Annotated in this window: 34 protein-coding genes and 1 pseudogene; 21 read left to right on the forward strand and 14 right to left on the reverse strand. The window is 41.9% G+C overall.

Annotated elements, in window-relative coordinates; genetic code table 11:
- Window positions 1-151: 151 nt before the first annotated feature.
- The 3 genes from HHA42_RS08420 to HHA42_RS08430 all read left to right on the forward strand — a co-directional run bounded on the left by HHA42_RS08420 (window position 152) and on the right by HHA42_RS08430 (window position 3,151).
- Entirely contained in the window at window positions 152-331 is a 180-nt protein-coding gene (locus HHA42_RS08420; RefSeq protein ID WP_168419532.1) for a hypothetical protein, read from the forward strand.
- Window positions 332-737: 406 nt separating this feature from the next.
- Window positions 738-2,060 (forward strand): NCS2 family permease, encoded by a 1,323-nt coding sequence (locus HHA42_RS08425; RefSeq protein ID WP_168419531.1) that lies wholly within the window; start codon window positions 738-740, stop codon window positions 2,058-2,060.
- Window positions 2,061-2,149: 89 nt separating this feature from the next.
- Complete coding sequence (locus tag HHA42_RS08430) at window positions 2,150-3,151, forward strand: adenosine deaminase (RefSeq protein WP_168419530.1); 1,002 nt, start codon at window positions 2,150-2,152, stop codon at window positions 3,149-3,151.
- A gap of 102 nt (window positions 3,152-3,253) precedes the next feature.
- On the opposite strand, the gene HHA42_RS08435 is transcribed toward HHA42_RS08430, so the two are convergent.
- Window positions 3,254-3,817 (reverse strand): cytochrome b, encoded by a 564-nt coding sequence (locus tag HHA42_RS08435; RefSeq protein WP_168526144.1) that lies wholly within the window; start codon window positions 3,815-3,817, stop codon window positions 3,254-3,256.
- A 227-nt stretch (window positions 3,818-4,044) separates the two neighbouring features.
- Here HHA42_RS08435 and HHA42_RS08440 point away from each other — a divergent pair, with 227 nt between their 5' ends.
- Together HHA42_RS08440 and rnhB are read left to right on the forward strand one after the other, a co-directional pair.
- The gene (locus tag HHA42_RS08440; RefSeq protein WP_168418997.1) at window positions 4,045-4,422 is read left to right on the forward strand and encodes a hypothetical protein; all 378 of its coding nucleotides are present in this window, start codon (window positions 4,045-4,047) and stop codon (window positions 4,420-4,422) included.
- A gap of 83 nt (window positions 4,423-4,505) precedes the next feature.
- On the forward strand, window positions 4,506-5,087 hold the full coding sequence (gene rnhB, locus HHA42_RS08445) for a ribonuclease HII (protein ID WP_168418996.1): 582 nt from the start codon (window positions 4,506-4,508) through the stop codon (window positions 5,085-5,087).
- A 115-nt stretch (window positions 5,088-5,202) separates the two neighbouring features.
- Here the strand turns inward: rnhB and csrA are convergent, their stop codons facing one another.
- The 3 genes from csrA to alaS form a co-directional block, all read right to left on the reverse strand.
- A complete protein-coding gene (csrA, locus tag HHA42_RS08450; protein ID WP_004971589.1) occupies window positions 5,203-5,457 on the reverse strand; it encodes a carbon storage regulator CsrA in 255 nt (84 codons plus the stop codon).
- A gap of 251 nt (window positions 5,458-5,708) precedes the next feature.
- The gene (locus HHA42_RS08455) at window positions 5,709-6,989 is read right to left on the reverse strand and encodes an aspartate kinase (RefSeq protein ID WP_168418994.1); all 1,281 of its coding nucleotides are present in this window, start codon (window positions 6,987-6,989) and stop codon (window positions 5,709-5,711) included.
- Window positions 6,990-7,053: 64 nt separating this feature from the next.
- A complete protein-coding gene (gene alaS / locus HHA42_RS08460; RefSeq protein ID WP_171525585.1) occupies window positions 7,054-9,747 on the reverse strand; it encodes an alanine--tRNA ligase in 2,694 nt (897 codons plus the stop codon).
- Window positions 9,748-10,209: 462 nt separating this feature from the next.
- On the opposite strand from alaS, the gene HHA42_RS08465 reads away from it, so the two are divergent.
- The 6 genes from HHA42_RS08465 (at window position 10,210) to HHA42_RS08490 (ending at window position 15,896) form a co-directional block, all read left to right on the forward strand.
- Window positions 10,210-11,244 carry a type I glyceraldehyde-3-phosphate dehydrogenase gene (locus tag HHA42_RS08465; RefSeq protein WP_168526146.1) on the forward strand — a complete coding sequence of 345 codons (1,035 nt, stop codon included), beginning with the start codon at window positions 10,210-10,212 and terminating at the stop codon, window positions 11,242-11,244.
- Window positions 11,245-11,379: 135 nt separating this feature from the next.
- Window positions 11,380-11,694 carry a hypothetical protein gene (locus HHA42_RS08470; protein WP_168526148.1) on the forward strand — a complete coding sequence of 105 codons (315 nt, stop codon included), beginning with the start codon at window positions 11,380-11,382 and terminating at the stop codon, window positions 11,692-11,694.
- 167 nt (window positions 11,695-11,861) lie between these two features.
- A complete protein-coding gene (locus HHA42_RS08475; protein ID WP_168526150.1) occupies window positions 11,862-13,028 on the forward strand; it encodes an ATP phosphoribosyltransferase regulatory subunit in 1,167 nt (388 codons plus the stop codon).
- A gap of 69 nt (window positions 13,029-13,097) precedes the next feature.
- The gene (locus tag HHA42_RS08480) at window positions 13,098-14,417 is read left to right on the forward strand and encodes an adenylosuccinate synthase (RefSeq protein ID WP_168526151.1); all 1,320 of its coding nucleotides are present in this window, start codon (window positions 13,098-13,100) and stop codon (window positions 14,415-14,417) included.
- A 231-nt stretch (window positions 14,418-14,648) separates the two neighbouring features.
- Complete coding sequence (locus tag HHA42_RS08485) at window positions 14,649-14,957, forward strand: hypothetical protein (RefSeq protein ID WP_004971573.1); 309 nt, start codon at window positions 14,649-14,651, stop codon at window positions 14,955-14,957.
- A gap of 156 nt (window positions 14,958-15,113) precedes the next feature.
- On the forward strand, window positions 15,114-15,896 hold the full coding sequence (locus HHA42_RS08490) for a M48 family metallopeptidase (protein WP_168526153.1): 783 nt from the start codon (window positions 15,114-15,116) through the stop codon (window positions 15,894-15,896).
- Between the two features lie 194 nt (window positions 15,897-16,090).
- Here the strand turns inward: HHA42_RS08490 and HHA42_RS08495 are convergent, their stop codons facing one another.
- Together HHA42_RS08495 and crp are read right to left on the reverse strand one after the other, a co-directional pair.
- A complete protein-coding gene (locus HHA42_RS08495; RefSeq protein ID WP_168526155.1) occupies window positions 16,091-17,140 on the reverse strand; it encodes an NADP(H)-dependent aldo-keto reductase in 1,050 nt (349 codons plus the stop codon).
- Window positions 17,141-17,343: 203 nt separating this feature from the next.
- Window positions 17,344-18,048: a cAMP-activated global transcriptional regulator CRP gene (gene crp / locus HHA42_RS08500; RefSeq protein WP_167845925.1), complete on the reverse strand. Its 705-nt coding sequence runs from the start codon at window positions 18,046-18,048 to the stop codon at window positions 17,344-17,346.
- A gap of 148 nt (window positions 18,049-18,196) precedes the next feature.
- Between crp and HHA42_RS08505 the strand changes: the two genes are divergently transcribed.
- From HHA42_RS08505 to HHA42_RS08515, 3 genes are all read left to right on the forward strand, one after another.
- Window positions 18,197-18,619, forward strand: a complete 423-nt coding sequence (locus tag HHA42_RS08505) for an OsmC family protein (protein ID WP_168418988.1) — start codon at window positions 18,197-18,199, stop codon at window positions 18,617-18,619.
- Between the two features lie 311 nt (window positions 18,620-18,930).
- A complete protein-coding gene (clpB, locus tag HHA42_RS08510; RefSeq protein WP_168418987.1) occupies window positions 18,931-21,510 on the forward strand; it encodes an ATP-dependent chaperone ClpB in 2,580 nt (859 codons plus the stop codon).
- A gap of 228 nt (window positions 21,511-21,738) precedes the next feature.
- Entirely contained in the window at window positions 21,739-23,022 is a 1,284-nt protein-coding gene (locus tag HHA42_RS08515; RefSeq protein ID WP_168526157.1) for a DUF945 family protein, read from the forward strand.
- 69 nt (window positions 23,023-23,091) lie between these two features.
- Here HHA42_RS08515 and rlmKL read toward each other — a convergent pair whose 3' ends face one another.
- Window positions 23,092-25,296 (reverse strand): bifunctional 23S rRNA (guanine(2069)-N(7))-methyltransferase RlmK/23S rRNA (guanine(2445)-N(2))-methyltransferase RlmL, encoded by a 2,205-nt coding sequence (gene rlmKL, locus HHA42_RS08520; protein ID WP_168526159.1) that lies wholly within the window; start codon window positions 25,294-25,296, stop codon window positions 23,092-23,094.
- 382 nt (window positions 25,297-25,678) lie between these two features.
- Here rlmKL and HHA42_RS08525 point away from each other — a divergent pair, with 382 nt between their 5' ends.
- From HHA42_RS08525 to HHA42_RS08540, 4 genes are all read left to right on the forward strand, one after another.
- Window positions 25,679-26,059 carry a hypothetical protein gene (locus tag HHA42_RS08525; protein ID WP_168418984.1) on the forward strand — a complete coding sequence of 127 codons (381 nt, stop codon included), beginning with the start codon at window positions 25,679-25,681 and terminating at the stop codon, window positions 26,057-26,059.
- A 231-nt stretch (window positions 26,060-26,290) separates the two neighbouring features.
- On the forward strand, window positions 26,291-27,307 hold the full coding sequence (locus tag HHA42_RS08530) for an aspartate carbamoyltransferase catalytic subunit (protein ID WP_168418983.1): 1,017 nt from the start codon (window positions 26,291-26,293) through the stop codon (window positions 27,305-27,307).
- Window positions 27,308-27,317: 10 nt separating this feature from the next.
- Window positions 27,318-28,553 carry a dihydroorotase gene (locus HHA42_RS08535; RefSeq protein WP_168526161.1) on the forward strand — a complete coding sequence of 412 codons (1,236 nt, stop codon included), beginning with the start codon at window positions 27,318-27,320 and terminating at the stop codon, window positions 28,551-28,553.
- A 208-nt stretch (window positions 28,554-28,761) separates the two neighbouring features.
- A complete protein-coding gene (locus HHA42_RS08540; RefSeq protein WP_168526163.1) occupies window positions 28,762-30,246 on the forward strand; it encodes an OmpA family protein in 1,485 nt (494 codons plus the stop codon).
- Between the two features lie 376 nt (window positions 30,247-30,622).
- Here the strand turns inward: HHA42_RS08540 and HHA42_RS08545 are convergent, their stop codons facing one another.
- From HHA42_RS08545 to HHA42_RS08575, 7 genes are all read right to left on the reverse strand, one after another.
- A complete protein-coding gene (locus HHA42_RS08545) occupies window positions 30,623-31,261 on the reverse strand; it encodes a CoA transferase subunit B (RefSeq protein WP_168461283.1) in 639 nt (212 codons plus the stop codon).
- Between the two features lie 4 nt (window positions 31,262-31,265).
- A complete protein-coding gene (locus HHA42_RS08550) occupies window positions 31,266-31,970 on the reverse strand; it encodes a CoA transferase subunit A (RefSeq protein WP_168526165.1) in 705 nt (234 codons plus the stop codon).
- 85 nt (window positions 31,971-32,055) lie between these two features.
- Window positions 32,056-32,958: a hydroxymethylglutaryl-CoA lyase gene (locus HHA42_RS08555; protein WP_168526167.1), complete on the reverse strand. Its 903-nt coding sequence runs from the start codon at window positions 32,956-32,958 to the stop codon at window positions 32,056-32,058.
- Window positions 32,955-34,949, reverse strand: a complete 1,995-nt coding sequence (locus HHA42_RS08560) for an acetyl/propionyl/methylcrotonyl-CoA carboxylase subunit alpha (RefSeq protein ID WP_168526168.1) — start codon at window positions 34,947-34,949, stop codon at window positions 32,955-32,957. The genes HHA42_RS08555 and HHA42_RS08560 overlap by 4 nt, the downstream gene beginning before the upstream one ends.
- A gap of 18 nt (window positions 34,950-34,967) precedes the next feature.
- The gene (locus HHA42_RS08565; protein ID WP_168526171.1) at window positions 34,968-35,762 is read right to left on the reverse strand and encodes an enoyl-CoA hydratase/isomerase family protein; all 795 of its coding nucleotides are present in this window, start codon (window positions 35,760-35,762) and stop codon (window positions 34,968-34,970) included.
- 11 nt (window positions 35,763-35,773) lie between these two features.
- The gene (locus tag HHA42_RS08570; RefSeq protein ID WP_004971531.1) at window positions 35,774-37,375 is read right to left on the reverse strand and encodes a carboxyl transferase domain-containing protein; all 1,602 of its coding nucleotides are present in this window, start codon (window positions 37,373-37,375) and stop codon (window positions 35,774-35,776) included.
- Between the two features lie 34 nt (window positions 37,376-37,409).
- Entirely contained in the window at window positions 37,410-38,582 is a 1,173-nt protein-coding gene (locus tag HHA42_RS08575) for an isovaleryl-CoA dehydrogenase (protein WP_104487404.1), read from the reverse strand.
- Between the two features lie 148 nt (window positions 38,583-38,730).
- Here HHA42_RS08575 and HHA42_RS08580 point away from each other — a divergent pair, with 148 nt between their 5' ends.
- The 3 genes and pseudogenes from HHA42_RS08580 to HHA42_RS08590 all read left to right on the forward strand — a co-directional run.
- Window positions 38,731-39,360: a TetR/AcrR family transcriptional regulator gene (locus HHA42_RS08580; RefSeq protein WP_092818464.1), complete on the forward strand. Its 630-nt coding sequence runs from the start codon at window positions 38,731-38,733 to the stop codon at window positions 39,358-39,360.
- A gap of 96 nt (window positions 39,361-39,456) precedes the next feature.
- Window positions 39,457-41,145 carry an AMP-binding protein gene (locus HHA42_RS08585; RefSeq protein ID WP_168526173.1) on the forward strand — a complete coding sequence of 563 codons (1,689 nt, stop codon included), beginning with the start codon at window positions 39,457-39,459 and terminating at the stop codon, window positions 41,143-41,145.
- Window positions 41,146-41,317: 172 nt separating this feature from the next.
- A pseudogene (locus HHA42_RS08590) lies at window positions 41,318-41,670 on the forward strand (biotin synthase); the annotation flags it as partial.

Here is a 41,670-nt window from a genome sequence, read left to right on the forward strand (position 1 = left end):
TTTTGTGTGTAGGCTTCTTCATTTGAAAATTATATCGCTGAAAAAGCCTTTACAGATAGGTTTGTGCAACAAAGCCATCTCATAAATAAAAATTACACCTCACATAATTTTTGCTAATATGTATTAAAATTGTTCACCAAAAGTAAATGGCATGAAACACATCCTTATTCCTGTGCTGGTGGTGTTGGTGGTCGTGTTGGGTTACTTGGTCTATCACGAAGAAGCAAAGCGCAAACAAACCGAACTCAATCAGGTTTTGAATGAATCGGCAAATTTATCGCTCAAAAAAGCGGTTAGATCTGAAGTGCCAACCAAACAAGAAACTGATTAAAATTTATCGACTTAAGCCATACCGAGTGAATTACTCCATTTATCAAAGGATTGTGGCTGTCATTTCATCGTAAAAATTTAACTTTAATTCAAAAAACTGGAAATTAAAAAAAATCTCTATGGTATAATTTGCCAATCCAAAAACTCAATCAAGACACATTAAGTGTAGTTGGGTGTCTGATTGAATGAAGTAAAAATGAATAAGGCTGCATAAATGTTATGCGGCTTTTTTATTTACAATCTTGAAAATTGCATCTTGTTGAAATCAAATACTTGATTGTGAATTAAGTTTATTTTTACTGCGTACTTTTTATGCGGCACTATTATTATTGCAACACAAACCAAGTTTGAGTAATGACTTAAGGTTTGTGCATGTTGCTATTCAGTTCAATTACAGGGGCTAGGTCATGACGACTCCTAATCCATCTTCGGCAGGAATGCTTGAGCGCTTGTTTAAACTTAGCGAAAACAAGACCACATTCCGCACCGAGCTTTTGGCGGGTGTAACCACATTCTTAACCATGTGTTACATCATTATTGTCAATCCGATGATTTTATCTGAAACAGGGATGGATCATGGCGCGGTCTTTGTCGCAACCTGTTTAGCCGCTGCAATTGGCTGTTTGGTCATGGGGATTATTGCCAATTATCCAATTGCGCTTGCACCGGGCATGGGCTTAAACGCTTATTTTACTTATTCCGTATGTTTGGGCATGGGTGTACCATGGCAAACGGCATTGGCTGCAGTCTTTGTTTCAGGGATTATTTTCATTGCCATCAGCATGTTTAAAATCCGTGAAGCGATTGTCAATGCTATCCCGATGTCATTAAAACTGGCTATTGGTGGTGGAATTGGCTTATTCCTTGCCTTAATCGCACTCAAAAATGCAGGTGTTATTGTTGATAATCCTGCAACCTTGGTTGGTTTGGGGGATTTAAAACAACCTTCAGTTTTACTGGCATTGTTTGGCTTTTTAATGGTGGTGGTGATGCATCACTTTAAAGTTCGCGGTGCGATTATCATTAGCATTTTAGTCCTTACGGCCATTTCAACTGCATTAGGCCTGAGTGAATTCAAAGGCGTTGTAGGTGAAATTCCATCTATTGCACCAACATTTATGCAAATGGATTTTGAAGGTCTGTTTACGGCTAGCTTAATTGGTGTGATTTTTGTCTTTTTCTTGGTTGATTTATTCGACTCTACAGGCACGTTGGTTGGGGTTTCACACCGTGCAGGTTTGTTAAAAGATGGCAAACTTCCTCGTTTGAAAAAAGCCTTGTTTGCTGACTCATCTGCAATTGTAGCGGGGGCAGCATTAGGTACTTCATCCACCACACCTTATATTGAGTCTTCTGCAGGGGTTGCTGCGGGTGGTCGTACTGGTTTAACGGCAGTTATTGTTGGTCTATTATTTATTGCCTGCTTGTTCTTGGCTCCACTTGCACAATCTGTGCCTGGTTTTGCCACAGCACCTGCGTTGTTATTTGTCGGTGTGTTGATGATTCAAGGCATTGTGCATATTGACTGGGACGACATCACTGAAGCAGTTCCTGCATTCTTAACCGTGGTATTTATGCCGTTTACCTATTCAATTGCCGATGGCATTGCGATGGGTTTTATTAGCTATGCGTTAATTAAATTACTTACAGGCAAAGCGAAGTCTGTGCCGTATATGGTATGGATTATTGCAGCATTGTGGGCCTTAAAATTTGCCATGTTTGGCGGTTAATATTCTCAAACAGCAAAAGGGTGTAAACTCAGTTTACACCCTTTTTTCTTTCTTAAATTCTCCCATAAAATAGCAAAACAGGATGAAACATGAACCCATTAGAGTTAATTCGTGCATTGCCTAAAGCAGAATTGCATGTGCATATTGAAGGTACTTTTGAACCTGAACTGATGTTTGCCATCGCGCAGCGCAACCAAATTGAAATTCCTTATCAGTCGGTAGAAGAAGTTAAACAAGCCTATAACTTTCATAATTTGCAGTCTTTTTTAGATATTTATTATGCAGGCGCACAAGTATTGGTGCATGAACAAGACTTTTATGATTTGGCGTGGGCCTACTTTGAAAAATGTGCTGCAGATCGTGTGGTTCATACTGAAATGTTTTTTGACCCGCAAACCCATACCGAGCGCGGTGTGCCATTTGCAACGGTCATCAATGGTTTACAACGTGCTTGCGATGATGCACAGACAAAATTAGGCATCAGCTCACATTTGATTATGTGTTTTTTACGCCATTTGAGTGAAGAGGCGGCCTTTGAAACTTTAGAGCAGGCATTACCTTATAAAGATCAGATTATTGCTGTGGGCTTGGATTCGAGTGAAATGGGGCATCCGCCTGCAAAGTTTGAACGTGTCTTTGCCAAAGCACGTGAAGCAGGTTTTTTAGTGGTGGCGCATGCAGGTGAAGAAGGCCCAGCAGAATATGTTTGGGAAGCATTGGATTTGCTTAAAGTAAATCGTATTGATCATGGCGTACGTTCAGAAGAAGACCCAGTGTTATTGCAGCGTTTAATTGCAGAAAAGATGCCACTCACGGTATGTCCGCTGAGTAATTTAAAGCTGTGTGTGGTTAATGATATGGCCCAGCACAATATTCGTCGCTTATTGCAACAAGGGGTGAAAGTCACAGTTAATTCTGATGATCCATCTTATTTTGGTGGTTATATGAATGATAACTTTATTGCAATTAGCCAAGCTTTAGATTTAAGCAATGATGAACTGAAACAATTGGCAATCAACTCTTTTGAAGCCTCGTTTATTTCGGCTGAAGAAAAACAGAAATGGATAGATCAAATTCAGGCATTGGCTTGAACTTAATGCAATGCACACGATGCTAGATTACAAAAAAAAGCAGCTTGATAGAAGCTGCTTTTTTTTGTGGGAGAGAGTTTTGTATTGTTTTAAATTAAAGTTTTAGTTAGATGACTTGCCTTGTTGAGTCATACTGCGAAGTACGTCATCTTTATCAATAAAATGATGTTTCAGTGCGGCAAGCACATGACCGACCACCATTGCACCCGCAAACCAAGACAAATAAGTATGTACAGGTTTTACAATGGCCAACAGCTCAGGGTTTTTATCCAACAAAGCTGGAATTTCAAATAAATACAGTATAGGTACGGGTTTCCCCACGCTCCAGCTAAATAAATAGCCTGTAATTGGAATGGCAATCAGCATGAAATACAAACCCAAGTGCCCTAAGTGTGCCAAAGTTTTCATAAATGGTGACATGCTGTCTGGCAGTTGTGGCGCAGGGTGGGTATAACGCCAAAATAGTCGAATTACCAATAAAAAGATAATAGGTGTGGCAATATTCTTATGTAAGGTAATTACATCGCCTTTAAAGCTACCATCTGACTCATAACTTAAAAAATTACCGCTAAAAAAGCCGACTGCCCATGCGGTAATAAATATAACTGCCATCAGCCAATGTAAAACTTGTGCGGTACGGGTGTAGTACTGATTCGTCTGTTTCATGCTATGTTTCAGAGCAAAATTGATGTTTGCATGCTAAACAATGCGTTATAGGCAAAAAAGCACCTGTGTGCAACGGAGTGTTGAAAATCTGCAACGCTGCTGAAATGAGGCCAAAAAATAGTGATGGAAATAACAAATCACTATTCCTTCACTGCTGAAGTTTAGGCACAATAGCGGCATTGTAATGATCATCAGATCAAATGATCCTTAATATGGGAAAAACCTTTATGAAAAAATTACTTGCTGTATTGGCACCTATCGCATTGGTTTTATCTGCATGTACCACAACCACGGGTACAACCACACCTGCACCAACAGCGACACAACAACTAGGCATGGCTGCAATTAAAATTGCAATTAATGCGAAATGTGTCACTGAGCTAAACAACATTCCTGCATGGCATACTGCAACACGTGTCATGACATCAACTCAGAAGCAAAATATTCAAGCTGAAATTTGTGGCTGTGTGAGTGAAAAAGCACCACAAAACGTGACTGCAGTTGATTTGGCAACTGCTGCGATTGATCCTGCTGCACGTGCCACAATTGTGAGCAACGCAGTGTCTAGAACCATTAATGCCTGTGTAGCAGAAGCGGTTAGATAAGCTCACTCACTCAAAACTCAATATAGGCACATTATTGTGCCAAAATAGGCTGAATATTCAGCCTATTTTTCTGGAACATAGACATGAAAATTGCAGGTGTAGATGAAGCAGGGCGTGGACCTTTAGTAGGTTCCGTGGTTGCTGCTGCTGTCATTTTAGATCCGAATAACCCAATTGAGGGCTTAAACGATTCTAAAAAACTAACTGAAAAGAAACGTGAAAAGTTGTTTTTTGAAATTCAGGAAAAAGCACTGGCTTGGGCGATTGCAGACGCTTCTGCTGCCGAAATTGATGAATACAATATTTTACAAGCATCTTTGTTGGCGATGCGTCGTGCGGTAGAGGCTCTCTCCATTCAACCAGTGCATGTATTAGTGGATGGCAATAAAATTCCGCAGGGTTTAAGTATGTCTTGTGATGCTGTTGTAGGGGGTGATGCTTTGCATCCAGAAATTTCTGCAGCCAGCATTTTAGCCAAAGTGGCGCGTGACCGTGAAATGGTACTGCTTGATCAAGAGTTTCCGCAATTTGGTTTTGCTAAGCATAAGGGCTACCCAACCAAAGCTCACTTTGAAGCAATTGCTCAGCACGGTGTGATCGCTGCGCATCGACGTAGTTTTGCTCCAGTGCGTAAAGCGCTGGAATTAATGGAAAACTCACAGTAAGTTTCATGCAAAAATGCTGGAGATTACATTAAAAAACGTGTCACTTTGAAAAGCATACAGTAGAAAAATTTAAAGCGGCTCAATGGCCGCTTTATATTCAATCACATTTAATCGCTTAACGATTAAAGTCATTTTGTGAGTAGTTATCTTCTTCAAATGAAGGTTGATAATCTTGATCAAGGTGCTGTAAGTGCTCATGCATGGCACGTTCGTGTTGAATACGTTGATAAATTTCTTCACGATGAACCGATACTTCTTTCGGGGCATTTACACCAATACGAACTTGGTTACCTTTCACACCAAGTACAGTCACGCTGACTTGGTCCCCAATCATTAATGTTTCTCCGACACGTCGGGTCAGAATCAGCATGTTTATCTCCTTGCAAAATGCTAAACCTGCATTGATTTTTTAAAGCAAATTAAAAGTCACAACCACATAAAAAACAATTAAATTTTATCAGAATGTACCATTATTCATTTTATAAGATACACATCTGCCAAAATTTATAAAAGCATGTTGCTCAATATAACAGAGCCACTATAAAAAAAACTATAGTGGCTCTATTTTTTTGTACTTTTTCGCAAAATTTGTCAGACAATTACATTTTCTGACAGGGTGTATTAAGCGCGTGCGCTAGACTCGCCACTTTCACGATCTAGACCAAATACAGTGTGTAAAGTACGTACTGCAAGCTCTAAATAGTTTTCTTCAATAATGACTGAAATTTTAATTTCAGAAGTAGAAATCATGAGAATGTTGATGCCTTCATCTGCAAGTGCAGTAAACATTTTGCTTGCAACACCTGCGTGTGAACGCATACCTACACCTACGATAGATACTTTTACGATGTCGCCTCGTGTAGCGACTTCACGCGCACCAATTTCTTTGGCAGTTGCTTCAAGAATTGATTTTGCTTTGGCAAGTTCGCCACGGTTTACGGTAAAAGTAAAGTCAGTTGTACCATCTTCTTCTACGTTTTGGATGATCATGTCAACTTCAACATTGGCAGCGCCAATAGGTGACAAGATTTTAGATGCAATACCTGGCTCATCAGGCACACCTAAAATAGTTAATTTTGCTTCGTCACGGTTAAACGCGATACCTGAGATGATAGGTTGTTCCATGTTGTCTTCCAATTCAGTAGTAATGAGTGTGCCGACATTTTGTTTAAAGTCTTCGTCGAATGCGCCATCATCGTCATTATCAAAACTTGATAATACACGTAAAGGGACTTGGTATTTACCTGCAAATTCAACCGCACGAATTTGTAATACTTTAGAGCCTAATGACGCCATTTCTAGCATTTCTTCAAAAGAAATACGATCTACTTTTTTAGCTTTTGGTGCAACGCGTGGGTCAGTGGTATATACGCCATCTACATCTGTGTAAATTTGACATTCATCTGCTTTTAACGCAGCAGCCAATGCAACGCCAGAAGTGTCTGAACCACCGCGACCTAAAGTTGTGGTATTGCCTTCAGCATCGAAGCCTTGGAAACCAGCAACTACAATCACACGACCTGCATCTAGGTTTTCAGTCAATACATCGGTATTGATTGATTCAATACGTGCTTTGGTAAAAGCGCTGTCAGTTTGAATACCAACTTGGCGACCTGTTAGTGATTTTGCTGCAACGCCAATAGAGTTCAGCGCCATCGCTAACATTGAAATCGTTACCTGTTCGCCTGTAGACACCATTTGGTCTAGTTCACGCGGGTCAGGGGTTTCGGTAATGGCTTTCGCGAGAGCGAGTAGGCGATTGGTTTCGCCACTCATGGCAGAAACCACAACCACTACTTGGTGGCCATGATCATGCCAGCGCTTCACACGACGAGCAACATTTAAAATGCGCTCGGGGGTACCCATTGAAGTACCGCCATATTTTTGAACGATTAGTGCCATAGTTGTTCCATATAAGCCATGACCCTGAATTACCGGTTCAGGGTCAGTTACACAAAAAGTGAAGTTATTTTGCCGCAAGCCAAGCAGTTAAATCTGCCATTACTGTTGCAAACTTCTCGTTAAGTGGCGCGCCACCTTGTGCCAAATCAGGTTTACCACCACCTTTACCACCTAGCTCTGTAGCCAAGTGTTTAATGATGTCACCTGCTTTAATCGTAGCAGTAAAGTCTTTTGCAACAGAAGCGATTAAGCTGACTTTATCGTCTTCTACACCTGCAAGTACAATCACTGCATTGTCGAGTTTAGATTTTACACCGTCGTGTAAGTTACGCAGTGATTTTGCGTCCATACCTTGAGCCGTTGTAATCAGCGTTTGACGACCCGCAATCTCTTGAACTTGGCTTAGAAGTTCTGTTGCTTGGAAGTTTGCCAATTTTTGATTGAGCTGTTCAATTTGTTTTTGAAGGCTAGAGGCAGTGTCGACCAAACTGGTGACTTTTTCTAAAGTCTGGTCTTTTTGCGCTTTTAATAATGCATTGATGCTGCTGATGTCACGTTCAGCTTTTTGAACGGCTTCAACGGCTTTGCTGCCTGTAATCGCTTCAATACGACGCACGCCAGCTGCAACACCACCTTCAGAGACGATTTTGAATAAGCCAATATCGCCCGTACGTTTTACGTGAATACCACCACACAGTTCAATCGAGAAGTTTTTATCTTCGATTATAGAACCCATAGAAAGTACGCGAACTTCATCACCATACTTTTCGCCAAATAGCATCATCGCACCTTTGGCTTTTGCTGCTTCGATGTCTAATAGTTCCGTAGACACGGCAGTGTTGGCAATCACTTCTGCATTGACCAAGCGCTCAATTTCATGCAATTGCTCAAATGACACAGGTTGGTCATTGGCAAAGTCAAAACGTAAAATGTCAGAGGCAACCAATGAACCTTTTTGTTGTACGTGCGCACCTAAAACTTGACGTAGGGCAGCATGTAACAGGTGTGTTGCAGAGTGATTGCGTGCAGTTGCTTCGCGGATATCTGCTTTTACAATGGCTTCGACCGTTTGCGCAGCTTTTAGGCTGCCCATCGTCACAATACCTTGATGGACAAATGCACCGCCAGATTTTTTGGTGTCTTGAACTTCAAAAATACCTGTTTCGTTTTTGAAGAGTCCTGTATCGCCAATTTGACCACCGCTTTCTGCATAGAAAGGCGTTTGATTCAGTACGATTAAGGCTTCATCGCCTTCAACGACTTCATCAACTTGCTCACCATCTTTATAGATTGCGATGATTTGACCTTCACCTGCAGTAGCATCGTAACCATCAAATTGAGTGTCACCTTCAACTTTCACAATTGAGTTGTAGTCAACGGCAAATTTACCTGCGTCACGTGCACGTTGGCGTTGTGCTGCCATTTCAACTTCAAAACCCGCTTCGTCAATGGTCAATTCACGTTCACGTGCGATGTCTGCTGTTAAGTCAGTCGGGAAGCCGTAAGTGTCATACAGTTTAAATACGACTTCACCTGGAATTACAGAGCCTTTCAGTTGCGCTAATTCACCTTCAAGCAATTTCAAACCTTGCTCAAGTGTTTTGGCAAATTGCTCTTCTTCTTTCAAAAGTTGCGCTTCAATGCGTGCTTGTTGTGCTGCAAGTTCAGGATAGGCATCACCCATTACTTCAATGAGTGGCTTCAACATTTTATGGAAGAATGAACCTGTTGCGCCAAGTTTGTTGCCATGACGTACTGCACGACGAATAATACGACGTAAAACATAACCACGACCTTCGTTAGAAGGGTTTACACCATCGGCAATTAGGAAGCAGCAAGAGCGGGCGTGGTCAGCTACTACTTTAAGTGAAGCAGGGTAGTCTACAGGTTTACCAGTTTGCTGTGCAGTTGCCTCAAGCTCAGTCGTGTCTAAACCAATAATTTCTGCTGCATTTTTGAGTAAGTGCTGGAACAGATCAATTTCGTAGTTTGAATTCACATGTTGTAATACTGCAGAAATACGCTCTAAGCCCATACCTGTATCTACAGAAGGTGCTGGAAGCGGGTGCAGTACACCATCTGCAGTACGGTTGAACTGCATGAAGACGTTGTTCCAAATTTCAATGAAACGGTCGCCATCTTCTTCAGGCGTACCTGGTAGGCCACCCCAGATATGATCGCCATGATCATAGAAAATTTCAGAACAAGGACCGCAAGGACCTGTATCACCCATTGCCCAGAAGTTATCTGAAGCATATTGGCCGCCTTTGTTGTCGCCAATACGGATAATACGAGATGCATCTAAACCAATTTCTTTGTTCCAGATGTCAAACGCTTCATCATCGGTATGATAAACCGTGGCATATAAACGGTCTTTCGGTAGCGCCAACCATTGTTCGCCTGTTAGAAACTCCCAAGCAAATTTAATCGCATCACGTTTGAAGTAATCACCAAACGAGAAGTTACCTAGCATTTCAAAGAAAGTATGGTGACGTGCGGTATAGCCTACGTTGTCTAAGTCGTTGTGTTTACCGCCTGCGCGCACACATTTTTGAGAAGAGACAGCACGTACATAATCACGTTTTTCTAGCCCAAGGAAACAGTCTTTAAACTGGTTCATACCCGCATTGGTAAATAACAAGGTTGGGTCGTTGGCGGGTACTAGAGAACTCGATGCGACACGTGTATGCCCTTGCGATTCAAAGTAACGCAAAAATGCTTCACGAATTTCAGCTGATGTCATAAAACGAGTACTCACAACCAAGTCACTCCATAATTTCCGATTTGGCTAAACGCAAGACAGTCTGACAAAAATAATTCTTTTGCTGTCATGCAGGCTTAAAATTTTAAAAACGCCAAATTATAACGGAAAAAGCCATTATCACCAATCATTTTAGTGTGAATAGATGACAATTCTGACGCAAACTTTGTTGCGATTACGCAGAATAAATCTTTGCAATAGAAGATGATGAACATTTACATTCAAAGTAAGTGCTTACTGCGGGTCACGGAGTATGCCGAACTGCCATAAAGCGGAATGCAGAAAAGTTAAGAAAACGTAGATGTGCGGTAGAAAACCAAAGCTGATATTTTAATTTGCCGAATTAAACAACAAATTGCGTGAAAATTCGCAGAATTGATCTGATTTTTTTCAGTAGTTGAGCAAAATCTATTAACATAGCACTGCTTAAATTTTGATTTCATTATGAAAGGATCAGTCATGCAACGAGTGGCAATCAATGGCTTTGGTAGAATCGGGCGCAATGTGCTGCGGGCTTGGTTTGAAAATCCCAAAGACTTTCATTTTGAAATCGTGGCCATTAACGATATTGCCGATGTCGAAACTTTGGTGCACTTGTTTAAATATGACAGTACCCACGGTCGTTTTAAAGGGCAGGTCGAAATTAGTCTTGAAGATGAACAGGTTTTTCTGAATATTTCTGCGGGCTTGGCACAACTCAAAGTTCAGGTGCTGAATCAGGCGCAACCTGCACAGTTACCGTGGCAATTACTGAATGTCGATGTGGTTTTGGAATGTACAGGTCTGTTTCGTTCACGTGAAGCTGCGACCCAGCATATTACTGCGGGCGCCAAACGTGTCATTATTGGTGCAGCCCCATTCGATACTGTCGATGCTGCGATTGTCTATGGTGTCAATCATCACGAAGTCAAACCCACAGATCAAATTATTTCCAGTGTGTCGTGTACCACGCAGGCTTTAGTGCCATTGGTTAAAATTATTGATGATGCTTTTGGCATTAACACGGCTTTAATGACCGAAATTCACGCAGTCACAGCAGATCAAACTGTGCTGGATCAGGCGCACCGTGATTTACGTCGTGCCCGAGCATCAGGGCAAAATATTATTCCAACCACTTCATCTGCTTTGGGTGCATTAAAACAGGTGATGCCTAAAATGGCAGATCGGATTGATGGCTATTCTATTCGTGTGCCGACCATCAACGTCGCTGCAATTGACTTGACTTTTATTTCGCAGTCACCCATTACGGTGCACAAATTAAATCAGGTGCTGTGTGCTTCGGCCGCGCATGATTATGCAGAAATTATGCAAGTGACCGATGAGCCCTTAGTGTCGAGTGATTTTAATCATTCGCCTTATTCATTAATTGTCGATTTAAGCCAGACTATGGTGGTAGGGCATCAGGCCAAAGTTTTTGCGTGGTATGATAATGAATGGGGCTATGCCAACCGTTTACTCGACTTGTGTGAATCTTTTAGTCAGCGAGCGGCGTGATTTTTAGCTTGTACGGTTTGCTATACAAAGCCGCTAAAGCATGTAATAGTGATGGGTGTTTAGATGAAAATCCGAAGTTAATTCATTGATGAATATAACAAATTTAGCCTATAAGATTGAAAATAGAGTAGTGGGATGATGATTATTTTATTGTGGGGATTTATTCTTTTGTTGGCGCTAGCCGTGATTTTTTTGATTTGGTTGCAATTCAGAAATCAGGCAGACAGCAACTCCGATGTGCAGCACCAACAACAATTGGAACAGAAAGTGTTGCATTTGGAAGAAAACCTGAAAAAGACGCTAGAAATTATGCAGGACTTGGCTAAAAAAATGCAAGTTCAGCAAGATGCTTTGGATAAAACTGTACAAAAAACCACGCAGTTAGAAATGCAGAATGCAGAGTTGGTCAATTTGTTAGCCAAAGCAGTTAAAGCGAATCAGGACTTTTAAAGAATTGCATTTTAATATCGTGTTGAATCAAGCTTTTTTTTACCGCATATTTCAGAAAAAGTCAGGTGCATGAGCAAAAGTATCATGCTAAACTAGGAGAAATCGGGTGTGCTCCCGATTTTTTTATGCGGATTCGTTCCGCGCAAACAAGAATTTAGGTTTACAACATGCCCATTTCAGAGACATGGTTATTACCTGATGGTGTAGCTGATGTATTACCAGAACAAGCGCAAGTCATTGAAAACTTGCGTCGTAAGTCACTGGATTTCCTCGCATCTCGAGGTTATCAGTTGGTGTACACGCCATTCATTGAATACATCGAATCTCTATCTTCTCTTTCAGAATCGAATCAAGATTTAGACCTTGCCACATTTAAAGTCATCGACCAACTTTCAGGTCGTTTACTGGGTGTGCGTGCCGATATGACGCCACAAGTGGCACGTATTGATGCGCATGTACATCCTGTGGATGGCGTTGCACGTTACTGCTATGCAGGTACAGTTTTACATACTAAACCACAAGGTTTTAATACCACACGTGCGCCGTTGCAATTGGGTGCAGAATTATTTGGTTCAGACAGCATTGATGCCGATGTAGAAATGGTTGATTTGATGATCAGCCTACTACAGGAAGCGGGTCTGGCCGATGGCGTGCATTTGGACTTAGGTCATGTGGGTCTGTTCCGCAGCTTGGTTCAACAGGCAGAGCTAAGCAAAGCGACTGAACGCCAATTGTCAGATTTATATCAGCGTAAAGCATTGCCAGAACTGGCTGACTTTACTCAAGATTTAAACTTTGGTTCAGATTTCTATGCCCTAGGTCGCTTTGCCAGTGATTTAGATGCCTTACAAGCCAATTTAAGTGCTACAGTATTGGAAAATCCTGAGTTTAAGCAGGCTTTTGATGCAGTGAAAGCAACACAGGCTGAAATTCAGGCACGCTGGCCAAATCTACATATTGGTATTGATGTGGTAGAGCTACGTTCATATCACTATCACACTGGCTTAATGTACGCAGTGTATGCGCCAAATCGTGCTGCGCCATTGGCTCAAGGTGGCCGTTACGATGGTATTGGTCAACACTTTGGACGTGCACGCCCTGCAACAGGTTTCTCATGTGACTTGTTTGTATTAAGCGCAGGCCGTTTTGAATCAGCAGCCGTTGTGGTTGCACCTAAGGGTACTCAGGCAGATTTGCTTGCTGCGGTTCAGCAAACTCGTGCGCAAGGCTTTAGTGTAATTCAATTGTTGGGCAATGATGATTTAAACTCAGTTCCATACGCAACGCACCAATTGGTACTTGTAAATGGTGAGTGGACTGTCGAAAAAATTTAATCGCCAAGGCATGTTTCATGTCGCAGGTCTTGGTTTTCAATTTTAACAGCATGATGTAATGAGGCTATTATGGGCAAGAATGTTGTGGTACTTGGTACCCAATGGGGCGACGAAGGTAAAGGTAAAATCGTCGACCTGCTCACAGATCAGGCGGCTGCAGTCGTTCGTTATCAAGGCGGACACAACGCAGGTCATACTCTCGTGGTTGGTGGTAAGAAAACTGTATTACACCTCATTCCATCAGGTATTTTACGTGAAAACGTACTGTGCTTAATTGGTAATGGTGTTGTACTTTCTCCAGAAGCGCTGATTAAAGAGATGGGTATTCTGGAACAAGAAGGCGTGCCAGTGAAAGAGCGTTTACGTATTTCACCAAACTGTCCGCTTATTTTGCCAAACCACATTGCGCTTGACCAAGCACGTGAGAAAAAACGTGGTAATGCCAAAATTGGTACTACAGGTCGCGGTATTGGCCCTGCTTATGAAGATAAAGTTGCACGTCGTGCAATCCGTGTTGCAGACTTGGTTCGTGGTGGCGAAGCGTTACGTACCCAATTGGCTGAATTACTGGACTACCATAACTTCCAATTAACAGAATACTACGGTGTAGAAGCTGTTCAGTTAGAAGAAGTATTGGCATTGTGTGAACAATGGCGTGAAGTTATTGCACCATTAGTAGTTGATGTAACGACCGAAATTCATAATTACCGTAAAAACGGTGACAATATTATGTTTGAAGGTGCGCAAGGTTCATTACTTGATGTTGACCATGGTACTTATCCGTATGTGACTTCATCGAATACAACTGCGGGCGGTGTAAGCTCTGGTTCAGGCTTAGGTCCATTACATTTAGACTACGTTTTAGGTATTACCAAAGCTTATACCACACGTGTAGGTGCAGGCCCATTCCCAACTGAGTTGGTATATGACGCTGCAAATGACGTGGGTGATGCGATTGGTAAACACTTAGGTACTGTGGGTCACGAATTTGGTGCATCTACAGGTCGTCAGCGCCGTTGTGGTTGGTTTGATGCAGAAATTCTACGCCGTTCAGTGGATGTAAACTCACTTTCTGGTATCTGCTTAACCAAGTTAGACGTATTAGATGGCTTAGAAGAAATCAAAATCTGTGTGGGTTATGAAAATACCGATTCAGGTTGTGTAGGTTCTTCTGACGCACTTGCATACGAAAACTTAAAGCCAATTTATGAAACAATGCCAGGTTGGTCTGAATCAACTGTGGGTGCAACGAGTGTGGAACAATTGCCTGAAAATGCAATTAACTACATTAAGCGTCTTGAGAAATTGATTGAGTGTCCAATCGACATTATTTCTACTGGCCCAGACCGCGCAGAAACGATTGTATTACGTCATCCATTTGATGCTTAAGTATTTGTGCTGCGGCATAAAACATAAGTAATCTTTTGATGTACTTAGCCCTGTCTAAATGATGGGGCTTTTTATTATCAAGCTTGAGCAAGTCATTCATCTCAATATTGAAGATGATGCAGAATATGCTATTTTTTCAAGACTAAAGTTGCATGTGACAAGCACTGTGCAGCGCAGGGTGGCTTGTTACAATGCCTTTTAGAAAATTAAATTTAATTAAGGTTATGCAGGATGCATAAAAATATTACCAGTACGATTTTTTATTCGCTGTTATTTGCAATGGGTGGAGCACCGACCATTGCCATGATGCTGATTTTATCGCAAAAGCATGATCCGAATATTATGTACCAAGCCTTCATTGGTTTAAGCGTTATTTTTGCCTGTATTTTGGTGCCACTGATTCTGATTCAAAATGCTTACCTACTCTACAAACGCAAAAATCCAGAAATGGAAGAAAAAGTAGAAGTAGTGTCTAAAATTTACTTGGGTTTAAATGTTTTCTGTTTAGTATTTTGGTTGTGTTATCAATTTCTTTACTAAGGCAGTTATTGATCGCTTAGACATACAATCTGTACACAGCTTGGGCGTTGTTTACATAAATAATATGATTATGAAGCGATTATAGATTTAAAGCCTTGAATTGATTTCATATAATTGATTGATATGAAGATAGCTCGTAAGGCGGAGATTATTATAATGAACAAAAAACTGATGTTGAGTTTATGTGCCGCAGGCGCAATCACAGTTTCAGGGTGTACCACTGTTGCAGACATGGCGGGTGCAGATACTGCGACCCTAAATGCAACTGCAACCAAAAGCTATAACGAAATGGTGCAAGATGCACGCAATAAAAATCAGTTAGACACGAGTTCAACCACGTATAAACGTATCAATACTGTGTTTCAGCGTTTGATTCCACATGCCAACCAAATGAACCAAACTGGTCAGCTTTTCCAGTGGCAATTGGCGGTACTCAAATCTGATCAAGTCAATGCTTTTGTCGCACCAGGCGGTAAAGTAGTGTTCTACACAGGTATTGTGAATAAACTGAATTTAACCGATGCTGAAATTGCTGCAATTATGGGGCACGAAATGGTGCACGCACTAGAAGAACACGCTAAAAGTAAAATTGGTGCGCAAGCTTTAACAAACTTGGCGTTGAATGTTGGCTTAAGTGCAGCGGGTAATAACGTTGGTCAATTGGGTGCAGCAGCAGCACAATTGGGTACGCAAATTGGGATTGGCTTGCCATATTCGCGTAATTTGGAAGGTCGTGCCGATCAGGGTGGCTTAATGCTTATGGCGCGTGCAGGTTATAACCCGCAAGCTGCTATTACCCTTTGGGAAAAAATGAACAAACTTGAAGGTGGCGGTGGTGCATCGTTCTTATCAACGCACCCATCGAACAGTCAGCGTATTGAGGCGATGCGTAAAAACTTACCTGCAGCTCAGGCAATTTATAACCAAAACCGCCGCTAAGATAACATTAGTCAGTAAGACAGATGAATCAAAGAAAGGATGTGCATAGAAATGCGCATCCTTTTTTTAAATTTTTGACTTTAAACAATATAAAAATGGTGCGTTATAGCTGAACTCATGTTTTCAATTTAAACGCCAGCTCACTTATTTACTTCAATTTCTAATTTCATTTTAAAGCAGTGCTTAAAATGAAATTAGGGTGCTGGATTTGGTTGCTGACGATGAATCGCTTCAATGCCCTGTAGCACTTCTTCAGATAAATTGACATCAAACGCATCAATATTTTCTTTAAGTTGTGCCATAGTGGTTGCTCCAATAATGGTACTGGTCACAAAAAATTGCTGCTTAATAAAGGCTAATGCCATTTGCGTTAAGCTCAAGCCATGCTGCTCTGCAAGTTGAGCATATTGCTCTGTAGCCCATTCACTTTCAGGGTTGCTGTAGCGGCTAAAACGTGAATATAAAGTGACGCGTGCACTGGCAGGACGTGCGCCGTTGCGGAATTTACCAGTTAAATAACCAAAAGCCAAAGGAGAGTAGGCAAGCAGTCCTACACCTTCATAATGGGCAATTTCAGACATGCCAATTTCATAGCTACGGTTGAGCAGGTTATAAGGGTTTTGCACACTCACGAATTTGCTTAAACCAAGCTGTTCTGCCAAGTGTAAAAACTTCATGGTGCCCCATGGAGTTTCATTGGATAGACCGATATAACGAATTCGCCCTTTTTCAATTTCCTGCTGCAATGCAGTTAAGGTTTCGGCCAAGTCGGTGACTTCTTGGGTATTCTGTGCTTCTGGGTTGCCATACCCAAGCTTGCCAAAAAAGTTGGTTGGGCGTTGTGGCCAGTGTAGCTGGTATAAGTCGATATAATCGGTTTGTAGGCGTTTTAAATTGCCATCCAAGGCTGAGCGAATATCTTGCGCATTAAAGCGGGTTTTGCCATCTCGTATATGGCTACCACCTTGTGATGGCCCTGCAATTTTTGAGGCTAGAAATATTTTGTCACGTCCGCCACGTTGGTGCAGCCAGTGACCAATCATGGTTTCAGTCGCTCCTTGGGTTTCTACTTTGGGTGGAACAGGGTACATCTCTGCGGTATCCCAAAAATACAAGCCACGTTCCAAGGCATAATCCAGTTGTTGGAAGGCATCTGATAGCGTGTTTTGCTCACCAAAGGTCATGGTGCCCAAGCAGATTTCTGGAACTAAAATACCCGTCTTTGCCAATGGTTTAAATTGCATATTGCCTCTCGCTCAAGATTATATTTATGAAGTGATGTTATAAGAGGCTAAACCATTTTGAACCGTTTGTGGCAGTTAAAATTGCTGATGCTTTGTAATGGTCGTAAGAATTGTATTTTTATATTTGAAAATGGCTATAAGTTTTATGCAGGCAATAAAAAAGCAAATCCGAAGATTTGCTTTTTACTTAGCATGAGTATGGCTTATTCGTCATCAAAGTCGCCATCAGTGGCTTCATTTTGCTCCAAAGAAGCATCAAAAATTAGAATGGCTTTACCATCAGTTTCAATCATGCCTTGCTCTTCAAGCGTTTTCAGTACACGACCAACCATTTCACGTGAACAACCGACAATACGACCAATTTCTTGGCGTGTAATACGAATTTGACGACCATTTGGCAAAATCATGGCTTCTGGCTGCGCAGAAAGATCAATCAAGCAACGTGCAATACGGCCAGACACATCTATAAAGGCAAGGTCAGTTACTTTACGTGTGGTATTTTTTAAACGACGTACCAGCTGTGCAAAAACAGCATAGCTTAAATCGGGATATTGTTTGCTGAGTTCGTGGAAATTTTCATAAGTAATTTCTGCGATTTCACAGACATCACGAGTACGAACCTCTGCAGTACGTTGTGGATTCGATTCAAACAGACCCATTTCCCCAAAAAAGTCGCCTGGATTCAAATATGCCACAACAATTTCGCGATCGTCATCTTCGCGAAGAATAATTGATACTGAACCTTTTAGAATCAAATATAATGATTTTGATTCAGTCCCTGCATCAACAATAGTTGTCCGTTTTGGATAACGGTTGATGTACGCACGTTTTAATAATGCTTTCACCGAGTCCGGCAGTTGCCCTGGGGACAATGCATCGGTGCTAAGCTGCGAAAAGTTTGAAGTCATGCTAACGGTTCCGAAAATGGATAAATAATAGATCGCACAAGACCTAGTCTGAACTTGTCACACAGTAGAGATGAAATTCCTTATCAACTCAAGTTATGTTAGTGTACAAATACCCGTGTAAATTTATAGCTTTTTTTAGGTAGTTGCAATGCAAACAAGTGTTCAATGGTTAGAGAACGTTGCTTTTGAAGCCAAATCGGAAAGTGGTCATTCTGTAGTGATGGATGGATCTGCAGAATATGGTGGTGAAAACCGTGGACCACGTCCTATGGAACTGATCTTAATGGGACTTGGTGGGTGTGCTTCGTTTGATATTGTGACTATTTTAAAGAAATCGCGCCAAGAAGTGACCCATGTGGAATGTCAGTTGAAGGCTGAACGTGCCGATAGCATCCCTGCAGTTTTTACTAAAATTCACTTACATTTTGTGGTCAAAGGCAAGGCAGTCAAGGAAAAGCAGGTTGCCAAGGCTGTTGAACTTTCTGCAGAAAAGTACTGTTCTGCAAGTAAAATGCTGTCAGATGGTGGTGTAGAAATTAGCCACGATTTTGAAGTTATCGAACAAGAATGAGTTATGACTAGATAGTCAGTCAATGATTGGTATTTTATGCCAATCATTGTTGCAAAATGTTTCAAATTGTATATTTCACCACTTCCTCCTTATTAAATTATTGATATACAACTGTATATTGATTAAATCCACATTATAAAAAATTACCAGATTAAACTTGAAATCTACACTAATCAGTCCAATATTATTACTAAAATCTATCTGTTAATTTTAATTAAGATTTTGAAAAATATATAAAAATTTAATTGAAATTTACATCAGCGTTCCCATATATCCATCAAGTACACAATTTGTTGTGAGGAATAACAAGAATGCGTTTTGAAAAGTTTACCAACCGCTTACAGCAAGCCCTATCTGATGCCCAGTCTCTCGCGATGGGGAAAGACCATACCGCCATTGAGGGTATTCATTTATTAGCGACTTTGCTTGAAGAAGCGTCCAATATCAGCTTATTACAACAAGCAGGTGCAAATTTGCGTGATTTGCAAAGCAAGTTACAGCAAGCGATTGCCGATGCACCAACTTTGGCCAATCCAACAGGTGATATTAATTTAAGCCCAGAAGCGGTTAAAGCGCTGAATTTGGCAGACAGCTTTGCCCAAAAAGCAGGTGATGAGTTTTTATCGACCGATTGGGTAATACTTGGTTTGGCTGAAGTGGGCGCAACCAAGACACTACTTAACAGTGTGGGTGTGACTTCAAACAGTTTGCGTAGCGTGATTGACAAAATTAGAGGGGATGAAAAAGTCATGAGCAATAATCACGAAGATCAACGTGACTCACTCAATAAATACACCATTGATTTAACCGAACGTGCGTTGGCGGGCAAGCTAGACCCAGTCATTGGCCGTGATGATGAAATTCGCCGTACAGTTCAGGTGTTGTCACGCCGTACCAAAAATAACCCTGTGCTTATTGGTGAGCCGGGTGTAGGTAAAACGGCAATTGTTGAAGGTTTGGCACAGCGTATTGTGAATGGTGAAGTGCCTGAAAGCTTAAAAGGCAAACGTGTTTTATCTTTAGATTTAGGCTCGTTATTGGCAGGTGCGAAATATCGTGGTGAGTTTGAAGAACGCCTGAAAGCGGTACTGAAAGACTTGGCCAAACAAGAAGGCGAAGTCATCTTATTTATTGATGAATTGCATACGCTTGTGGGTGCGGGTAAAGGTGATGGTGCAATGGATGCAGGCAACATGTTGAAACCTGCATTGGCACGCGGTGAGTTGCGCTGTGTAGGTGCAACGACTTTAGATGAGTATCGTCAATATATTGAAAAAGATGCTGCTTTGGAACGTCGTTTCCAAAAAGTATTGGTAGATGAGCCAAGTGTAGAAGACACCATTGCAATTTTACGTGGTCTGAAAGAGCGTTATGAAGTGCACCACGGGGTGAAAATTTTAGACTCTGCGATTATTGCAGCCGCTAAAATGTCGCATCGTTACATTACAGACCGTCAGCTTCCTGACAAAGCCATTGACTTGGTGGATGAGGCCGCTTCACGAATTAAAATGGAGCTGGATTCTAAACCTGAAGCTTTAGATAAATTAGAGCGTCGTTTGATTCAGCTAAAGCTGCAACTTGAAGCAGTGAAGAAAGATGAAGATGCTGGTAGCCGTGCCGAAGTTGCGCATTTAGAAAAACAAATTATTGAAGTTCAGAAAGAATACAATGATTTGGAAGAAGTCTGGAAAGCTGAAAAGACCTTAGTTGAAGGCACCAAGCAAATTCAGACTCAACTTGATCAGGCGCGTATGGCATTGCAAAAAGCACAGCGTGAAAATGACTTGGCTGAAATGTCACGTTTGCAATACGGTGTGATTCCTGAATTGGAAAAACAATTGGCGCAAGATGAGTTGGTTGAAGAGAAAGAAGAGCCAAAATTATTGCGTAACAAAGTGACAGACAATGAAATTGCAGAAGTGGTCAGTGCTGCAACGGGTATTCCTGTATCGAAAATGCTGCAGGGTGAGCGTGAAAAACTGCTGAACATGGAAGACTTCTTGCATAAACGTGTTGTTGGGCAAGAAGAAGCTGTGGTAGCAGTGTCGAATGCAGTACGTCGTTCACGTGCAGGGCTGTCTGACCCTAACCGCCCAAGTGGTTCGTTCTTGTTCCTTGGCCCGACAGGGGTAGGTAAAACAGAACTGACCAAAGCTTTGGCAAACTTCTTGTTTGACAGCGATGATGCCATGATTCGGATTGATATGTCTGAATTTATGGAAAAACACTCAGTGAGCCGTTTGGTTGGTGCACCTCCAGGCTATGTGGGTTATGAGGAAGGTGGGGTACTCACCGAAGCAGTCCGTCGTAAGCCATATAGTGTAGTGTTGTTTGATGAGGTGGAAAAAGCCCATCCTGATGTGTTTAACATCTTGCTGCAAGTGTTGGATGATGGGCGTTTAACCGACTCTCAAGGCCGTGTGGTGGACTTTAAAAACACCGTGATTGTGATGACCTCTAACCTTGGTTCGCATGATGTACGTGAATTGGGAGATCATCCAAGCCGTGAGGAAGTACGCACCGTGGTAATGGCTGCTGTATCACAACATTTCCGTCCCGAGTTCATTAACCGTATTGATGAATTGGTGGTGTTCCATTCACTGGAAAAAGCACAAATTCGTGGTATTGCCGATATTCAATTGGATCGCTTACGTGCACGTTTAAGCGAGCGCGATTTGAGTTTGTCGATAGACGATTCTGCGTTTGATCAATTGATTGATGCAGGTTTTGACCCTGTTTATGGTGCACGTCCATTGAAACGTGCAATTCAGCAACAAGTTGAAAATACGTTGGCGCAAAAAATCTTAGCAGGTGATTTTGTTGCAGGCGATACGATTTTAATTAAAGCTGAAGCAGGGCAATTGGTGTTTGAGAAAATGAAACTCAGCTAATGCTGCGTCTGTTAATTATTTTAAGAAAACCCAGCTTCGGCTGGGTTTTTTGTAACTGACAATTTAGGTCACATAAGTAAAATTTTTGGTTAAAAATGACAGCTATTTTAATTATTTTGTGATGGATATTATATTTAAGTGATTTATTTGCAAAATAATTATCTTTTTTTTGTTTAAATTAATTATAATTTTTGTTCAATAAGAATAGATAAATTCTGAGCAGAATCTATGTCAAAAATAGTATGGGGTGGAATGGGGCTTGTGGTGTTGGCGGGGGCTGTCGCTGCGGGCAATTTGTATGCCGATAAAAGTCTAAATGCGCATTATCAGCAAAGTTTAAAACCTGCACCGAATATGAATGTGCAATATACAGATTATAAAATGGGCGCTTTGCAAGGCTCTGCAAAATGGAATGCGAGCTTTGTACCTGACCCATGTAATGCCAAAGAAAAATTAGTGTTTAATGGTGACGATCAAATTCAGCGTACATGGAAAGGCTATACCATTCATTCACAACTTGATTTAGTGCAGGGAACGGGTGCATACGCAGAATTTTTTAAACAGCCTTTGAAGGTGACGACTCACGTCAATTGGCTTGGGGTATCGACCACACAATTAAAAACACCTGTTATAGAAAAAAAAGAGGGTGCGTTTCATACTAAAATTGAGCCAATGCAAATTGAGTTTCAGGCCAAACAAGTACAGGGACAGCATAAAATCTTAAATATGAGTCTTGATTTGCCAGCCTTAAGCATACGTGATGAATTTGGAAATACCCAATTGAAAGGTATGCATTTTAAAACCAATCAAGCCTTGAATGCTCAGGCTTTAGAGCCAGGTTATTTCCAATTTAATATTGCTGAAATGCAGCGCCAAGACCGTGAAGCACACGCTTCAGGGCAAATGAAAAATCTAAGTTGGCGTATGGATACGCAATTGCATGAACGTACAGTTGATATTCAATCCAAATTCAAAATTGCTGAATTGGGTTTAGACAATGTACCCGCAATGCAAGATTTGCAGTTCAATTGGGATGTTAAAGACTTACAACGCACGAAAACGCAGACCTTCTTTGATATTATTCAAAAAAAAAGCAACTCCTGCTTAGAAGCAGAAAACTTTGAAAAAGATGCAAGACAGGCAATGATTGCAATCATTAATGATGGTTTTAAGTTTGAATCGAAGCACAATCAGCTGAAATTAGGTACTGGTAGTATTCAGGCAGATGTTGTTGGCAAAGTGATGCCAGGGCATCAGACCACCTTAGAAGGTTTGGCAAAAATGTTCCCAAGCTTATTAGAGGCACAAACCGATGTAAGCTTTAATAAGCAAGTGGTTAAAACCATGATGAATAACTATATGCGTGCAGCAGGTAAAAGCATGTCAGATCAGGAGTTGGAGCAAATGCTGAGTGCGATGCAAAGCAGCCAGCAAATTCATCGCGATGGTGATGAGTTTAAATTGTCTATGCATTATCAATATGGTGAAAAGAAGTTTTTAACACCGCAATAAATTTATCTATTCCTTAAAAAAAAAGCCTGTTCAATTGAACAGGCTTTGTTTTATCAGCAATCGTTTTGCTTAAACAGGTGGATGTTGGATTTTCCAAGCACGGTGGATTTTAGTGTTACGTTTGAAATCTGGACCAATGGTTTCATGGCTAATTTCTTGCACATCAAACATAGCTTCAATTTCTTCATCCATTTCAAAGCCACGGTAATTGTTAGAGAAGTACAGCGTGCCGCCTGTGGTTAGACGGTTCATGGCACGCTTAATTAAAGATACGTGGTCACGCTGTACATCAAAGGTTCCATAGAATTTTTTGGAATTCGAGAAGGTTGGCGGGTCAATGAAAATTAGTTCATATTGCTCATGGCCTTCCTTGAGCCATTCAAAACAGTCGCTAGCAAAGAATTGATGCTGTTCATCTGCATGGTCTACAGTCAAACCGTTCAGTACGAAGTTTTCTTTAGACCAGTTTAAATAGGTGTTAGATAAATCGACACTGGTGGTGCTTGCAGCCCCGCCAAGTGCAGCATGCAAACTTGCAGTTGAGGTGTAACTGTATAAATTTAGGAAGTGCTTACCACGTGCTTCTTTGGCAATGCGTAAACGCATTTGACGGTGGTCTAGGAATAAACCTGTATCTAAATAATCCGTCAGGTTGACCAAAATTTTCGCTTGACCTTCTTGCACGATAAAACGCTTAGAAGCAGTACTTTGTTTGGTGTACTGATTTTTACCTTCTTGGCGGGCACGTGTCTTAATAAATACAGCATCACGGCCTAAGCCCGTTACAGCACGAATTGCTTGTAATGCAAGATTAAAACGCTTTTTGGCTTTTTCAGGATCAATTTTTTTCGGTGGTGCATATTCTTGTACGTGCAAACGATCGCCGTATAAATCGACTGCGACATTAAAATCAGGCAAGTCTGCATCGTATAAACGTAAGCAATAGACGTTGTCTTTCACAGCCCATTTTTTCAGGCTTTGCATATTTTTCTGCAATCGGTTAGTGAAGTCTTCTGCACCTTCAATCGGTTCAAATTGCTGAGGTTGCCAGTCAGCTAAGAATGGACGTGCTACTGTTGCAGGTTTGATTGTCCCAAAACGTACGTAAATTGGCAGTTTACCATTCATCAAACGTAGAATTTGAGGGTCATTAAATGCCAGTACATCGGCTTGTTCGACCTGTGCAGCAATTACAGCTGCTTTTTGATTTGGGAAATGTTTTTGCAATAGGGCAGATAAACCCAAATACAAGGCACGGTTCGAGGCTTTATCACCTAAACGCTCACCATAAGGTGGGTTGGTGACAATAAAGGCTTTTTTACCTTCCGCCTGGAAATCTGGCCAGTCGGCCAAAGTGCGTTCTTCAATTTGAATCTGATCGAGCAAGTTTTCAAAACCGGCAGCAATAATATTTTGCTTGGTGGCTTTGACTGCTTCCCAGTCTGCATCAAAAGCATAGAATTTAGGCAGCGGTTGTTGTAATGCTGTTTGATGGCGTTCTGCTGCTTCAGCTTTAATGTTCATCCATAATTCATGGTCGTGACCTTGCCAACCATTAAAACCAAAACGACGTACTAGACCTGGCGCACGGTCAGTCAGCATCATTAAAGCTTCAATAATAAAAGTACCTGAACCACACATCGGATCTAAAATGATGTCAGGCTGAATGTGTTGTAATTGACCTTTTTGCAGAATTGCTGCTGCAAGATTTTCTTTGATTGGCGCATCGGTCATAAAACGACGATAACCACGTTTATGCAACGAGTCGCCCGATAAATCTAAACAGTAGGTGTGTTCAGTTTTCCCTGCTAAAACATACAGCGTAATTTCTGGCTGTTTGATGTCGATGCTTGGGCGTTTGCCCACAGCGTCCATAAATGAATCCACTACGCCATCTTTAACGCGTAAAGTTGCAAACTGGCTATTTACTTTAATGTCACGTTCGATATGCAAACGCACTGCAAATGTACTTTGTGGTGCAAAAATCAGTGACCAGTCAAAGCTAAGCGCACCTTCATAGAGCTCTTCGGCAACATCGCGTGCATCGTGACTGAATTCAATTTCATGGGTATGAATAGGGGTGAGTACCCGAGAAGCCAGACGTGACCACATGCAGACACGGTAGGCATTTTCGAGTGTGCCTTTGAAAATTAAACGACCCGGTAAACGTTCGATATTTTGAATACCTAAACCTTGCATTTCTTCTTGAAGTAAGGTTTCAAGTCCATCTGCACAGGTGACCCAATATGTAGAAAGACGGGGTTTCGAATTCATGAAAATTTCCAAAAGCAATTCAGCAATCGGCTATTTTAACGTATTTTGTGTGGTAAAACTTAGTGATTTAGCCTGAAATCAGCAGAATTTTAAACGGTGTTGAATAAGTGTCTTGGCTAAATCTACATTCGCCATGGATATCACAAAAATTATCACTAATGGAACGAGATCAAGTTAATCACATTTTATGGTTAACGCTTTTTATTGGTTTTTAAATATCTGAATATTCACATGATTGGTACGCATCTTGCTAATACTTGGTGGCATGAGTTCAAGCTGCAAATACACATCGTGTTTGAGTGCTTAAATGTGAGTTGCATACTGAACTTCATGCAAATGAAAAAAGCATTTTAAAAGCAAAAATATAAGGGGTTATATTCAGATGAGTACATTGCATGCGCTTGGTCAAAGTGAACTTTTTTCGGTTGCAACTTTAATTTATACCCGTTTAAGACGTGTGAGTGGACGTGTAATAGATGTGATGTATTTAGTGGAAAATACCGATTACGCACGTTATGTGGTGCAGTTGGCTTTGGCGACACAAGATGCTGAACTGCATCATCAGACATCTCGTTTGGAAGCAATATTAGTGAAATTGGCACCGCAGTATGATCGAACCAATGATATTCAAAATGATCTAAGCATAGATAAAAAAGAAGAGAGTGAGGAGCTAACAGACAGTTTAGAAGAGACGCACGAACCAACAGAAGAAGAAATTTATCAAGCACAGGTCGCACATCATTATATTGGTGCATTACGCTAGAAGGCATTTGGCGTCGAGCACTCGATTTGCTTTCAAAAAGACCTGAAATTTGAAGTGCAGAGCGAGTGCTGAGTTTTTACAAAATGTATTTTTTCATTGAAAGTCTAGATGTATAGCACTGACTTAATTTTTAAAATCATCCATTTCTTTTGCTGAAATCACGCCAACGGGCACTGCTTTGATAAATCAATTTCTGTATAATGCGTTAACTTAACGTATAAGGAATCTCTCATGCATTTGGCGGCATTGCATACTCCGAGCCAGATTCAATTGAATAAAGATGGGCATTTAAAACACTTTTTGACCATCGAAGGTCTTTCCAAAGAAACCCTTACTAAAATTCTGGACACAGCACAGTCCTTTTTCAATGAACAAAATCAACTGATCACCAATAATTTGCTGGAAGGGCGTACGGTGATGAACTTGTTCTTCGAAAACTCTACCCGTACCCGCACCACATTTGAAGCCGCAGCCAAGCGTCTTTCTGCCAATGTACTCAATATTGATATCGCCCGTTCAAGTACCTCTAAAGGTGAAACTTTACGTGATACTTTGTGGAACTTAGAGGCGATGGCAGCGGATATTTTCGTGGTACGCCATTCTTCTTCAGGTGCGGCACATTTTATTGCCAAAACTGTATGCCCAAATGTTGCCATTATTAATGCAGGTGATGGCCGTCATGCGCATCCGACTCAAGCCATGTTGGATATGTTGACGATTCGCCGTGAAACACAACGTCCTTACGAAGAATTAAGCGTGGCGATTATTGGTGATATTAAACATTCACGTGTTGCACGTTCTGATGTGGCAGCCTTACAAACTTTAGGCTGTAAAGATATTCGCGTGATTGCACCGAATACCTTATTACCTTACGGTTTTGATGAATATGGCGCTGGTGTGCGTTTATTTAACAAAATGGAAGATGGCATTAAAGATTGCGATGTAATTATCACCCTGCGTATTCAAAATGAACGTATTGATTCGCCTGCACTCGCTTCACAAGCCGAATTCTACAAAATGTACGGTTTAAACAAAGAGCGTTTGGCACTTGCCAAACCAAATTGTATTGTGATGCATCCTGGCCCAATGAACCGTGGCGTAGAAATTGATTCGAGTATTGCCGATGGCCCTCAATCGGTGATTTTAAATCAGGTGACCAACGGTATTGCGGTACGTATGGCGGTATTGGCTTTGGCGATGCAAGGTCAGTTGCAAGAACAAGGTTTGATTGACGCGATTGCGGTATAAGGAAAAAGTCATGGCGATTGTAAAAATTGAAAATGTACGTGTGCTTGACCCAATCCAGCAAATTGATCGCGTGCAAACGGTATATCTTGAAAATGGCAAGTTGGTTGCAGAAAGTGCAGATATTAGCGAAAGCATTGATGCCCAAGGCCAATGGCTCATGCCAACCATGGTGGATTTATGCGCACGTTTACGTGAACCTGGTCAGCAACAGCACGGCACACTCAAATCTGAAGGCAAGGCTGCCCGTGAAAATGGCATCCTGCACTTATTTACCCCACCTGATTCTAAACCCATTGTGCAAGATAACGGCGCACTTATTCATGGTTTGGTCGAAAAAGCCATGTTGGATGGCGGCATTTATTTAGAAGTGATTGGTGCACAAACTCAAGGTTTAAACGGCAAGCAGCCTGCCAATATGGCGGGACTGAAAAAAGGCGGCTGTAGTGCAGTGTCCAATGCCAATGCGCCTTTTGAAGATGATGATGTCGTGATTCGCACACTGGAATATGCTGCAGGTTTGGACATGACCGTGGTGTTTTATGCCGAAGAACCGCAAATTGCTAAAGATGGATGTGTGCATGAAGGCTTTATTGCATCACGTCAGGGTTTGCCTATGATTCCAACTTTGGCAGAAACCGTGGCAATTGCTAAATATCTACTCATGATTGAAGCTACAGGTGTACGTGCACACTTTGGTTTATTGTCATGCGGGGCATCAGTTGAGCTGATTAAAAATGCCAAAGCCAAAGGTTTACCAGTGACTTGCGATGTAGCGATGCATCAATTGCATTTAACCGATCACATTATTGATGGCTTTAACTCTTTGGCGCATGTGCGTCCACCATTACGTTCAGAGCAAGACAAAGACTTGTTACGTCAAGGCGTAAAAGATGGTGTGATTGATGCAATTTGTACCCACCACGAACCATTAAACAGTTCTGCCAAAATGGCGCCATTTGCTGATACCTTGTCGGGTTTCACTGCCTTTGATACCTATATTCCATTTGGAATTCAGTTGATTCAAGAAGGCTTGTTCAGTCCGTTGGAATGGGTGGAAAAAGTGACGCTTGCTCCTGCACGTGTGGCAAAAATGCAAAGTCGCTGGGAACAAGAAGCAGGTTGGGTCTTGGTTGATCCTGAAGTGGAATGGACACTGAACAAAGAAACAATTGTGTCACAAGGTAAAAATACGCCTTTAATTAACCAAGTGGTGAAAGGCAAGGCATTACGCGTTTTTACAGCTTAATTTGCTCTGATTGATATTTTATTTTCAAGTTTAGATAAAAGTCAGCTTCGGCTGGCTTTTTTATGCGATTGAAAAATAGAAAGCCAACACTCCGTTGACGCAAATTTCATAACAAAATCAAAACACCATAATTTATTACATTTGTTTAAATTTTAAGCATATATACTAAAAAACAACTTGAAAACAAAGACAAAAAAGAGGGCTGTATATGCAAACAGATTTTATTGACCTACTCAAACAAAGTGTCTCATCTATTGTATTAGAAGGGGAAACCCAGCATTTGCTTGAAAAAAATCAGGCACTGAATAGCTTTTATCCCATTTTATTGTCTATTTTAAATTCACGTCCTGAATTAATAGATAATTTGCATCGACAGCTTAACCCTCGTGTGGGCGATGTCTTTGGTTCAAACTTGTCTTTAAAACAGCAGTTTATGGATATGGTGAGTGGCACAGCACCACAAGCCGAAATTGAAAATACACTGAATCGTTCAATTGCACCTAGCTTAAACTTTCTTGAAAATCAGGCAGGCTCATCAGACCCAGTTGCGATTCAACATTTATTGCAAAACAATTTAGATTCAATTCAGGCAGCTTTACCTCAATGGGCAACAGCATTATTGGCGGCTTTAGGCGTAAATAATGCTGCAGGACAGACGGTGCACCAAGCGCCAGAAGTGGTTGTGGCTGAACCCATAGAAGAACGTCGTTCGTGGTTATTGCCAATTTTGGCTTTAATTATTTTAATTGGCTTATTGGCATTTTTATTCCGCGCATGTAGTGATCGTGATCAAGTCCCTGCAACCACGCAGACACAAGTGGCAGCTAATCAGGCTGCAATGTTACAAGTCAGTACGGGCAGTGATGGCAATTTAATTACCTGTCAAATTTTGCTGAATAATCCAAGCTATATGGAAATTCTACAAAAAGAGGTGAAGCAAATTTTCAATCATCCAACGGGTTGTGGTGCGGAAAATTATGCAAATTATCACTCAGAGTTTATTGATCAAGACGTTATTCCGAGTGTTTTAAAAATGCTGAAGGGTGTACCGAATGTCAATTTAAATTGGGTAGGTAATCAACTTTCAATTCAGGCAGCTAATCCTGCTGATGCAGAGCGCTTGGCGAGTCAAATCCGTCCATTGGCTAAAAACATGACGGTGGTAACTCAGCAACCGGTAGAAACTGCGCAAACAGATGTCAATCATGCTGTTACTACAAGTATTAGCAATGCTGAACAGGCTTTAGCTGCGATTAATCCTGACAATATTCAAGCCTTGGATATTGCGACTGCATTGAATATGCAAATTATTAATTTTGACTCTGCATCTACACAAATTCCAGAAGCCAATAAGTCTATTTTAGATCAGGCTGCGGTATTGATGCAGCGTGCATCACAAGTTCATTTAACGGTCAAAGGGCATACCGATGCCGTGGGTGATGCAAATGCCAATAAAACCTTGTCACAACAACGTGCGCAGGCTGTGGTGGATTATTTGGTATCACGTGGTGTAAACCCAGGTCAGTTGCAAGCAGTTGGCTTTGGGTCAGAACAACCAATTGCTGCCAATGCAACCCCAGAAGGTCAATTTAAAAACCGCCGTATTGAGTTTGAAGTATTGAATGTAGATACAGGTACGGTGCGTAGTGTGGAAGATGCAGGTGTAGTGGAACAGAAGGTAGCACAACCTTAAAAACGGTTTCATTTTCTTGTAGCATTGACTTTGTACTCAGCCTTTACTTTGTGAAGTGAGGGCTTTTTTTATTGCTGATTAATATCGAAAAATTATTCAAATATCAAAATTGAAAATGATTTTTGAGTTAAGTAGAACGTTTTCATAAATCAAAAATTAATCATAAATGATCAATTCAATGATTATTGGAAGTCCCTATTCCTTAGGGAAAAGGTTAGGATGAGGGGGGACTGAATTATGCGCTTAAACGGATGTATGAAAGATGTTTAGTAAAAAAGTCTGAGAGTCAATATAAAATAAAACCTCTCCTCAGCAAGTTTTAAAGCATTGCCTCAAAACTTGCTGAGGAGAGGGGGATTAAAAGGCAGAAAGTACATTAAGCCGCTATTTTTTCTAAGGCTACACCTGTAACTTTTTGAATTTCATCAAAGCTGACATCAGGTGCAAGTTCGACCAGTTTTACCCCTTGTGGAGTAATATCTAAAACGCCTAAATCGGTAATGATACGATGCACCACCGCTTTACCCGTAAGCGGTAAACTGCACTGCGATACAATTTTAGGGGTGCCATCTTTGGCACAGTGTTCCATCAGTACCACGACTTTTTGCACGCCTGCAACCAAATCCATTGCACCACCCATACCTTTAACTTTCTTGCCTGGAATCATCCAGTTGGCCAGATCGCCAGTTTCTGAAACTTCCATTGCACCCAAAATGGCGATATTGACGTGCCCGCCACGAATCATGGCAAATGAGTCTGCACTAGAGAAAAAGGCGGCACCTTTACGCGCGGTGACTGTCTGTTTTCCAGCATTGATCAGGTCGGCATCTACCGTAGCCTCAGTCGGAAATTCACCAATACCGAGCAAGCCATTTTCAGACTGCAACCAGACATTAATATGGTCAGGAATATAGTTGGCTACCAGTGTTGGCAAACCAATACCTAAATTGACATAAAAACCATCTTCTAATTCTTGTGCGGCGCGCTGCGCCATTTGATTACGCGTCCAAGCCATGTGATTAAGCCTCCGCCTTTAAAGTCATTTGTTCAATACGTTTTTCTGGAGTTGCATTCAGGACAATGCGATTCACATAAATCCCCGGGAGGTGAATTTCATCGGGTTCTAAATCGCCAATCTCTACAATTTCCTCAACCTCTGCAATGGTGATTTTGCCCGCCATGGCACAGACTGGATTAAAGTTTTGGGCAGTTTTACGGAAAATCAAATTGCCAGCCTTATCTGCTTTATAGGCTTTAACTAAAGCGACATCTGCCGTTAAGGATTCTTCTAAAATATAGTCTTTGCCATTAAATTTACGGACTTCTTTGCCTTCTGCAATGACCGTACCAACACCTGTAGGAGTGAAAAATGCAGGAATACCTGCACCGCCTGCACGTAATTTTTCAGCCAGTGTACCTTGTGGGGTGAGTTCGACCTCCAATTCGCCATTTAAAAATTGGCGTTCAAATTCTTTATTTTCACCGACATAAGACGAAATCATTTTTTTGATTTGTTTGGTTTCAAGCAATAGACCCAAACCAAACCCATCGACCCCTGCATTGTTGGAAATACAGGTCAGTTGCTTCGCACCTGTGGCTTTTAACGCGGCAATCAAGGCTTCAGGAATACCGCATAAACCAAAACCACCAACCGCTAAGGTCTGTCCATCCTGCACCACACCATTTAATGCCGCTTGTGCGCTGTCATATACTTTATTGGACATTTGTCACCTCTATTTATTTTCTATACGGCATTCACTTGCCGTTGTATTTGTAGCTTATAAAGCATTGTTCTTACAGATTTAGGATTTAAGCACAGGCCTTTTGCCAATAGGCATTGGCATAGTTGGATGGATTGTTGCGCTGCAATACTTCGCTGATATTGCTGCTGGCTTGCATTAAAGCATCCACCTGAATACCCGTTTCAAAGCCCATCTTAGAGAGTAGGTAATACAAATCTTCAGTCGAGACATTGCCCGAAGCACCTTTGGCGTATGGGCAACCGCCTAAACCTGCAATGGATGAATCAAACACCCGAATGCCTTGCAAGAGTGACTGATAAATATTGGCAATTGCCATACCGTAAGTATTATGAAAATGACCTGCCAGAACTTTGGCATCAACTTGTGCCAAGCAAGCATTCCAAACTTTTTGTACACGGTCTGGGGTTGCTGTGCCAATGGTTTCACCCAAGGACACTTCATAACACCCCATGTCCAATAATTGCTGAGTGACTTTAGCGACCTGTTTCGGCTCAATTGCACCTTCATAAGGGCAGTCCACCATACAAGATACATAACCACGTACTTGAATATCATGTGCTTTGGCGAGGCGCATCACATCACTAAACTTTTCCAGACTCTCATCAATCGAACAGTTGATGTTTTTACGGGTAAAGCTTTCAGAAGCTGCGGTAAAAACCGCAACCTCTTTGCAACCGACTGCTAAAGCCGACTCAAAACCTTTTAAATTTGGCGTGAGTAAACTGAATTGAATGTTCGGGTCTTTGGGTAACTCGGCAAACAGCACATCGCTGTCTGCCATTTGCGGTACCCATTTAGCTGAAACACAGGAGCCAACTTCGATGTTTTTTAAACCCGTTTGCATTAAATCCAAAATCAGGTTTTTGCGGTCTGCCAATGTGAGTGGTGTTTTCTCATTTTGCAGACCATCACGTGGTCCAACTTCTACAATTTTGACAAATTCAGTCATGCAACTTCCTCCGTCAAGGCTTCAAACTCGACCAGTTCATCACCGGCTTTGACCTGATCACCTGCTTGGAAATATGAGCTTGCCACAATGCCATCAAAAGGTGCACGAATTGAATATTCAATTTTCATGGCTTCAAGGGTCATTAACACATCATCTTTTTTCACACGAGCATTGGCTGCGACCAAGACTTGGGTAATCACACCTGGCATTGGTGCGGTCAAGTTGTTGTCATTGTCTTGTTGATCATCACCTTTAAAATTAGCTTGCACATAGCCAAACACATGGCGCTGACCATTTTGGAATAGGGTGATGCCTTGGGCGTTTTGATTGAAAGCCAATTTTTGTTGCTGACCATTCACACAAAGCTGTAGACGATGCGCATCTAAAAGCTTGCCCTGAACGTTCAGTGTTTGCCCATTGAAGTGTGCTTCAAAACCTGATGATTGCGGTTTTAATTGAATTTTGAGTGTTTGGTCATTGCACTGTAATTGCACTGTATGGGCGTTTTGTAGGTTTAAACGCCAGAAGAGATCTTTTTGCCAAACAGCGCTATTTGCCGCTTTGTTGTTTTGAATACGAGACAATACTTCAATTAACGCAGCAGCAACAATCGTTTCGGTAGCCACTTCAGGTTTTGCATTAAGTAAAAATGCTTCCTCACGTTGAATAAGCCCTGTATCCAAATTGGCATTTTTAAAAGAATCACACAGTACTAAGCGATCTAAAAAGGCAATGTTGTTGCCCAAACCATCGACATGGAACTGACCCAAAGCATGGTGCATTTGCGTCAATGCTGCTTCACGGTTTTTGCCCCAGACAATCAGTTTGGCAATCATTGGGTCGTAGTAGGTGCTGATTTCATCGCCTTCTACAATGCCGCTATCTACACGTACAGCATCATTTTGCTCTGGATAATGCAAGTAGCTGATTTGACCAATGGCAGGAATAAAGCCTTTTTCTGGTTCTTCGGCATAGACACGTGCTTCAAGGGCGTGACCATGAATCTGCAATTCATGCTGCTGTTTTGGTAATGGTTCACCAAAGGCCACTCGCAATTGCCACTCTACCAAGTCCTGTCCTGTAATCATTTCAGTGACTGGGTGTTCTACCTGTAGGCGGGTATTCATTTCCATGAAATACGCCGTACCATCTTGCTCGACAATAAACTCGACAGTGCCTGCACCTACATAATTCACGGCACGTGCAGCATCAATCGCAGCTTGGCGCATGGTTTCGAGTTTATCTTCTAGCATTTTAGGCGCAGGCGCTTCCTCAAGCACTTTTTGATGACGACGTTGCACCGAGCAATCACGCTCGAATAAGTGCACATAGTTGCCGTGAGTATCGCCAAAAACCTGAACTTCAATATGGCGTGGCTGAATCACATAGCGTTCAATTAGTACATCTTCATTGCCAAAACTAGAGCGTGCTTCACTCTTACATGAGGCAAGTGAGATCAGAAAGTCTTCACTGCGTTCAACCAGACGCATACCTTTACCACCACCGCCTGCGCTGGCTTTAATCAATACCGGATAGCCAATGCTGTCGGCTTGTTGCTTTAAGAAAGCTGCATCCTGATTGGTGCCGTGGTAGCCCGGCGTTAGTGGCACGCCTGCTTTTTCCATTAAAGCTTTAGAAGTGGCCTTAAGCCCCATTGCTAGAATGGCTTCAACAGGCGGGCCAATAAAGACAATATTGTTGTCTTTACAGGCAAGGGCAAACTGGTCATTTTCAGACAAGAAACCATAACCCGGATGAATGGCTTGCGCACCGGTACTTTTAGCCGCCTGAATAATACGGTCAACTTGTAAATAACTTTGTGCCGCAGGGGATTCGCCAATATAAATGGCTTCATCTGCCAGTTTGACATGCTGTGATTGTGCATCAGCATCTGAGTAGACTGCGACCGTGGCAATACCGAGTTTTTTTGCCGTACGAATCACACGGCAGGCAATTTCACCACGGTTGGCAATTAAAATCTTTTCAAACATAGTGCGATCCTTCTTTTATTATGCCGTGGTCTTGATCCAAGCCGGGCTTTGTTTATTCAAAAATGCATTTAAGCCATTTTTCGCCTCATCTCCTTGGCGAATATGCGCAATATGCTGTGCAGTTTGTTGCAATAAGTCTTCGGTCAAGACTTGCTGATTGACCATCTGAATTAGTTGTTTAGAGGCATGCTGTGCGTCTGGGCCACCCAGTAAGAGGGCTTGTACAATGTCATCAATTTTGCTGTCTAGCTGTTCTGGTGCTGCCACTTCATGTGCCAAACCAATCTGCCGAGCCTGTTCTGCAGAAATACGTTCTGCCGTTAAAAAGTAGCGGGATGCCTGACGTGCACCAATGGCACGAATTACATACGGACTAATCGTGGATGGAGCCAGTCCTAAACGTACTTCGGATGTAGCAAATTTGGCATCCGTGCTGGCAACACAAATATCACAGGCAGAGGCCAAGCCCATACCACCACCAAAGGCAATGCCATGCACGCGGGCAATAGTCGGCTGCTTTAAAGTGGCTAAACTTTGCAGCATTCTCGCCAGTTTTAAGGCATCGGCTTGGTTTTCTGCTTCAGAGGCTTGACCTGCCTGTTTCATCCAGTTCAGGTCTGCGCCTGCAGAGAAGCTTTTGCCGCGTCCAGCTAAAATTACGACACGCACATCCTCACGCGTATTCAACTGCAGAAAGCAGGCATGTAATTCTTCAATCACTTGGGTATTGAAGGCATTGTGAAGCTCCGCACGATTAATCCAAACCGTAGCCACTTGATTTTGCTGTTCGAGTTGTAAAAATTGATAATCCATTTTGTCACCTCTTACATGCGGAACACGCCAAACTTGGTCGGTTGGATTGGGGCATTTAGAGCAGCAGCCAAACTTAAAGCCAACACTTCACGCGACTGAGCAGGATCAATCACACCGTCATCCCATAAACGTGCAGAAGCATAATATGGATGACCCTGACGCTCGTATTGATCACGAATTGGCTGTTTAAATTGGTCTTCTTCTTCTGCAGACCAGCTACCACCTTTGGCTTCAATCTGGTCGCGTTTTAATGTTGAAAGAACACTCGATGCCTGTTCGCCACCCATCACCGAAATACGTGAGTTTGGCCATGTCCACATAAAGCGTGGTGAGTAGGCACGACCACACATGCCATAGTTACCTGCACCAAAAGAACCGCCAATCACTAAAGTCAGTTTAGGTACATTGGCTGTCGCCACCGCCATCACCAGTTTGGCACCATTTTTGGCAATGCCTTCATTTTCGTATTGGCGGCCAACCATAAAGCCTGTGATATTTTGAATAAATAGCAGGGGAATGTTGCGTTGGGTACACAGTTCAATAAAGTGTGCACCTTTTTGTGCTGACTCGGAAAATAAAATGCCATTATTGGCGATAATTCCGACAGGCATACCATAGAGTTTGGCAAAACCCGTAATTAATGTAGTGCCAAAGCGGGCTTTAAATTCGTCAAAACGCGAACCATCGACAATGCGGGCAATCACTTCACGTACATCAAATGGTTTACGTGCATCAGTCGGTACAATGCCATACAGTTCAGAGGCATCAAATAACGGTGCTTCTACATGCTCTGGTTGTGGGTTTGGCTTTTTGTTTAAGTTCGCCACAATGTTACGGGCAATCGCCAAGGCATGTTCATCATTTTCTGCTAAGTGGTCTGCCACACCTGAAAGGCGAGTGTGCACATCACCCCCCCCCAAGTCTTCACTTGAAACGACTTCACCAGTTGCAGCTTTTACCAGCGGTGGGCCACCTAAGAAAATCGTACCCTGATTACGCACAATAATGGTTTCATCTGACATGGCAGGCACGTAAGCGCCACCTGCAGTACAGCTTCCCATCACCACTGCAATTTGGGCAATACCCATGCTTGACATACGGGCCTGATTATAGAAAATGCGGCCGAAGTGATCACGGTCTGGAAAGACTTCGTCTTGCAACGGCAAATATGCACCGCCTGAATCGACCAAATAAATACAAGTCAGGTGATTCTGTTCTGCAATTTCCTGTGCGCGTAAATGCTTTTTTACGGTCAGTGGGTAATAAGTTCCACCTTTTACGGTGGCATCGTTGGCAATGATCATGCAGGTCACGCCATTCACCTGACCCACGCCTGCAACCACACCCGCAGCAGGTACATCATCCTGATAGACCTGATACGCAGCCAACTGACCAATTTCAATAAATGCGGTGCCAGGATCAATTAAGTGGTCAATCCGTTCACGTGGCAACAATTTGCCACGGTCTAAATGTTTTTGGCGTGCCGTTTCACCACCACCCAAAGCAATTTTTTGGACTTTTTCTCTCAGGTCATCGACCAATGCTTGCATAGCAGCCTGATTGTTTTTGAACTCGTCGCTGCGAATATTAATTTTGCTCTGTAATTGATTCATGCCAACATCCTTGTCTATTTTTGTGATTTATTCTTTAGGCAGTTTCGTTAAACAGTTCACGGCCAATCAGCATGCGGCGAATCTCTGAAGTACCTGCGCCAATTTCATAGAGTTTGGCATCACGCCATAAACGTCCTGCAGAGAATTCGTTGATATAGCCATTGCCACCCAAAGTTTGAATGGTTTCACCTGCCATCCAAGTGGCTTTTTCTGCTGCATATAAAATTGCACTGGCTGCATCTTTACGTAAACTGCGGCTGTGTTCAGCTTTGTCACATTCTGCGCCTACGGCATAAACGAGTGCTTTACATGCCAGCCAAGTTGAATACATATCGGCAATTTTGCCTTGCATCAGCTGAAACTCACCTAGTGCCTGACCAAACTGTTTGCGCTCATGAATATAAGGAATCACGGTGTCCATGCAGGCATCCATAATGCCTAAAGGACCAGCACTTAAAACAGCACGTTCATAGTCTAAGCCGCTCATTAATACTTTTACGCCATTGCCTACACCACCCAAGACGTTTTCTTTGGGTACTTCTACATTGTCAAAGAATAGTGGATAGGTATTCGAGCCACGCATACCCAGTTTATCTAAATGGCTGCCATGACTAAAACCAGGCATATTTTTTTCAATCAGGAATGCCGTCATGCCTTTGGCACCTGCTTGTAAATCAGTTTTAGCGTACACCACCAAAACATCGGCATCACCACCATTGGTGATCCACATTTTTGCGCCGTTAAGTAAGTAATGATCGCCTTTATCTTCTGCTTTTAGCTTCATGCTGACGACATCTGAGCCTGCATTGGGTTCAGACATAGCCAATGCACCGACATAATCACCTGAAACTAATTTTGGTAAATAGCGCTGCTTCTGTTCTTCTGTCCCATTTCGCTTAATTTGGTTCACACATAGGTTAGAATGAGCACCGTAAGACAAACCAATGGATGCTGATGCACGAGAAATTTCTTGCATGGCAATGATGTGAGCCAAATAGCCTAAGTTGGTGCCGCCGTATTCTTCACTCACGGTCAAGCCAAGTAAGCCCATATCGCCAAATTTTTTCCAAAGCTGGGCAGGGAATTCGTTATCACGATCGACCTGTTGTGCAATGGGTGCAATTTCTTTTGCACAAAAAGCAGCGATTGAATCACGCAGTGCGATTAAGGTTTCATCCAAACCGAAGTCTAAGCTTTGTAAATTCATGTATTCATCCATCCTGAGGTTATATTTGTTGTTCCTAAAACAAGCATTCTTGTTGTGCTTAGGTTCTAACATACATCGAAAATTTAAAAAAGTGAACTAAAATTCACAAAATGATTTACAATTCATTTTATCTGGTTGAGAATAAGATATGAGTTATAAAAGATCATCATTGATGCAGGAACGTATGGAACAAAATCGCAACGCGATTTTAGATTCTGCTCGTGAACTTATTGCTCATGGGGGCTTTAAAGAAGCGTCTATACAAGCCATTGCAGAACGCGCTGGTGTTTCCACAGGTTTGGTGTATCGCTACTTTGAAAATAAAAGTCAGATTCTGATTGAAGTTTTATCGGCTGCTATTCGTCGTGAAGTTGAAATTTTGGACCACATTGCGAAGTCAGATTTAACGCCAAAACAAAAATTGCAAAAATCAGTTACAACTTTTGTGAAGCGTGCGATGAACAGCCCCCAATTGGCGTATTCGTTAATGTTCGAGCCTGTAGACCCAGAAATGGAACATGAGCGTTTTCGCAGTAAACAACTGATCAAACAAAGCATCAAGGAAATTTTGGCTGAAGGAAAAGTCAATGGTGAGTTTGATTTTGAAGATTTAAACACTGCAGCTTTAGGTGTGGTTGGATCCATGACCTTTGTGGTGATTGAACCTTTGAATCCTTCTCGCAATGTAATGTTTGATCAAAATTATAAAGATTACTTTGTCAAACAAATTGCCGATTTTTGTGTGAATGCAGTGCGGAAACAAGAAGGAGGGAAATAAGAACAACGCACAGAATAGGCAAAAAAGTAATCGTCGTCATAGAACAATTAATAGTGTTGGAAAACAGAATTACAAAGAATCAAGGAGATCGATTCAATGACACAAGTACGGTTAAGTTATGCCTATGGCACCAGTAATCAGCCTTTGTTAGGTATGACTATTGGTGAAAAGTTTGATCAGGCTTGCCAGCAATATGCAGATCAGGATGCTTTGGTAAGCGTGCATCAAAATGTGCGTTTGACTTATAAGCAACTCCAGCAACAGGTCAATGCCTTTGCCTGTAGCTTATTAAAACTCGGTTTTAAGAAAGGTGACCGCCTTGCCATTTGGTCTCCGAATTGCGTGGAATGGACAATCACTCAATTCGCAGCCTTCAAGGCAGGGGTGATTTTGGTCAACTTGAACCCTGCTTATAAAAGCAATGAATTGGAATTTGTGCTGAACAAGGTTTCCTGTAAGGGTTTGGTTATTGCATCGCAATTTAAAAGCACCAATTATCAGGAAATTCTCACCAAAATTGCGCCTGAGCTGTGTCTGGCAGAAAACAAAGTCCTCAATGCTAAGCGTTTACCACATTTAAAGCATGTGATTAAAATTGATGAACAGAGCCATACAGGTATTCATCGTTTTCAGGATTTACTACCAAGTCCAACCACACACATGCTGAAAAAGCTGGATCAAATTGCCAGTGAATTGCAGTTTGATGAAACCATTAATATTCAATTTACCTCAGGTACGACAGGCAATCCGAAAGGTACCATGCTGACTCACAACAACATTTTAAATAATGGTTATTTTGTGGGAGAGGCGATTCATTTAAGTCCGCAAGATCGTGTATGTATTTCAGTGCCGTTATTCCACTGCTTTGGGATGGTGATGGGCAATTTGGCCTGTATCACACATGGCTCAACCATGGTCTATCCATCTGCAGTGTTTAATCCACTCGATACCTTAAAAGCCATTCAGCAAGAAAAATGTACAGCTGCTTATGGTGTGCCAACCATGTTTATTGCCATTTTAGAGCATGAGCAGTTTGATGAATTTGATTTGTCTAGCTTGCGTACAGGCATTATGGCAGGCAGTCCATGCCCGCAAGAAATTATGCAACGTGTGATAGACCGCATGCACATGTCACAAATCACCATTTGTTATGGCATGACCGAAACAGCGCCTGTGAGCGCACAAAGTTCGACGGATGATTCGGTAGAACGCCGTGTCAGTACAGTTGGCCGTGTGCATCCACACTTGGAAGTTAAAATTGTGGATGAAGATGGCAAAGTCGTACCACGTGGGCAATTGGGTGAGTTGTGTGTGCGTGGCTATTCGGTAATGCTAGGTTATTGGGATGAGCACGACAAAACTCAAGAAGTGATTGATGTTGCACGTTGGATGCACACAGGCGACATTGCAGAAATGGACGATGAAGGTTTTGTGAAAATCAAAGGTCGCATTAAAGATGTGGTGATTCGGGGTGGAGAAAATTTATTCCCGAAAGAAATTGAAGATTTCTTATATACCCACGATGCAGTTTGTGATGTGCAAGTGATTGGTGTGCCAGATCATCGTTATGGCGAAGAGCTGTGTGCCTGTATTATTTTGCATGAACACCATGAATGTACCGAAGAGGCGATTCGTAAATATTGTGCAGAACACATTTCGCACAATAAAGTCCCACGCTATGTACGCTTCTTTAGTGAATTTCCAATGACTGCTTCAGGCAAGGCACAGAAATTTAAATTACGTGAATTTATGCGTGAAGAGTTAAATTTAAAGGAAATCGCTTAAGGTCTTTATTAAGACAATAAGTGGTGCATCCGCATGTTATGTTGTCAGTACACACCCTTTATTTCTTGTGTGGAGATAAAGGGTAAATAAAATCAAAAATATAGCGTCTGCTCAATAGTGAAAAGATACCGCAAAGTATAAGAGCGAAGCGCAATGATCAAGGATGAAAATGATGACCGTACGTAATGATTGGACCCGAGAAGAAATTCAGCAGTTATATGAACAGCCTTTTCTAGATTTGGTCTTTGAAGCACAGCGTATGCATCGCCAACATTTTGCTGCCAATACTGTACAAGTCAGTACCTTATTGTCCATTAAAACAGGCAAATGCCCTGAAGACTGTAAATACTGCTCGCAGTCTGCGCATTATGATTCACAACTAGAAGCTGAAAAACGCATTGCCGTTGAAAAAGTCATTCAAGAGGCCAAAGAAGCTTTAGAATCAGGCTCTTCACGTTTTTGTATGGGCGCTGCATGGCGTAACCCACATGAACGTGATATGCCTTATGTGTTGGAAATGGTACG

Source organism: Acinetobacter sp. A3 (assembly GCF_012371415.1).
Taxonomy (GTDB): domain Bacteria; phylum Pseudomonadota; class Gammaproteobacteria; order Pseudomonadales; family Moraxellaceae; genus Acinetobacter.

Coding starts and splice junctions, on each gene's coding strand:
- HHA42_RS08420 (WP_168419532.1), top strand. CDS start 152: ATGAAACACATCCTTATTCCTGTGCTGGTGGTGTTGGTGGTCGTGTTG.
- HHA42_RS08425 (WP_168419531.1), top strand. CDS start 738: ATGACGACTCCTAATCCATCTTCGGCAGGAATGCTTGAGCGCTTGTTT.
- HHA42_RS08430 (WP_168419530.1), top strand. CDS start 2,150: ATGAACCCATTAGAGTTAATTCGTGCATTGCCTAAAGCAGAATTGCAT.
- HHA42_RS08435 (WP_168526144.1), bottom strand. CDS start 3,817: ATGAAACAGACGAATCAGTACTACACCCGTACCGCACAAGTTTTACAT.
- HHA42_RS08440 (WP_168418997.1), top strand. CDS start 4,045: ATGAAAAAATTACTTGCTGTATTGGCACCTATCGCATTGGTTTTATCT.
- rnhB (WP_168418996.1), top strand. CDS start 4,506: ATGAAAATTGCAGGTGTAGATGAAGCAGGGCGTGGACCTTTAGTAGGT.
- csrA (WP_004971589.1), bottom strand. CDS start 5,457: ATGCTGATTCTGACCCGACGTGTCGGAGAAACATTAATGATTGGGGAC.
- HHA42_RS08455 (WP_168418994.1), bottom strand. CDS start 6,989: ATGGCACTAATCGTTCAAAAATATGGCGGTACTTCAATGGGTACCCCC.
- HHA42_RS08465 (WP_168526146.1), top strand. CDS start 10,210: ATGCAACGAGTGGCAATCAATGGCTTTGGTAGAATCGGGCGCAATGTG.
- HHA42_RS08470 (WP_168526148.1), top strand. CDS start 11,380: ATGATGATTATTTTATTGTGGGGATTTATTCTTTTGTTGGCGCTAGCC.
- HHA42_RS08475 (WP_168526150.1), top strand. CDS start 11,862: ATGCCCATTTCAGAGACATGGTTATTACCTGATGGTGTAGCTGATGTA.
- HHA42_RS08480 (WP_168526151.1), top strand. CDS start 13,098: ATGGGCAAGAATGTTGTGGTACTTGGTACCCAATGGGGCGACGAAGGT.
- HHA42_RS08485 (WP_004971573.1), top strand. CDS start 14,649: ATGCATAAAAATATTACCAGTACGATTTTTTATTCGCTGTTATTTGCA.
- HHA42_RS08490 (WP_168526153.1), top strand. CDS start 15,114: ATGAACAAAAAACTGATGTTGAGTTTATGTGCCGCAGGCGCAATCACA.
- HHA42_RS08495 (WP_168526155.1), bottom strand. CDS start 17,140: ATGCAATTTAAACCATTGGCAAAGACGGGTATTTTAGTTCCAGAAATC.
- crp (WP_167845925.1), bottom strand. CDS start 18,048: ATGACTTCAAACTTTTCGCAGCTTAGCACCGATGCATTGTCCCCAGGG.
- HHA42_RS08505 (WP_168418988.1), top strand. CDS start 18,197: ATGCAAACAAGTGTTCAATGGTTAGAGAACGTTGCTTTTGAAGCCAAA.
- clpB (WP_168418987.1), top strand. CDS start 18,931: ATGCGTTTTGAAAAGTTTACCAACCGCTTACAGCAAGCCCTATCTGAT.
- HHA42_RS08515 (WP_168526157.1), top strand. CDS start 21,739: ATGTCAAAAATAGTATGGGGTGGAATGGGGCTTGTGGTGTTGGCGGGG.
- rlmKL (WP_168526159.1), bottom strand. CDS start 25,296: ATGAATTCGAAACCCCGTCTTTCTACATATTGGGTCACCTGTGCAGAT.
- HHA42_RS08525 (WP_168418984.1), top strand. CDS start 25,679: ATGAGTACATTGCATGCGCTTGGTCAAAGTGAACTTTTTTCGGTTGCA.
- HHA42_RS08530 (WP_168418983.1), top strand. CDS start 26,291: ATGCATTTGGCGGCATTGCATACTCCGAGCCAGATTCAATTGAATAAA.
- HHA42_RS08535 (WP_168526161.1), top strand. CDS start 27,318: ATGGCGATTGTAAAAATTGAAAATGTACGTGTGCTTGACCCAATCCAG.
- HHA42_RS08540 (WP_168526163.1), top strand. CDS start 28,762: ATGCAAACAGATTTTATTGACCTACTCAAACAAAGTGTCTCATCTATT.
- HHA42_RS08545 (WP_168461283.1), bottom strand. CDS start 31,261: ATGGCTTGGACGCGTAATCAAATGGCGCAGCGCGCCGCACAAGAATTA.
- HHA42_RS08550 (WP_168526165.1), bottom strand. CDS start 31,970: ATGTCCAATAAAGTATATGACAGCGCACAAGCGGCATTAAATGGTGTG.
- HHA42_RS08555 (WP_168526167.1), bottom strand. CDS start 32,958: ATGACTGAATTTGTCAAAATTGTAGAAGTTGGACCACGTGATGGTCTG.
- HHA42_RS08560 (WP_168526168.1), bottom strand. CDS start 34,949: ATGTTTGAAAAGATTTTAATTGCCAACCGTGGTGAAATTGCCTGCCGT.
- HHA42_RS08565 (WP_168526171.1), bottom strand. CDS start 35,762: ATGGATTATCAATTTTTACAACTCGAACAGCAAAATCAAGTGGCTACG.
- HHA42_RS08570 (WP_004971531.1), bottom strand. CDS start 37,375: ATGAATCAATTACAGAGCAAAATTAATATTCGCAGCGACGAGTTCAAA.
- HHA42_RS08575 (WP_104487404.1), bottom strand. CDS start 38,582: ATGAATTTACAAAGCTTAGACTTCGGTTTGGATGAAACCTTAATCGCA.
- HHA42_RS08580 (WP_092818464.1), top strand. CDS start 38,731: ATGAGTTATAAAAGATCATCATTGATGCAGGAACGTATGGAACAAAAT.
- HHA42_RS08585 (WP_168526173.1), top strand. CDS start 39,457: ATGACACAAGTACGGTTAAGTTATGCCTATGGCACCAGTAATCAGCCT.